53 protein-coding genes (1 of these 53 only partly in view) are annotated in these 56,505 nt (G+C 65.6%); 29 read left to right on the top strand and 24 right to left on the bottom strand.

Annotation, left to right across the window (positions count from 1 at the left end; all coding sequences use genetic code 11):
* On the top strand, positions 1–1,157 hold the 3' portion of the coding sequence (hslU, locus tag BRAO375_RS30970) for an ATP-dependent protease ATPase subunit HslU (RefSeq protein WP_009031372.1). 148 nt of this gene lie to the left of the window's left edge; 1,157 of the gene's 1,305 nt are visible here — the last part of the coding sequence; its start codon lies off the left edge, out of view; the stop codon is at positions 1,155–1,157.
* Between the two features lie 211 nt (positions 1,158–1,368).
* The gene (locus BRAO375_RS30965) at positions 1,369–2,490 is read left to right on the top strand and encodes a hypothetical protein (RefSeq protein ID WP_009031371.1); all 1,122 of its coding nucleotides are present in this window, start codon (positions 1,369–1,371) and stop codon (positions 2,488–2,490) included.
* A 3-nt stretch (positions 2,491–2,493) separates the two neighbouring features.
* Here BRAO375_RS30965 and BRAO375_RS30960 read toward each other — a convergent pair whose 3' ends face one another.
* The 3 genes from BRAO375_RS30960 to BRAO375_RS30950 all read right to left on the bottom strand — a co-directional run bounded on the left by BRAO375_RS30960 (position 2,494) and on the right by BRAO375_RS30950 (position 5,570).
* Positions 2,494–3,069: a Smr/MutS family protein gene (locus BRAO375_RS30960; RefSeq protein ID WP_009031370.1), complete on the bottom strand. Its 576-nt coding sequence runs from the start codon at positions 3,067–3,069 to the stop codon at positions 2,494–2,496.
* 12 nt (positions 3,070–3,081) lie between these two features.
* Positions 3,082–4,716 (bottom strand): murein transglycosylase A, encoded by a 1,635-nt coding sequence (gene mltA, locus BRAO375_RS30955; protein WP_009031369.1) that lies wholly within the window; start codon positions 4,714–4,716, stop codon positions 3,082–3,084.
* A 149-nt stretch (positions 4,717–4,865) separates the two neighbouring features.
* A complete protein-coding gene (locus BRAO375_RS30950; RefSeq protein ID WP_009031367.1) occupies positions 4,866–5,570 on the bottom strand; it encodes a Tim44/TimA family putative adaptor protein in 705 nt (234 codons plus the stop codon).
* A gap of 399 nt (positions 5,571–5,969) precedes the next feature.
* On the opposite strand from BRAO375_RS30950, the gene secB reads away from it, so the two are divergent.
* Complete coding sequence (gene secB / locus BRAO375_RS30945; protein WP_009031366.1) at positions 5,970–6,458, top strand: protein-export chaperone SecB; 489 nt, start codon at positions 5,970–5,972, stop codon at positions 6,456–6,458.
* Between the two features lie 55 nt (positions 6,459–6,513).
* Here secB and dnaQ read toward each other — a convergent pair whose 3' ends face one another.
* Genes dnaQ through BRAO375_RS30925 form a run of 4 tightly spaced genes read right to left on the bottom strand, consistent with a single transcriptional unit; the run spans position 6,514 to position 9,337 of the window.
* On the bottom strand, positions 6,514–7,212 hold the full coding sequence (gene dnaQ / locus BRAO375_RS30940) for a DNA polymerase III subunit epsilon (protein ID WP_009031365.1): 699 nt from the start codon (positions 7,210–7,212) through the stop codon (positions 6,514–6,516).
* Between the two features lie 33 nt (positions 7,213–7,245).
* The gene (coaE, locus tag BRAO375_RS30935; protein WP_009031364.1) at positions 7,246–7,845 is read right to left on the bottom strand and encodes a dephospho-CoA kinase; all 600 of its coding nucleotides are present in this window, start codon (positions 7,843–7,845) and stop codon (positions 7,246–7,248) included.
* Between the two features lie 34 nt (positions 7,846–7,879).
* Positions 7,880–8,488, bottom strand: a complete 609-nt coding sequence (locus BRAO375_RS30930; RefSeq protein ID WP_009031363.1) for a Maf family protein — start codon at positions 8,486–8,488, stop codon at positions 7,880–7,882.
* Positions 8,489–8,497: 9 nt separating this feature from the next.
* Entirely contained in the window at positions 8,498–9,337 is an 840-nt protein-coding gene (locus tag BRAO375_RS30925; RefSeq protein WP_009031362.1) for a pyruvate, water dikinase regulatory protein, read from the bottom strand.
* A 414-nt stretch (positions 9,338–9,751) separates the two neighbouring features.
* Between BRAO375_RS30925 and hemJ the strand changes: the two genes are divergently transcribed.
* The 7 genes from hemJ to BRAO375_RS30890 all read left to right on the top strand — a co-directional run bounded on the left by hemJ (position 9,752) and on the right by BRAO375_RS30890 (position 18,273).
* A complete protein-coding gene (gene hemJ, locus BRAO375_RS30920) occupies positions 9,752–10,174 on the top strand; it encodes a protoporphyrinogen oxidase HemJ (protein WP_009031360.1) in 423 nt (140 codons plus the stop codon).
* A gap of 241 nt (positions 10,175–10,415) precedes the next feature.
* Positions 10,416–11,681 (top strand): transcription termination factor Rho, encoded by a 1,266-nt coding sequence (gene rho, locus BRAO375_RS30915; protein WP_008965552.1) that lies wholly within the window; start codon positions 10,416–10,418, stop codon positions 11,679–11,681.
* A 529-nt stretch (positions 11,682–12,210) separates the two neighbouring features.
* The gene (mnmE, locus tag BRAO375_RS30910; RefSeq protein WP_009031358.1) at positions 12,211–13,545 is read left to right on the top strand and encodes a tRNA uridine-5-carboxymethylaminomethyl(34) synthesis GTPase MnmE; all 1,335 of its coding nucleotides are present in this window, start codon (positions 12,211–12,213) and stop codon (positions 13,543–13,545) included.
* Between the two features lie 230 nt (positions 13,546–13,775).
* Positions 13,776–15,653: a tRNA uridine-5-carboxymethylaminomethyl(34) synthesis enzyme MnmG gene (gene mnmG / locus BRAO375_RS30905; protein ID WP_009031356.1), complete on the top strand. Its 1,878-nt coding sequence runs from the start codon at positions 13,776–13,778 to the stop codon at positions 15,651–15,653.
* Between the two features lie 11 nt (positions 15,654–15,664).
* The gene (gene rsmG / locus BRAO375_RS30900; RefSeq protein ID WP_009031355.1) at positions 15,665–16,333 is read left to right on the top strand and encodes a 16S rRNA (guanine(527)-N(7))-methyltransferase RsmG; all 669 of its coding nucleotides are present in this window, start codon (positions 15,665–15,667) and stop codon (positions 16,331–16,333) included.
* A gap of 31 nt (positions 16,334–16,364) precedes the next feature.
* On the top strand, positions 16,365–17,216 hold the full coding sequence (locus tag BRAO375_RS30895) for a ParA family protein (RefSeq protein ID WP_008962283.1): 852 nt from the start codon (positions 16,365–16,367) through the stop codon (positions 17,214–17,216).
* A 160-nt stretch (positions 17,217–17,376) separates the two neighbouring features.
* On the top strand, positions 17,377–18,273 hold the full coding sequence (locus BRAO375_RS30890) for a ParB/RepB/Spo0J family partition protein (RefSeq protein WP_035643153.1): 897 nt from the start codon (positions 17,377–17,379) through the stop codon (positions 18,271–18,273).
* 416 nt (positions 18,274–18,689) lie between these two features.
* On the opposite strand, the gene holA is transcribed toward BRAO375_RS30890, so the two are convergent.
* Genes holA through leuS form a run of 3 tightly spaced genes read right to left on the bottom strand, consistent with a single transcriptional unit; the run spans position 18,690 to position 22,899 of the window.
* Positions 18,690–19,718 (bottom strand): DNA polymerase III subunit delta, encoded by a 1,029-nt coding sequence (holA, locus tag BRAO375_RS30885; RefSeq protein ID WP_009031353.1) that lies wholly within the window; start codon positions 19,716–19,718, stop codon positions 18,690–18,692.
* An 18-nt stretch (positions 19,719–19,736) separates the two neighbouring features.
* On the bottom strand, positions 19,737–20,288 hold the full coding sequence (gene lptE / locus BRAO375_RS30880) for an LPS assembly lipoprotein LptE (protein WP_009031352.1): 552 nt from the start codon (positions 20,286–20,288) through the stop codon (positions 19,737–19,739).
* Positions 20,275–22,899 carry a leucine--tRNA ligase gene (gene leuS, locus BRAO375_RS30875; RefSeq protein WP_009031351.1) on the bottom strand — a complete coding sequence of 875 codons (2,625 nt, stop codon included), beginning with the start codon at positions 22,897–22,899 and terminating at the stop codon, positions 20,275–20,277. Before leuS ends, lptE begins: the two co-directional genes overlap by 14 nt.
* A gap of 326 nt (positions 22,900–23,225) precedes the next feature.
* Here leuS and BRAO375_RS30870 point away from each other — a divergent pair, with 326 nt between their 5' ends.
* Complete coding sequence (locus BRAO375_RS30870; RefSeq protein WP_009031350.1) at positions 23,226–24,212, top strand: GGDEF domain-containing protein; 987 nt, start codon at positions 23,226–23,228, stop codon at positions 24,210–24,212.
* A gap of 18 nt (positions 24,213–24,230) precedes the next feature.
* Here the strand turns inward: BRAO375_RS30870 and BRAO375_RS30865 are convergent, their stop codons facing one another.
* A complete protein-coding gene (locus BRAO375_RS30865; RefSeq protein ID WP_009031349.1) occupies positions 24,231–25,928 on the bottom strand; it encodes a sensor domain-containing diguanylate cyclase in 1,698 nt (565 codons plus the stop codon).
* A 112-nt stretch (positions 25,929–26,040) separates the two neighbouring features.
* On the opposite strand from BRAO375_RS30865, the gene BRAO375_RS30860 reads away from it, so the two are divergent.
* Positions 26,041–26,727: a YggS family pyridoxal phosphate-dependent enzyme gene (locus BRAO375_RS30860; protein ID WP_009031348.1), complete on the top strand. Its 687-nt coding sequence runs from the start codon at positions 26,041–26,043 to the stop codon at positions 26,725–26,727.
* A gap of 131 nt (positions 26,728–26,858) precedes the next feature.
* Here the strand turns inward: BRAO375_RS30860 and BRAO375_RS30855 are convergent, their stop codons facing one another.
* Positions 26,859–27,641 (bottom strand): 2-keto-4-pentenoate hydratase, encoded by a 783-nt coding sequence (locus BRAO375_RS30855; protein WP_009031347.1) that lies wholly within the window; start codon positions 27,639–27,641, stop codon positions 26,859–26,861.
* A gap of 21 nt (positions 27,642–27,662) precedes the next feature.
* Complete coding sequence (locus BRAO375_RS30850) at positions 27,663–28,184, bottom strand: L,D-transpeptidase family protein (protein ID WP_009031346.1); 522 nt, start codon at positions 28,182–28,184, stop codon at positions 27,663–27,665.
* Positions 28,185–28,459: 275 nt separating this feature from the next.
* On the opposite strand from BRAO375_RS30850, the gene BRAO375_RS30845 reads away from it, so the two are divergent.
* Together BRAO375_RS30845 and BRAO375_RS30840 are read left to right on the top strand one after the other, a co-directional pair.
* Positions 28,460–29,146: a response regulator transcription factor gene (locus tag BRAO375_RS30845; RefSeq protein WP_006612692.1), complete on the top strand. Its 687-nt coding sequence runs from the start codon at positions 28,460–28,462 to the stop codon at positions 29,144–29,146.
* Positions 29,147–29,212: 66 nt separating this feature from the next.
* Positions 29,213–29,656: a cyclic nucleotide-binding domain-containing protein gene (locus BRAO375_RS30840; RefSeq protein WP_035643151.1), complete on the top strand. Its 444-nt coding sequence runs from the start codon at positions 29,213–29,215 to the stop codon at positions 29,654–29,656.
* A 196-nt stretch (positions 29,657–29,852) separates the two neighbouring features.
* On the opposite strand, the gene BRAO375_RS30835 is transcribed toward BRAO375_RS30840, so the two are convergent.
* The 4 genes from BRAO375_RS30835 to rsmI all read right to left on the bottom strand — a co-directional run bounded on the left by BRAO375_RS30835 (position 29,853) and on the right by rsmI (position 33,450).
* Positions 29,853–30,668, bottom strand: coding sequence for an exodeoxyribonuclease III (locus BRAO375_RS30835; RefSeq protein WP_009031345.1), 816 nt, complete (start codon positions 30,666–30,668; stop codon positions 29,853–29,855).
* A gap of 426 nt (positions 30,669–31,094) precedes the next feature.
* Complete coding sequence (gshB, locus tag BRAO375_RS30830; RefSeq protein ID WP_009031343.1) at positions 31,095–32,036, bottom strand: glutathione synthase; 942 nt, start codon at positions 32,034–32,036, stop codon at positions 31,095–31,097.
* 33 nt (positions 32,037–32,069) lie between these two features.
* On the bottom strand, positions 32,070–32,504 hold the full coding sequence (locus BRAO375_RS30825; RefSeq protein ID WP_009031342.1) for a YraN family protein: 435 nt from the start codon (positions 32,502–32,504) through the stop codon (positions 32,070–32,072).
* Complete coding sequence (gene rsmI / locus BRAO375_RS30820; protein WP_052536165.1) at positions 32,491–33,450, bottom strand: 16S rRNA (cytidine(1402)-2'-O)-methyltransferase; 960 nt, start codon at positions 33,448–33,450, stop codon at positions 32,491–32,493. The genes BRAO375_RS30825 and rsmI overlap by 14 nt, the downstream gene beginning before the upstream one ends.
* A gap of 301 nt (positions 33,451–33,751) precedes the next feature.
* On the opposite strand from rsmI, the gene BRAO375_RS30815 reads away from it, so the two are divergent.
* Positions 33,752–34,960, top strand: a complete 1,209-nt coding sequence (locus BRAO375_RS30815) for a penicillin-binding protein activator (protein WP_009031340.1) — start codon at positions 33,752–33,754, stop codon at positions 34,958–34,960.
* 306 nt (positions 34,961–35,266) lie between these two features.
* On the opposite strand, the gene hemW is transcribed toward BRAO375_RS30815, so the two are convergent.
* From hemW to rph, 3 genes are read right to left on the bottom strand one after another with little or no spacing between them, the layout of a single operon-like run.
* Positions 35,267–36,424: a radical SAM family heme chaperone HemW gene (hemW, locus tag BRAO375_RS30810; protein ID WP_009031339.1), complete on the bottom strand. Its 1,158-nt coding sequence runs from the start codon at positions 36,422–36,424 to the stop codon at positions 35,267–35,269.
* Positions 36,411–37,055: an RdgB/HAM1 family non-canonical purine NTP pyrophosphatase gene (gene rdgB, locus BRAO375_RS30805; RefSeq protein ID WP_009031338.1), complete on the bottom strand. Its 645-nt coding sequence runs from the start codon at positions 37,053–37,055 to the stop codon at positions 36,411–36,413. Before rdgB ends, hemW begins: the two co-directional genes overlap by 14 nt.
* A complete protein-coding gene (gene rph, locus BRAO375_RS30800) occupies positions 37,052–37,765 on the bottom strand; it encodes a ribonuclease PH (RefSeq protein WP_009031337.1) in 714 nt (237 codons plus the stop codon). Before rph ends, rdgB begins: the two co-directional genes overlap by 4 nt.
* 187 nt (positions 37,766–37,952) lie before the next feature.
* Between rph and hrcA the strand changes: the two genes are divergently transcribed.
* The 3 genes from hrcA to BRAO375_RS30785 all read left to right on the top strand — a co-directional run bounded on the left by hrcA (position 37,953) and on the right by BRAO375_RS30785 (position 41,645).
* A complete protein-coding gene (hrcA, locus tag BRAO375_RS30795; RefSeq protein WP_009031336.1) occupies positions 37,953–39,041 on the top strand; it encodes a heat-inducible transcriptional repressor HrcA in 1,089 nt (362 codons plus the stop codon).
* 130 nt (positions 39,042–39,171) lie between these two features.
* Positions 39,172–39,792, top strand: coding sequence for a nucleotide exchange factor GrpE (gene grpE / locus BRAO375_RS30790; protein WP_009031335.1), 621 nt, complete (start codon positions 39,172–39,174; stop codon positions 39,790–39,792).
* A 332-nt stretch (positions 39,793–40,124) separates the two neighbouring features.
* Complete coding sequence (locus BRAO375_RS30785) at positions 40,125–41,645, top strand: hypothetical protein (RefSeq protein ID WP_009031334.1); 1,521 nt, start codon at positions 40,125–40,127, stop codon at positions 41,643–41,645.
* Here the strand turns inward: BRAO375_RS30785 and BRAO375_RS30780 are convergent, their stop codons facing one another.
* The gene (locus tag BRAO375_RS30780) at positions 41,646–42,245 is read right to left on the bottom strand and encodes a class I SAM-dependent methyltransferase (RefSeq protein ID WP_009031333.1); all 600 of its coding nucleotides are present in this window, start codon (positions 42,243–42,245) and stop codon (positions 41,646–41,648) included.
* Positions 42,242–43,288, bottom strand: coding sequence for a glycosyltransferase family 2 protein (locus BRAO375_RS30775; RefSeq protein WP_009031332.1), 1,047 nt, complete (start codon positions 43,286–43,288; stop codon positions 42,242–42,244). The genes BRAO375_RS30780 and BRAO375_RS30775 overlap by 4 nt, the downstream gene beginning before the upstream one ends.
* A gap of 270 nt (positions 43,289–43,558) precedes the next feature.
* Between BRAO375_RS30775 and BRAO375_RS30770 the strand changes: the two genes are divergently transcribed.
* A complete protein-coding gene (locus BRAO375_RS30770; RefSeq protein ID WP_009031331.1) occupies positions 43,559–44,254 on the top strand; it encodes a class I SAM-dependent methyltransferase in 696 nt (231 codons plus the stop codon).
* An 8-nt stretch (positions 44,255–44,262) separates the two neighbouring features.
* On the opposite strand, the gene BRAO375_RS30765 is transcribed toward BRAO375_RS30770, so the two are convergent.
* Positions 44,263–45,198 carry a hypothetical protein gene (locus tag BRAO375_RS30765; RefSeq protein WP_009031330.1) on the bottom strand — a complete coding sequence of 312 codons (936 nt, stop codon included), beginning with the start codon at positions 45,196–45,198 and terminating at the stop codon, positions 44,263–44,265.
* Between the two features lie 525 nt (positions 45,199–45,723).
* Between BRAO375_RS30765 and dnaK the strand changes: the two genes are divergently transcribed.
* From dnaK to BRAO375_RS30715, 10 genes are all read left to right on the top strand, one after another.
* Entirely contained in the window at positions 45,724–47,619 is a 1,896-nt protein-coding gene (gene dnaK / locus BRAO375_RS30760) for a molecular chaperone DnaK (RefSeq protein WP_009031329.1), read from the top strand.
* Between the two features lie 141 nt (positions 47,620–47,760).
* Complete coding sequence (gene dnaJ, locus BRAO375_RS30755; protein ID WP_009031328.1) at positions 47,761–48,891, top strand: molecular chaperone DnaJ; 1,131 nt, start codon at positions 47,761–47,763, stop codon at positions 48,889–48,891.
* A gap of 226 nt (positions 48,892–49,117) precedes the next feature.
* Positions 49,118–49,720 (top strand): class I SAM-dependent methyltransferase, encoded by a 603-nt coding sequence (locus BRAO375_RS30750; RefSeq protein ID WP_009031327.1) that lies wholly within the window; start codon positions 49,118–49,120, stop codon positions 49,718–49,720.
* A 45-nt stretch (positions 49,721–49,765) separates the two neighbouring features.
* The gene (locus BRAO375_RS30745; RefSeq protein ID WP_009031326.1) at positions 49,766–50,344 is read left to right on the top strand and encodes an NADPH-dependent FMN reductase; all 579 of its coding nucleotides are present in this window, start codon (positions 49,766–49,768) and stop codon (positions 50,342–50,344) included.
* 6 nt (positions 50,345–50,350) lie between these two features.
* Positions 50,351–51,082 (top strand): orotidine-5'-phosphate decarboxylase, encoded by a 732-nt coding sequence (gene pyrF / locus BRAO375_RS30740; protein WP_009031325.1) that lies wholly within the window; start codon positions 50,351–50,353, stop codon positions 51,080–51,082.
* Positions 51,083–51,114: 32 nt separating this feature from the next.
* Complete coding sequence (locus tag BRAO375_RS30735; RefSeq protein ID WP_009031324.1) at positions 51,115–51,417, top strand: DUF1330 domain-containing protein; 303 nt, start codon at positions 51,115–51,117, stop codon at positions 51,415–51,417.
* Positions 51,418–51,499: 82 nt separating this feature from the next.
* A complete protein-coding gene (gene dapB / locus BRAO375_RS30730; RefSeq protein ID WP_009031323.1) occupies positions 51,500–52,318 on the top strand; it encodes a 4-hydroxy-tetrahydrodipicolinate reductase in 819 nt (272 codons plus the stop codon).
* A gap of 24 nt (positions 52,319–52,342) precedes the next feature.
* Positions 52,343–52,966, top strand: a complete 624-nt coding sequence (locus BRAO375_RS30725; RefSeq protein ID WP_009031322.1) for a 2,3-bisphosphoglycerate-dependent phosphoglycerate mutase — start codon at positions 52,343–52,345, stop codon at positions 52,964–52,966.
* A 1,050-nt stretch (positions 52,967–54,016) separates the two neighbouring features.
* The gene (locus tag BRAO375_RS30720) at positions 54,017–54,529 is read left to right on the top strand and encodes a DUF488 domain-containing protein (RefSeq protein WP_009031320.1); all 513 of its coding nucleotides are present in this window, start codon (positions 54,017–54,019) and stop codon (positions 54,527–54,529) included.
* The gene (locus tag BRAO375_RS30715; protein ID WP_502688986.1) at positions 54,450–55,229 is read left to right on the top strand and encodes a DUF8758 domain-containing protein; all 780 of its coding nucleotides are present in this window, start codon (positions 54,450–54,452) and stop codon (positions 55,227–55,229) included. Before BRAO375_RS30720 ends, BRAO375_RS30715 begins: the two co-directional genes overlap by 80 nt.
* Positions 55,230–55,293: 64 nt before the next feature.
* Here the strand turns inward: BRAO375_RS30715 and BRAO375_RS30710 are convergent, their stop codons facing one another.
* Positions 55,294–56,193: a methylated-DNA--[protein]-cysteine S-methyltransferase gene (locus tag BRAO375_RS30710; protein ID WP_009031318.1), complete on the bottom strand. Its 900-nt coding sequence runs from the start codon at positions 56,191–56,193 to the stop codon at positions 55,294–55,296.
* Positions 56,194–56,505: the final 312 nt, after the last annotated feature.

The following is a 56,505-nucleotide window of genomic DNA, read 5'->3' as shown; positions in this document are numbered from 1 at the left end:
CGAAGAACATCCTGATGATCGGCCCGACCGGCGTCGGCAAGACCGAGATCGCGCGGCGGCTGGCCAAGCTCGCGGGCGCGCCGTTCCTGAAAGTGGAGGCGACCAAGTTCACGGAGGTCGGCTATGTCGGCCGCGACGTCGAGCAGATCATCCGCGACCTCGTCGAGGTCGCGATTCATCAGGTGCGGGAGCGCAAGCGCAAGGATGTCGCCGCCCGCGCGCAGCTCGCCGCCGAAGAGCGCGTGCTCGATGCTCTGGTCGGCGCCAATTCGAGCGCCGCGACCCGCGATTCGTTCCGTCGCAAGCTGCGCGCCGGCGAGCTCAACGACAAGGAAATCGAGATCGAGACGCAGTCGTCCGGCGGCGGCATGCCGATGTTCGAGATTCCGGGCATGCCGGGCGCGCAGATGGGCGCGATCTCGATCGGCGACATCTTTGGCAAGCTCGGCGGCCGCACCAAGACGCGGCGGGTCACGGTCGAGGCTTCGCACGACATCCTGATCGCGGAGGAATCCGACAAGCTGCTCGACAGCGACCAGCTCGTGCAGGAAGCCATCACCGTCGTCGAGAACAACGGCATCGTGTTCCTCGACGAGATCGACAAGATCTGCGTCCGCGAGAACCGCCATGGCGGCGACGTGTCGCGCGAAGGCGTGCAGCGCGATCTGCTGCCGCTGATCGAGGGCACCACGGTCTCGACCAAGCATGGCGCTGTGAAGACCGACCACATCCTGTTCATCGCATCCGGCGCGTTCCACATTGCCAAGCCGTCGGACCTGTTGCCGGAGCTGCAGGGCCGCCTGCCGATCCGCGTCGAGCTGCAGGCGCTGACGCGCGACGACATGCGGCGCATCCTGACCGAGCCCGAGGCGTCGCTGATCAAGCAGTATGTCGCGCTGATGAAGACCGAAGGCGTGACGCTCGACATCACCGATGACGCGATCGATGCGCTGGCCGACGTCGCGGTGGCGGTGAACTCGACGGTCGAGAACATCGGCGCACGCCGGCTGCAGACGGTGATGGAGCGCGTGCTCGACGACATTTCCTTCACTGCCTCCGACCGCACCGGCGAGACCATGCGCGTCGACGCCGCCTATGTGCAGCAGCACATCGGCGACCTCGCCAAGAATGCCGATCTCAGCCGGTTTATTCTGTAGCTGTCGGACCTATTGCACTCACCACGAATTCCGCTGTCGTCCCGGCGAACGCCGGGACCCATAACCACCGAAGCTAATTGTCACGCACGATGGCGGCTCCAGTCTTGCCTCATCACGAACAGCGGTGGCTATGGGTCCCGGCTCAAGGCCGGGACGACACTGGTGGGTTTGGCAACGACCTTCACGACATCACCATTCGATCGGCCGCCGCATGACCGGCGTGTACAGCAGACATTGGCGCGCGATGCTGGTCGTCAACGCCGCTGTCATGCTCGGCGTGTTCGTGCACAAGCTTACGCTGCCGCCCTACATTCCCTACATCCATCTGCTGGTCGACTATCACCATGGCTTCATCAAGCGCGCGCTGATCGGAGCGATCGTCGGGCTGTTCACGGCCAAGGTGCCGGTGTGGCTGGTGTTCGCGCTGGCCGGCAGCGTCTGGCTGATCACCTTCGCTTTGTTCATCCAGCTGTTCCGACGCACGTTCGGTTTGGACCGCGCGCACCTGCCGCTGTTCGTGTTCACCGCGGGCTCGCCGTTCGTGTTCAAGAACTTCCTGTTCACGCTCGGCCATTTCGACATCTATGGCTGCCTCGGTGCGATCGTCCTGCTGCTGTTGCCGGCGAGCTCGCTTGCTTACGTGCTGCTCGCGGCGCTGATCTCGGCGGCGCTGGTGCTGATCCACCACATCCATCTGCTGATGTATGTCCCGACGATCGCCGCGATCGTCGTCCTGCGCTATTACCTGACCCGTCCGCTCACGCGCCTGGATCTCGCGGTCGGCGCCAGCGCGCTGCTCGGGCTGGGCGCGCTGTTCCTCGCCGCGCAATTCGTCGGCACCATGCCGCTGCCCGAGGCCGACTTCGTGTCCTACCTGCGTTCACGCATGGCCGATCCGTCGCGCACCGAGCTCTTGCAGTTCGCCTATGTCTGGTACCAGCCGCTGACGAAGGAAGTGCAGGACACTTGGGCGCGGCTGCCGTCGAACCTGCTCGGCGTGCCCGTCTATGCGCTGCTGCTCTGGCTGCATTGGCCACTGTGGCGGACCTTGCGGAACCTCGTCACTGCACTTGAGCGCCAGCGCGACCTGCAGATCGTCATCGCCGCGCTGCTCGTGATCAGCCTCGCCTATCTCGTGATGTTCGCGATGGTGTTCGACTATTCGCGCTGGATCTCGAGCTGGGTGGTCTGCATGGTGCTGATGCTGCATGCGGTGAAGACGCTGCCCGCCGCCAAGGCCGCGGCTCTCATCGATGGCGACGATCGCAAGACCACGGTTCTCGGCTGGATCGTCACGGCCATCCCGCGCGTCGGCATCATCCGGCCGTTCTGATCGTCAGCCGCGCGGCCGCCTGATCCGGACATAGAGCGCGCCGGCGCCGCCATGGCCGACATGGGCTTCCTCGAACCCCACGATCAACGAGCGGAATTCCGGCAGGCTGAGCCAATGCGGTACCTGGCGCCGGAGCACGCCGCGCTCGGGATCCGCGCCGATCGTACCTTTGCCGGTGATGATGAGCACGAAGGTGAGACCGTCGTGCTGCGCTCGATACAGGAAGTGATGTAGCGCCTGGTGGGCGCGGCTCTGGGTCATGCCGTGCAGATCGAGCCGCGCATCGATCTCGCTGCGGCCGCGCGACAGTTTCGAGCGCTCCTTCCGACCCAGCGACACGAGCGGCGGGATCGCCGGGCGGATCGGCTTGGGAATGACGACGGGAGCAACCGGACGCGGCGTCGTCAGCGGCTTATCGGGTTGCGGCTCGGCTGTCGCCATCGGCGGATGCGGCCGCACCGGACGCGGCGTCTTGCGCAGCGGCTTGACCTGGCGCGCCACCGTCTCCCACAGCGCGCGCTCGTCCTCGGAGAGGCCGCGCTTGCGTCGGCCACGCGGAGGATCAGGATCTTCAGACATGGAGACGACGGTTCATCGATGATTGCGGTGACGCCTGCCATAACGCAATCGGCGGGAATTGCGATCACTTTCAAGCCGCGGCCGCGCCTCCGGCAGCGGCACCGGCGCGACGACGTTCTGTGCCACCGTGGTCGTTGCGCTGGCGGCCGGGGCAGGGGCCTTTGCATCCTTGGCGGACGAGGAGCCGCCGCTGGCCTGATCCTGGTTCTTGGCTTGATCCTTCGGCTGATCCTTGACCGCCTCCTTGGCCGGCGCCTTCTGCGCGTCGTTCGCCGCTTCCTTCGGGAGGACCTGCGGAAACAGCTTGGCGATCTTCTCCGACGGACGCGCATCGGGCAGCGGCATCTTGCGGCCGCGCGCGATCGGATCGAGGCTCCGCGGCACCAGTATCACGAACTGGATGCTGTGCTTCAGCCGGCCCGAGACCTTGCCGGCTTCGTGTCCGGCGCCGAAATAGAGATCGGCGCGGGCAGGGCCGACAATTGCTGATCCCGTGTCCTGCGCAATCATCAGCCGGTGAAACGGATTCTTGGTCTTTTCCGACTCGATCGGCAGCTCGCCGGTGATGAAGAACGGCGTGCCGTAGACGTGCAGCGACTTGTCGACCGCGATCGAGCGGCCCGGCGTCAGCGGAATGCCCTGCGCCCCGACAGCCTCGTCCTTCTCCGACAGCTGCACCTCGCGGAAGAAGATGTAGGAGCGGTTCATCCGGCGCAGCTCGTTGGCGCCTTCCGGATTCTGCTCCATCCAGTCGCGGATGCGCTGCATCGACATCTGCTCGCGCGGAATGATGCCGCGCTCGATCAGGATGCGACCGACCGGCGTGTAGGGATGGCCGTTGTAGGCATCGTAGTTGATGCGCACCGTCGAGCCGTCATCGAGACTGATCCGCGCGGAGCCCTGGATCTGCGCGAACAACAGATCCGTCTGATTCCTCAACCACGCGATCTCGAGGCCACGGCCCTCGATGGCGCCGTCCTCGATCTCCGCGCGGTCGTAGTAGGGCACGAGCTTGCGCCGTCCGATCTTGCGATAGACAGGACCCTTGTTGGGCAGGCTCGTCGCGTCCTGCTTGAAACCGCGCACGAACAGGTTGGACGGACGGCGATAGACCGGAACGTTGTAGACCTCGTTCTGGGTGCGCGAGCCCTCGATCACAGGCTCGTAGTAGCCGGTGACGAAGCCGTCGGCATCGCCGAGCTTGGAGATCTTCAGCGGCTCGAAATTTCGCTCGAAGAACGCGCGCGCCGCGGCGCTGTCGGCAGGCTCGGCCGCCCGTGCCTCACGGCACGGGTCGCGCAACGAGTCGCCGAGCGCCTTGTCCTCAGGGGTGCCATCGGGCTTGGCCGCGATCGGCTTGCAGCTGGCGCGGAAGGTTCGGTACGCCGCGAGCTGGTCATCGTCGGCCCAGCCGGGCACCTCGCTCCAGGACAACGGCCGATATTGGCTGTTGCTGATTTCCAGCGGCCAGTCGAGCTGCGGGTAGGGCAGGTGGCGCATCGGCGGAGCGGCCGGGTGACGCCGGGCTCGCACCGCCTCAGCCGCGTACGGCGCAAGCACGACAGCCGCGACGCTCAGGGCGAGCGCTGGCGTCCCATATCGGAGGCTCCGGGCAGTAAGAACCCGCTTCCAAATCTCGCGAACCATGCCTGCACCATCAAAGTACCACTCAACGCGAATTCGGAAAAACAGGGTTAAAAAATCGATACCGCCGATGGAATCTCTTTCTCCTGGCGTCGGGGTTCATCGATCGCAAACACGACCGTCCGACCCCGACGACCGCCGTCGCTTCTGGATCAATGGCTGCCGGTGCCGACCAGCTTCCAGTTCGGATCACGCGAGCCGGTGTCGCGGGCGAAGGTCCAGATGTCGGTGATGTCGGCGACCTTGTCCGGATTGCCGTCGACGATGTTGCCCATCTTGTCGCGGGTCACCGAGATCATCTGCGACACGAACCGCACCGTCAGCTGCGCCGTGCGGTCACGCGCCTCGGCATTGACCAGCTCGGCGGTGTCGATGGAGACGAAGCGGGTCTCGGTCTTCTGCTCCTGCTTCTCGCGATCCTTGATGACGGCGTCGAAGCTGTCATAGACCTCGGATGACAGCAGGTCGCGCAACGCGCGCCGGTCGCCATTGGCGAAGGCCAGCACGATCATCTCATAGGCGCTGCGCGCGCCGGTCAGGAAATGCCGCGGGTCGAACGAAGCGTCATTGGCAGCGATCGCATCGAGGCCGCGGGCGAGCGGCGTCCCCGCCTCGGCAACCCCCCGCCAGCGATCACTCGGAGCGCCGAAATCGGCGCCACCCGTGGTCGGGCCGGTCGGATCGATCGGAGCGCCGGGAACCGGCATCACGTGGTTGTCGGGCGCACCCTGCACGGCATTCCGGGCCGTGCGATCGAACGGGGTTCGCTCGCTCCCGGTCCGTTGGCCAAGCACCGACCGCAAGCGCAGGAAGATGAAGACCGCCAGCCCCAGGAAGATGATGGTGTAAATATCCACGTCGTGTTCGCTTTCTGACTGACTCGTCGGGCCGGACGCGTGGTCTGGCCATCGGCTGCCCGTTTAACAAGAACCGGGTAAAGACCGATGAATCGGTCCCGTCTCCGGCAGATGTAGTCATCGAATTGGCCGGGCCAATGGCACACAATGGCACATCGATCCTAACCCGTTTCACGGCCAAGGGGAAATCGGATCACCCTGGTTCGGGACCGGATCAACGCACCGGCCGGCCCAAAGCGTCCCGGGACCATAACGTGCGACAAATGGCGGCAGACCGGGGCACAACAACCATATTTGCCCGTGACCGAGGCTGCCGCCCGCTCGTCCTTGTGGAACGAGCCGGCCCTATGGTAGCCACGCGCCGCAACGAACCGCCCTTTGTGCCAGGAGAACACTTCGATGACCAACGGTAACGGCGCCACTCCCGAGGCGGCCCCTCCTCCTCAACTGAACGTGCTGGCGCAATACATCAAGGACCTCTCGTTCGAGAACCCGAACGCGCCGCAGTCGCTGGCGCCCCAGGGCCAGCCGCCGCAGATCAACATCCAGATCAACGTCGGCGCCAACGCGCTGGCCGAAACCGAATACGAAGTGACGCTGACGATCGAGGGCAAGGCCGAGAGCGGCACCCAGGTGATGTTCAGCTTCGAGCTGGTCTATGGCGGCGTGTTCCGGCTGGTCAACGTTCCCCAGGAGCACCTGTCGCCGATGCTGCTGATCGAGTGCCCGCGGCTGCTGTTCCCGTTCGCCCGCGAAATCGTTGCCAACTCGGTCCGCGACGGCGGCTTCCCGCCCCTGATGCTCGACCCGGTCGACTTCGTCAGCCTGTACCGCCAGAACATGGAACGTCAGGCCGCCGCCCAGGGCGCGCAGGGTCGCCCGAGCTGATCCGTTAGACCATACTTCGACGTGATCGACGGAGGTGATCCGAGCCTGGCTCGGGTCACGCTCCCGGAAGAAATTCCATCCAGATGGGCTTGTCGCCCAGGGTGGCAATGAAGGCGCGATGCGCCTCCCGCTCGGCCTCGGTGACCCGGGGAACCAGCGGAACGTCCCGCTGACGCCGCGGCGTGTCGCCGGCGTTGCCGATGCGGATCTCCTGCGCATCCTGCGTCAGGATCAGCTGCGACTGCCGCGCCCCGACCAGATCGACATACACTTCGGCCAGCAGCTCCGCGTCGAGCAGAGCGCCATGCTTGGTGCGGCGGGAATTGTCGATCGCATAGCGGGAGCACAGATCGTCGAGCCGGTTAGAGACGCCCGGATGCTTGCGCCGCGCCAGCAGCAAGGTGTCGACCAGCCGCTCTCTCGGGATCGCCGCACGCTTCACGCGATCGAGCTCGGCATTGATGAAGCCGATGTCGAACGACGCGTTGTGGATCACCAGCGGCGCGTCGCCGATGAAGGTGAGGAAATCCTCGACCACTTCGTGGAACAGCGGCTTGTCCGCCAAAAACTCGCTCGACAGTCCGTGGACGGCAAACGCCTCCGCCGGCATGTCACGCTCGGGATTGATGTAGCGGTGAAACACCTGCCCCGTCGGCATGCGGTTGATGATCTCGACACAGCCGATCTCGACCAGGCGATCGCCGCGCAGGGCATCGAGGCCGGTGGTTTCGGTATCGAGAACGATCTCACGCATGGCTTGGTCCGTCGCTGCAACGGCGCCTTCGAATCAGCCGCGCCGCCGCGGCATCTTAACGACCTCGGCCAGGATGTCGCGGATGCGCTCGCGGACCGGGTCGAGTCCGTTGGACGTATCCACGACGAAATCGGCGCGGGCGCGCTTCTCCGCATCCGGCATCTGCCGCGCCAGGAGAGCATCGAGCGCCTCCTCGGTCATGGTGCCGCGCGCCAGGATCCGCTGACGCTGGATCTCCGGCGAGGTCGACACCACGACGACGGCATCGACGCGCTTGTCGCCGCCGGTCTCGAACAGCAGCGGCACGTCGACGACCGCGACCGGTACGCCCGACTGCTCCGCCTGGTCGAGGAACGCCTGGTGATAGGAGCGCAGCATCGGGTGCACGATCGCTTCCAGCCGGCGAATGGCGTCGGGATTGCCGACCACCTTCGCCGACAGCTTCGGTCGATCGACCTTCCCATTCACGGTCGTGCCAGGAAAGGCGGCCTCGATCACGGGCGCAGCCTCGCCTTCATAGACCTTATGTACGGTGGCGTCGGCGTCGTAGACCGGAACGCCGGCCTCCGCGAACAGCTTCGCCGTCGTCGACTTGCCCATGCCCATCGAGCCGGTCAGACCCAGCACTCTCATCCGCGTTCGCTCCCAGTGATCAGCCTCGGCTGCGTCAGAATTTGAGCAGCTTCGCCTCGCGGAGAAAACCCAGCAACGGCAGCAGCGGCAGGCCGAGGATAGTGAAGTGATCGCCGTCGATGCGGTCGAACAGATGCACGCCGAGCCCTTCGAGCTGATAGGCCCCGACGCTCGACAGCACGGCCTGGCCGGCCGTGTCGAGATAGCAGGCGACATCACTCTCGGTGAGCGTCCGCATGGTCATCCAGGCCACGGCGACATGGGAGAACAGCACCTCGCCATTGCGGACGACCGATATGGCCGAATGCAGCGCATGGGTCCGACCGGCCAACGCGAGCAGCTGGTGCATGGCCTGCTGCCGTCCCGCCGGCTTGTTGAACATGCGCTCGCCGAGCGCCAGCGTCTGGTCGGCGCCGACGACGTATGAGCCGGGCTTCAACGCCGAGACGGCCTTCGCCTTGGCAGTCGCCAAGTGCAGCGCGATCTCATAGGGCGCGATCAATCCCGTCTCCGCCTGAATCGCGCGCTCGTCGATCTCGGCCGGCACCGCCTCGCACGGGAGGCCCGCATTCTCGAGCAGCATGCGGCGCGCTCGACTCTGCGAAGCCAGCACCAGCGGCTCGTCACCACACCATAAGGTCATCGCAGTCACTCATTCCGGCAGACGCTGCCGCTGCCGGTCGGAATAGAGTTTCAGGATCGCCGCCGCCGTCTCTTCGATCGAGCGCCGCGTCACGTCGAGCATCACCCAGTTGAACCGGGCGCTGAGCTTGCGCGCATAGGCGACCTCATCGGTCACCGACTGCTTGTCGACATAATTCTCGTTGCCGCTTTCCGCACCCATGCTGAGCAGACGATTTTGCCGCACCTGGATCAGCCGCTCGGGCGTCGCATGCAGGCTGACCACCAGCGGCTTCTTCAACGTCTCCAGCTGATGCGGAATCGGGATGCCCGGGACCAGCGGCACATTGGCCGTCCGCACGCCGCGGTTGGCGAGATAGATCGAGGTCGGCGTTTTCGACGTCCGGGAGACGCCGACCAGCACGACATCGGCATCCTCCAGCCCGTCGACCATCTGGCCGTCATCGTGGAGCATCGTGTAGTTCAGCGCATCGATGCGCGCGAAATATTCGGCGTTGAGCACGTGCTGCGCGCCGACCCGCCCCGCGGTCGAGGCGCCGAGATAAGCCTCGAACAACTGCATCACCGGACCGATGATCGACAGGCTCGGGATGTTGATCTGCTGGCACTTGGCCTCGAGCCTGGAGACCAGATCCTTCTCGAGCAAGGTGAACAGCACGATGCCCGGCGCCTCCTCGATCTCGTCGAGCACGCGATCGAGCTGCTTCTGGCTGCGGACCAGCGGATAGACATGCTCGACGGGGGTCACATTGGCGTATTGCGCGGCGACCGCTCGCGCAACCGTGATCAGGGTTTCGCCGGTCGAATCGGAAACCAGATGCAGGTGAAAGTAATTGCCGGTGGTGGGCATCAAATCCTTAACGATCTGTGAATCCCTGTGAAGGATGGGGCCAAAAAGCGGTCGTGGTCCGCCCCCTTTGGATAACCCCGATTATTCTTCACATGGTCGCTGTCCGGGACAACTCGAGCCGCTTGCCTGATGATATCGGGACGAGGTTGGTTTGTCTTGGGATAAGCTGTCGATCGAATTCGGCAAGCATTTGAATCACATCGGACTCGCGCCAGAGCCCTCAGGCGATGCCGGCCTGTTGAAGGATGTGAACAAACGGCTGGCAATCTGCGGACGGCATTGCATGAGTCCAATCCACCGCTACCTAGACTCAAACCCTAAGATTCTAAAATTATTTGGTTTGGAAGCGATCGAGCCAGCGGATATGTCTCGCCTCCCAATGGTCACCAGCCGGTTAAGGGATCGCGACATCCGATGTACGAGTGGATCAAGGCGCTGCACGTCATTGCCGTCATCGCGTGGATGGCCGGCATGCTCTATCTGCCCCGCCTGTTCGTCTATCATTGCGAGGCGGAGATCGGCTCGAAGCAGTCCGAGACCTTCAAGATCATGGAGCGTCGCCTGCTGAAGGCGATCATCAATCCGGCGATCACGGTCACCTGGCTGGCGGGTCTCTATCTGGTATGGGCCGGGCACTGGTATACCAGCGGCTGGTTTCACGCGAAGTTCCTGCTGGTTCTGATCATGTCGGGCGTCCATGGCCTGTTTACCCGCTGGGTGCGGGAATTCGGCGCCGATCAAAATACCCGCAGCCAAAAATTCTATCGGATTATCAATGAAGTACCGACTGTGCTGATGATCGGCGTGGTGATTCTCGTAATCGTCAAGCCGTTCTGATCTGTTCCCCGAGAATACCGCTCCGCCCGAGATGCCTTGCGAACGGCGGCGCAATTTTCTATATTGAGAGCATCCCACCCCACGCAGGCGGATGTGGTTGCGTTCCGGTTTGACCGGCCGCCGCATCAGGTCTGGTGCCTCATTGGCGCCAACCTTGCTCAGACCTGCGGACCTCATTTTCGTCCGCCTTCCCACAGCCACCTCGCATCCCTCCCAAGTCGCTTCCACAGGACCACCCCCAATGCGGGAAATCAAACTACAGGACCTCAAGTCAAAGACGCCGGCCGAGCTCGTCTCCTTCGCGGAGGAAAACGGGGTCGAGAACGCCAGCACGATGCGCAAGCAGGAGCTGATGTTCGCCATCCTCAAGCAGCTCGCCATCCAGGAAACCGACATCATCGGCGAAGGCGTCGTCGAGGTTCTCTCCGACGGCTTCGGCTTCCTCCGCTCACCGGACGCCAACTACTTGCCGGGTCCGGATGACATTTACGTCTCACCCTCGCAGATCCGCCGCTTCGGCTTGCGCACCGGCGACACGATCGAGGGTCACATCCGCAGCCCGAAGGAAGGCGAGCGCTACTTCGCGCTGCTCAAGGTCAACACGCTGAACTTCGAGGATCCCGAGAAGTCCAAGCACAAGGTCAATTTCGACAATCTGACGCCGCTGTTTCCCGACGAGCGCTTCCGGCTCGAGCTCGAGGATCCGACCCGCAAGGATCTGTCGCCGCGCGTCATCGACATCGTCGCGCCGATCGGCAAGGGCCAGCGCGCGCTGATCGTCGCGCCGCCGCGCACCGGCAAGACGGTGCTGATGCAGAACATCGCGCATTCGATCACGGCCAATCACCCCGAGTGCTACCTGATCGTGCTGCTGATCGACGAGCGTCCGGAGGAAGTCACCGACATGCAGCGCTCGGTGAAGGGCGAGGTCGTGTCCTCGACCTTCGACGAGCCGGCGGCCCGTCACGTCCAGGTCGCGGAGATGGTGATCGAGAAGGCCAAGCGCCTGGTCGAGCACGGCCGCGACGTCGTCATTCTACTGGACTCGATCACCCGTCTCGGACGCGCCTACAACACCGTCGTGCCGTCCTCCGGCAAGGTGCTGACCGGCGGTGTCGACGCCAACGCGCTGCAGCGCCCGAAACGCTTCTTCGGTGCCGCCCGCAACATCGAGGAAGGCGGCTCGCTGACCATCATCGCGACCGCGCTGGTCGACACCGGCAGCCGCATGGACGAGGTCATCTTCGAAGAGTTCAAGGGCACCGGCAACTCCGAGCTCATTCTCGATCGCAAGGTCGCCGACAAGCGGACCTTCCCGGCGATCGACATCGCCCGCTCCGGCACCCGCAAGGAGGAGCTCATCACCGAGCCGCAGAACCTCAAGAAGATGTACGTCCTCCGCCGCATCCTCAATCCGATGGGCACCATGGACGCGATCGACTTCCTGCTCGACAAGCTCCGCAGCACCAAGAGCAATGCCGAGTTCTTCGAGTCGATGAACACCTGATCGGGACGATCTCGCAATTTGGAAAGGGCGCTCTTTGGAGCGCCCTTTTTGTTTGTGACTGCCTCGCGCAAATATTTGCGCCGCCGTGCCGAATTCGAGATCAACGCGAAAGTCACCGGCCTCCGAAAGGCGGGGCTGTTGCGTATGGGGATGCAGGGCTGTCGCGGCGAGCAATCCTGCAAATGAGTTACGCCGTCATGCCCGGGCTTGTCCCGGGCATCCACGTGGTTCTCGATATGCCGAACGACGTGGATGGCCGGGACAAGCCCGGCCATGACGGTGTGGAGAGAGATGAGCACAAGACTCTGATCGCCATACGCGATAGCCCGCGCTGAGGACGGTTCGGCTCATGGGTGCGAGCTGGATGCCAGGGTATTCTCTCCACTTCCGTCGGCGCGTGGATAAATCCGCCCCACCTAGCTCGCCGGTTTGGTGAGCGATCAACGCGCCCCTCCAGGAGCCTGTCCGGCGTAAAGCATGCCGGCGCAAACCGATTGTCTTTCTGGGCCGCCGAGCCCAATTGAACGTCATGCATCCTCACGACCAGACCATCTTCGCGCTGTCCTCGGGGCGGCTGCCGAGTGCGATTGCTCTCGTCCGTCTCTCTGGTCCACATGCCGGCCCAGCTCTTCAGATGTTGGCGGGAAAGATGCCGGCGTTGCGGGTGGCCACCCGGGCGCTGCTTCGTGACAGCCACGGCGAGCCGATCGACGATGCCGTGGTGCTGTGGTTTCCTTCACCGGCCAGCGCCACCGGTGAGGACGTCGCCGAGCTCCATGTCCATGGCAGCCGCGCGGTCCTCGCGACGCTGTTCACGGTGTTGTCGGGGATGCCCGGCTTGCGTCCGGCCGAGCCGGGCGAGTTCACACGGCGCGCCTTCGAGAGCGGCAAGATTGATCTCACCGAAGCCGAGGGGCTCGACGATCTGATCCATGCCGACACGGACCGGCAGCGGCGCCAGGCGCTGCGCCAGTTGAAAGGTCTTCTCGGCGACAAGGCGCGGAGCTGGCGCGAACAGATCATCGAAGCCGCGGCGCTGATCGAGGCGGGGATCGATTTTTCGGACGAAGGCGATGTCCCGGCCGAGCTGATGGCGCCCGCCTTGTCGCGGGTTGAACAGCTCCTGCAGGAGATCGAAGCGGTGCTGGCCGCGGAGGGGCGGGCTGAGCGTCTCCGCGACGGTCTCACTGTTGTCATCGCCGGGCCACCCAATGCCGGCAAGTCGACGCTGATGAACCAGCTGGCGCGGCGCGAGGTGGCGATCGTCTCGCCGCATGCCGGGACCACGCGGGATCTCATTGAGGTTCAGCTGGATCTCGACGGCTATCCGGTAACGGTCATCGACACAGCCGGGATCCGGGAGACCGATGATCCGGTCGAGCAGGAGGGTGTCCGGCGGGCGCGGGACCGCGCGGCTCATGCCGACCTGGTTTTCTGGTTGTCGGAGCACGACCGCACCGAGGTGGAGCGTCAAGGTGACACCCCAGTCTGGCTGGTCCGGACCAAGAGGGATCTGGAGGGGGCGGAGGAATCGATCGAGCCCGGGCCCATAGCGAGCCGGGCGTTTGGGATCTCCGCAAGAAGCGGGGCAGGGATGGCCGTGCTGCTGGACGCTCTGGTGGGGTTTGCCCGCGACTTCTTTGGTTCGACCGAGGGCGGGCTCATCACGCGGGAGCGTCAGAGACAATCGCTTCGACAAGCGGCCGATGCGCTGCGACAGAGTTTGGGCGCCGTCGATCGCGGCGAGGAGCTCGTCGCCGAGGAGCTGAGGATCGCGGCACTCGCGCTGGGCCGCTTGCTAGGGCGGGTCGATGTCGAGGATCTGCTCGATCTGATCTTCCGCGAATTCTGCATCGGGAAATAGGTCGCGGAGATCGGGATAGGCACGAATATGCTTAATGAGAGATTGCTTGGTTAACCTATCGTCAAACGTTTCACGTGAAACAGATGCGCTGGAACTTCTCAGCTGTTTCACGTGAAACAAGCATGTGGGGCTGGGCGCAGTGTTTCACGTGAAACACGCTGCCGCTGCCCATCCTTCTGTTTCACGTGAAACGTCTTCCGGGCGTTGCCGTCAACCGCTAGATAGCTGACATGACCGAGCACCTGACATCCTACGACGTCATCGTCATTGGCGGTGGCCACGCCGGCTGTGAAGCCGCCGCCGTATCCGCGCGCATGGGCGCTCGGACGGCTCTCGTCACGCACCAGTTCGCGACCGTCGGCGCGATGTCCTGCAATCCCGCGATCGGCGGTTTGGGCAAAGGGCACCTGGTCCGGGAGGTCGACGCTCTGGATGGTCTGATGGGGCGGGTGGCGGACGCCGGCGGCATCCAATTTCGGGTGCTGAACCGCCGGAAGGGACCAGCTGTCCGTGGTCCCCGCGCCCAGGCTGACCGGAAGCTCTACGCCGCCGCGATGCAGGCTGCGATCCGCGAGACCGTCCATCTCTCCGTGATCGAGGGCGAAGCCGATGAGCTGATGGTCGGCGATGGCGGCGTGACCGGGATCAAGCTCGCCGATGGCCGGTCCTTTGTTTGTGGCGCGGTGGTGATCACCACCGGCACCTTCCTGCGCGGCCTCATTCACCTCGGGGAGAAGACCTGGCCGGCCGGCCGGGTCGGTGAAGCGCCGGCGCTCGGCCTGTCGCGCTCCCTCGAAGCCATCGGCTTCAATCTAGGTCGTCTGAAGACCGGAACGCCTCCACGTCTCGACGGCACCACCATCGACTGGGCCGCAGTCGAGATGCAGCCGGGCGACGATCCCGCGGAGCCGTTCTCCGTGCTGACCAAGAGGATCACCACGCCGCAGATCCAGTGCGGCATCACCCGGACGACGACCGCGACCCACGACGTGATCCGCGCCAACGTCCACCGCTCGCCGATGTACTCCGGCCAGATCAAGTCGACCGGCCCGCGCTATTGCCCGTCGGTCGAGGACAAGATCGTCCGCTTTGGCGATCGCGACGGCCACCAGATCTTTCTGGAGCCGGAAGGTCTCGACGATACGACGGTATACCCGAACGGCATCTCGACCTCGCTCCCAGAGGAGGTTCAGCTGGCGCTGCTGCCGACCATTCCCGGCCTCGAGCGGGTGCGAATGATCCGGCCGGGCTATGCCATCGAATACGATCACGTCGATCCGCGCGAGCTGGAGCCGACCCTGCAGACCAAGCGGATGAAGAGACTCTTCCTGGCCGGCCAGATCAACGGGACGACGGGATACGAAGAGGCGGCCGCGCAGGGTCTAGTCGCCGGGCTGAATGCGGCGCTGGCCGCCAGCGGCGGCGAGCCGATCGTGTTCGATCGCGCCGATGGCTATCTGGGCGTCATGATCGACGACCTGGTCACGCGCGGCATCACCGAGCCGTATCGGATGTTCACGTCACGCGCGGAGTATCGTCTGACGCTGCGGGCCGACAATGCCGACCAGCGGCTGACCGACAAGGGCATCGGGCTCGGCTGTGTCGGAGGCAAGCGGGCGCGTCTTCACCGCGGCAAGATGGCGGCGCTCGAGGCGGCGCGTGGCGTGGCGACGTCGCTGACGATCACGCCGAACGAGGCGGCCAAGCATGGGCTCACGCTCAACCGCGACGGCCAGCGCCGCTCGGCGTTCGAGCTGATGGCGTATCCTGAGATCGACTTTGCGAGGGTGAGATCGATCTGGCCGGAGCTCGGAGCGATCGATCCGGCCATCGCCACCCATCTTGAGATAGATGCGAAATACGATGTCTACGTCCGCCGGCAGAGCGAGGATGTCGACGCGTTCCGGCGCGACGAGGGCCTGGTGCTCGGGGACATCGACTACGCGATGGTCCCCGGTCTCTCGAACGAGGCGCGCGCCAAGCTGGCCGCCGCGAAGCCTTGGACGATCGGGCAGGCGGGTCGCATCGATGGAATGACGCCGGCGGCACTGGGGATCCTGGCTGCCTATCTCCGCCGTGAAGCCCGGCGGAACAAGGCTGCGAGCTGAGGACGTTTCACGTGAAACGAGCAACGTCCGCGACCGCGCACAATGCGCTCGCATCCGACAAGGCCGCAGCCCTGGCGCTGACTCCCGTTTCACGTGAAACGGAGCAGCGCCTCGATCGCTACATCGCGCTGCTGCTGGAGTGGCAGGCCAAGACCAATCTGGTCGCGCCGTCGACCCTGCCGCATCTCTGGACGCGGCACATTTCGGATTCGTTGCAGCTGCTCGATCTCGCGCCCGAGGCCAAGATCTGGGTCGACCTCGGCAGCGGCGGCGGCTTCCCCGGCGTGGTGCTCGCCTGTGCGCTCGCCGAACGGCCCGGTGCGCAGGTCCATCTGGTCGAGCGCATCGCCAAGAAGGCGGCCTTCCTGCGCGAAGCAATTCGCGTCACCGGCTCACCTGGGACAGTGCATTTGTCAGAGATCGGGGATATCGTGGAGAAGTGGAGCGGGCGAGTCGATTGCGTGACCGCACGCGCGCTGGCTCCGCTACACCAACTCATCGGCTTTGCGGAGCCCTTGGTAAAAAAAGGCGCGAAAGCGCTGTTTCTCAAGGGTCAAGATGTAGAAGCGGAATTGACCGAATCTACTAAGTATTGGAAAATTGAGCCGAAACTTCATTCCAGCCGGACGGGCGGGCAGGGCTGGATCGTCGCAATCGATTGCATCGAGCGACAAGGCTGAACTCCCGCCGCAACAACCATGGCGACTGCGCATGTCCGTAATTGATCAGATTTATCAAGAAGATAGGGCTCCGCACCCGGAGGGGCATCCGCGCATCCTGGCGCTCGCCAATCAGAAGGGCGGGGTCGGCAAGACGACGACCGCGATCAACCTGGGCACCGCGCTGGCCGCCATCGGCGAGCGCGTGCTGATCGTCGATCTCGATCCGCAGGGCAACGCCTCGACCGGTCTCGGCATCGACCGCGGCAGCCGCAACTGCTCGACCTACGACGTGCTGATCGGCGAGGCCTCGCTGCGCGACGCCGTCGTTGCGACCGCCGTGCCGCGCCTTCACATCGCCTCCTCAACGATGGACTTGTCGGGTCTGGAGCTCGAGCTCGGCACCAGCGCCAACCGCGCCTTCCGCCTGCGCGACGCGATCGCCGGCCTCAACAACAACGTCTCGCCGGAGAACGACTACACCTATGTGCTGGTCGACTGCCCGCCGTCGCTGAACCTGCTGACCGTCAACGCGATGGCCGCCTCGGATGCGATCCTGGTGCCGCTGCAGTGCGAGTTCTTCGCGCTCGAAGGTCTGTCGCAACTCTTACAGACTGTGGAGCAGGTGCGCTCGACCTTGAACCCGAACCTGTCGATCCATGGCATCGTGCTGACGATGTTCGACTCGCGCAACAACCTGTCCAACCAGGTCGTGGCCGACGTCCGTCAATTCATGGGATCGAAGGTCTACAACACGATGATCCCGCGCAACGTGCGCATCTCCGAAGCGCCGTCCTATGGCAAGCCGGTGCTGGTCTATGACCTCAAGTGCGTCGGCAGCGAGGCCTATCTGAAGCTCGCGACCGAGGTCATCCAGCGCGAGCGCGACCTGCGCGCCAACTGATCAGTTGCCATATCTCTGGCTGACATCGAGTCAGCCGGTCCTCAGTCGGGGATGACGGCGAATTCCGGAGGCGGGGTTCGCAATCCCCTTTCATTGCGCCGAGGCCGCGGTTCGGCAGCAGACGCAAGTGGAGCGTGACGTGAATCCAAAGGAGAAGGCGATGGCGGAGGAGTCGCGATCGCGTCTGGGCCGGGGCCTGGCAAGTCTGATCGGTGACGTGAACCGCGAGGCCGGCGCGCCGCCGGAGCGGCCGCGCAATCAGCGCAAGGTGCCGATCGAGTTTCTCAAGCCGAACCCGCGCAATCCGCGCAAGACGTTTTCCGACGGCGAGCTCGCCGAGCTCTCGGCCTCGATCAAGCAGCACGGCGTGATCCAGCCGATCGTGGTGCGTCCGATCAAGGGCCAGCAGGACCGCTTCGAGATCATCGCGGGCGAGCGGCGCTGGCGGGCGTCGCAGGCCGCCGGCCTGCACGAAGTCCCGATCGTCCCGGTCGATGTCAGCGACAGCGATGCGCTGGAGCTCGCAATCATCGAGAACGTGCAGCGCGAGGACCTCAACCCGATGGAAGAGGCGCAGGGCTATCACGCGCTTGCCAACGAGTTCAAACGCAATCAGGAAGAGATCGCCAAGATCGTCGGCAAGAGCCGCAGCCACGTCGCCAACATGATGCGGCTCACCAAGCTGCCGGCGGAGGTGCAGGGCTTCATCGCCACCGGCGAGATTTCGGCCGGCCATGCGCGCGCGCTGATCAACCTGCCGGACCCGCTGACGGCGGCGAAGAAGATCATTGCGGAAGGGCTGAACGTCCGCCAGACCGAGGCGCTCGCGCATGAGGAAGGCGTTCCCGAGCGCAAGCCGCAGAAGCCGCGCAGCGCGGGCGGCAGCGCGCCGGCGGAAAAGAAGGACGCCGACACGATCGCGCTGGAGAAGCGTGTCGGCGATGCGCTCGGCCTGAACGTCTCGATCAGCCACCGCGATCCCGGCGGCACGGTGCAGATCACCTACCGCAGCCTCGAGCAGCTCGACGAGGTGATGCGGCGGCTTGAGCAGGGTTAGGTGTGAGGGCGCGGCGCTTACTTCATCGTGGCACCGATGAGCTCGGCCTAATTTCTTTCAGCTATTGAGACGCTCTCTCCCTCGTCATGGCCGGGCTTGACGAGCTACTGACTGGAAGAGCTACTCAACTGACGACAGCGTGTACGACGGTTTGTCCTGACAGTGGCTGCCCAACGCGAACCCCGGCGCTCTCCTCCGTCATTCCGGGGCGCGCGCAGCACGAGCCCGGAATCCATGTCACGGAAGGTGCTGCGGCCCGATGGATTCCGGGCTCGCCCTTCGGGCGCCCCGGAATGACGGCGGAGGTTGGAGAGCGGTCTCGGATCCCCACGGGCTGACGGTCCACTCGGGCTGAAAAATTCATTCGAGTCGAAGCTCTCGACGTCGTCTTCAGCGCGCCAGCCTGCCGCCCACGATCACCCCTTGCGCCGCGCCGCCACCGCGATCGACAGCAGCGTCCGTTGCGCGATCGCGGCCGCGAGTCCAGGCTGCTTGCGCATCTCCAGCGCGGCGGTCGCGAGCTGGTCGATGATCGGCAGCAAGCGGGTAGGGGAGAAGTTGCGCAGCGCTGTTTCCGCGCTCGGCTTGCGCGAGAAGTGCAGCCGCGGGAAGCCACCTTCGAGGATGCTCGATACCGGCGTGCCAGCGGCCACCGCGAGCGCCGACTTGTGCAGCCATGCGGCATGTCGTTGCGCAGCCGAGATGATGACGCCGGGATACGTGCCGGCGATCATCGCCTTGCCGAACTCGGTCTCGACCACATCGGGCTTGCCGCCGAAGGCGCCGTCGACGATCGGGTCGAGCTTCATCTCGGAGGCGTCGGCGACCACGGCCATCACATGATCGAGCGTCACCTCGCCTTCGCCATGGGCGAACAGCGTCAGCTTGCGGACCTCGTTGCGCGAGGCCTGCCGGTCGCCGCCGAGCAGCGCCATCAGATAGGCGCGGGCGTCGGGCGCGATGCGCAGGCTGGCCATGCGCAGCTCGTCGTCGATCAGCTTGGCGAGGTCACGCTCGGTGTCCGGATAACAGCCGATCGCCACCGCGCTCGCCGCCTTCTCGCAGATCTTGCGTAAGGGTGAGTCCGGCCGGATGTCGCCGGCCTCGATGACGATGCGGCAGTCGCGCACATTCATCTGGCTCAGCGTCTCGACGCCGCTGGCAAAGGTCCGGGATCCCGCGCGGACGCGAATGGCGCGGCGGCCGCCGAACAGCGGTACGGTCATGGCCTCGTCGACCAGCCGCGACGGCTCGGCCGCCAGCTCGTCGCCATCGAGCCGGACCACGGAAAACGGATCGTCGGGATTATCGACGGCGGACGCGATCAGTGCCTCGGCCCGCTCGCGGACCAGGCCGGCATCCGGGCCGTACAACAAGATCAGCGGACGAGCCGCATCCGGCTTGGCAAGGAAGGCGTCGATGTCTCGTCCGCGCAGCGCGACCACGGCGGTGTCAGCCGTGCGTCAGGTGCCCGCGGTGAAGAAGGCCGCGAGCCGGGTCTTGATCTTCTCGGCGACCTCCTCGGAGGCGCGATCCTCGGCGTCGCGGAATGCGCGCTGCCGGGCGAAGCGCTGGTACGAGCCCGGGATGTCATAGGACGTGCGCGCGAAGGTCGTGCCGGTCATGACCGACTTGTTGGTCGCCAGATCCACCAGATTGTACTGCACGTCGATGCCGACATTCTCCGTGGTCGGCAGGCCGGTGGTCTGCGACACGATCAGCGATGACCGGCTGGTCTGGAACTTCAGCACCAGCTTGTGGGTCGGGGCCGTGCCGGTCGCGGTGCCGTAGAGCTTGAAGGCGAGCGCGTTGCGGATGTCGACGCCGATGCGCGCCTCGGGCGAGGCGTTCGGTTTGTCGACCGGCGGCAGCTCGACGCCCATCAGCTTGTCGCGCAGGCCCGGGGTGCCGTCGGCATGCTCGGCATACATCGGCTGGAAGCAGCCGGCCGTCAGCCCGGCCAGGGCGGCCACAGCAATCAGCCGCGCAGCGATCCGAAACCTAGCCGACGACATTCACGATCCTCTTGGGAACAATGATCACCTTGCGGACGGGCTTGCCGTCCAGCGCCAGTTTTACTGCATCGAGGGCCAAAACGGCAGACTCAATTTCCGGATTCTGCGCGTTGCTGGCGACTGTGACTTCTCCGCGCTTCTTGCCGTTGACCTGCACCACCAGGGTCATGCTGTCCTCAACCAGCAAATCTCGTTCGATTTGCGGCCAGGCGGCTTCCGAAATCAGCCCGGAGTGACCCAGCACCTGCCAGCATTCTTCGGCGAGATGCGGCATCATCGGCGAGAACAGCTGCACCAGGATGCCGGCCGCCTCGCGGATCGCCCAGGCGAGGTCCGGCGCCGGCTTGGCCGGCCGGCCCAGCACGTCGGCCAGCGCATTGGCGAATTCGCGGATATGCGCCAGGCAGACGTTGAAGTGCAGCCGCTCGATGCCGCCGGTCACCTTGTCGAGCGCGCCATGCGCGGCCTTGCGCAGCGCCAGCGCGTCCGGGCCGAACGTGGCCGGGCGGGAGGAGGGGGCCTCGGCGGAGGCCGCGACCGATTCGTTGACCAGCCGCCACAGGCGTTGGACAAACCGGGCCGCGCCCTGAACCCGCTCGTCGCTCCAGATCACGTCGCGATCCGGCGGCGAGTCCGACAGCATGAACCAGCGCGCGACGTCGGCGCCGTAGCTCTCGATGATGTCGTCGGGATCGACGGTGTTCTTCTTCGACTTCGACATCTTCTCGATCGGACCGATCGTGATGTCCTCGCCGGTGGCGGTCAGCACCGCGCGGCGGCCATTGCCGCCGACCTCGATCTTCACGTCGGCTGGATTGACGTAGGTGCCGTCGGCCTTCTGGTAGGTCTCGTGCACCACCATGCCCTGCGTGAACATGCCGGCGAATGGCTCGTCCATCGCGACGTGACCGGTGGCCTTCATCGCGCGGGTGAAGAAACGGCTATAGAGCAGATGCAGGATCGCGTGCTCGACGCCACCGATATACTGGTCGACCGGCATCATCCGGTTGGCCACCGCAGGCGTGGTCGGCGCAGCCTCGTTCCACGGATCGGTGAAGCGCGCGAAGTACCAGGACGAATCCACGAAGGTGTCCATGGTATCGGTTTCACGCGTCGCCTTGCCTCCGCATTTCGGGCAGGTGACGTGCTTCCAGGTCGGATGGTGGTCCAGCGCATTGCCCGGCTTGTCGAAGGTGACGTCGTCAGGCAGCACTACCGGCAGGTCCTTCGCCGGAACCGGCACGACATCGCATTTGGCGCAGTGGATCACCGGGATCGGGCAGCCCCAATAGCGCTGCCGCGAGATGCCCCAGTCGCGCAGGCGGAAATTGACCTGGCGCTCGCCGACTGGTGAGCCGCCACGCTGCTCGCTCTCCAGCCGCTTCGCGACTTCGTCCTTGGCCTGCGCGATCGTCATGCCATCGAGGAAGCGCGAGTTGATCATTCGGCCGTCACCGTCGAAAGCAGTGTCGGTGATGACGAAGCTCGCGGGGGCCTGTCCTTCCGGGCAGACCACCGGCGTGTTGCCGAGACCGTATTTGTTGACGAAGTCGAGGTCGCGCTGGTCATGTGCCGGACAGCCGAAGATGGCGCCGGTGCCGTACTCCATCAGCACGAAATTCGCGACATAGACCGGCAATGTCCAGCTCGGGTCGAACGGATGCACGGCACGGATGCCGGTGTCGAAACCCTGCTTCTCGGCGGTGTCGATCGCCTCTTGCGCGGTACCGATGCGCTTGATCTCGGCGATGAACGCGGCGAGCTCGGGATTCTTGGCGGCGGCCGCCTGCGCCAGCGGATGGTCGGCCGAGATCGCCATGAATTTGGCGCCGAACAGCGTGTCCGGTCGCGTCGTGAAAATCTTCAGCTCGGTCTCGCCAGCCGGCACAGTCTTCGGATCCAGCGCGAAGCGGATCAGCAGGCCTTCGGAGCGGCCGATCCAGTTCCGCTGCATCAGCCGCACCTTGTCGGGCCAGCGATCCAGCCCGTCGAGCGCGTCCAGCAATTCCTGCGAGTACTTCGTGATCTTGAACACCCACTGGTTCATCTCACGCTGTTCGACCACCGCACCGGAGCGCCAGCCGCGGCCGTCGATGACCTGCTCGTTGGCGAGCACGGTCATGTCGACCGGATCCCAGTTCACCTTGCGCTGCTCGCGCTCCACCAGCCCGGCTTGCATGAAGTCCAGGAACATCTTCTGCTGGTGCTTGTAGTAGGACGGATCGCAGGTCGCGAACTCGCGGGCCCAGTCGAGCGACAGGCCGATCGAGCGCAACTGCTTCTTCATCGCGGCGATGTTGTCGTAGGTCCACGCCTTCGGCGCGACCTTGCGCTCGATCGCGGCGTTCTCCGCCGGAAGGCCGAACGCGTCCCACCCCATCGGATGCAGCACGTTGAAGCCCTTGGCGCGCATGAACCGCGCCAGCACGTCACCCAGGGTATAATTACGGACATGGCCGATATGGATGCGTCCCGACGGATAGGGAAACATCTCGAGTACGTAGTATTTCGGACGCGGATCGTCGTTCTTGGTGGCGAAAATCGCCTTGTCGTCCCACTGGCGCTGCCAGCGCGGCTCGGCTTCACGGGCGTTGTAGCGTTCGGATGTCATGGAATCGCTTGTAATTTTCGAGGATTCGCGTCGTTTCAAGACGGCGGACTAGGCCACAAAAGCAGCACCTCGGTCAATGGGGCGGCAGATGATGATACCATTTCGTGCAGCTGCTAAGCGACGGTAATCGCGCGATTTTTTTGCGCGCTCCGCCGGGAGTGTCGGAGGTCGGGTTGAGGCGCGGTTAAGACTTGAATGGGACACTGAGTGCACAAATCCAGGCTTAAAGCCCGCATCTGGGATCAACCCTCATCGTGTCCGGCGCTACGTTCGACGAGCTTGACTTCGAGTACGCGACGACTGTCGCGGAAAAGGCCATGAAATCCATGGCTCAACAGCGCGTGCCACCGACGCCTAACAACTTTCATCTGTGGTTCAAATACTCGCTCGGCTCGGCTTCGGACCTGAAGCGCGCCGTCGACATTCTCGTCAGCAACAAGCGCAAGTTTGATAAGACCACCAACCAGGCACTGTTCGATACCTACATCGGTCAGCAGGGCACCGAAGCGGCCGTCGTTCACAAAGTCTCGCAGCAGCTGCATGGCGTGATGGACTCCGCCAAGAGCTATCTGACCGCCGCGATCGCCGACAACCGCACCCACATGGCGGCGATCGACGGCGTTGCCGAGCGCAGCGAGCAGGGCGTCGATCCGAAAATCCTGATCGAGAATCTCGTCAGCGAGCTCGCGCAGGCGACCGCGCGGGCGGCGAAGCTCGAGGCGAGCTTCGCCGAGAAGTCGCGCGAGCTCGACACCATCAGGGACTCGCTCAACAAGTCGGAGCAGCGCGCGCGCACCGATACGCTCACCGGACTGCCGAACCGCCGTGCGCTCGAAGAATTCTTCCGTCATGCGCAGGTCGACGCGATGGAGCGCGACGAGCCGCTCAGCATTCTCCTGATCGATGTCGATCACTTCAAGAAGTTCAACGACAATTACGGCCACGGCGTCGGCGACCAGGTGCTGCGCCTGGTCGCCAAGGCGCTGCGCGAGCGCGTGCGTGAGAAGGATCTTCCCGCCCGCTATGGCGGCGAGGAGCTGATCGCGGTGCTGCCGGAGACCGATCTCGAAGGCTGCACCGCCATCGCCGAGCGCATCCGGCGCACCATCGCCGATTGTCAGTTCACCCGCCGCTCGACCGGCGAGGTGCTGCCGCAGATCACGGTGTCGATCGGCGTCGGCCAGTTCCAGTTCGGCGAGTCGATGGCCGATCTGATCGACCGCTGCGATCGCGCGCTATATCTGGCCAAGAAGCTCGGCCGCAACCGCGTCGTCACCGAGCTCGAGCTCGACCGCAAGCTGGCGGTGGGCTGATCTGCTTGCCGCGTCGGCTCAGCTGGCGCGCGCCACGCCTTCGCCGGCCTCGGCAATCTCACCAAATCCATGCGCGACCACCGTGTTGCGGCCGCGATGCTTGGCGGCATAGAGCGCCGCATCGGCGGCCTCGATCAGGTCACCCGGCGTGAGTGACTCGTTGGGTCGTGTCGACGCGACGCCGACGCTGACGGTGACGCATTGATGCACCGACGTTGCGTGCGGCAGCTCCAGGTCGAGCACCGCGGCGCGGACCTGTTCACCGATCTCGAGCGCCTGCCTGGCGCTCATGCCGGGCAGCAGTAGGCAGAACTCCTCGCCGCCATAACGGCCGGCAAAAGCCGTTGTGGCGCCGGCGATCTCGGACAGCGCCTCGCCGAGTCGCGACAGACAGGCGTCGCCCTCGGGATGGCCATAGGTGTCGTTGTAGAGCTTGAAATGATCGACATCGATCATCAGCAGCGAGAGGTCGCTGCCGGTCTGCTGCGCGCGGGCCCATTCGACGTCGATGCGGTTCTGGAAGCCGCGGCGGTTGGCAAGGCCGGAAAGCATGTCGATCGACGCCATCACCGTCAGCCGGTCGTTGGCGGCAACCAGCTCGCGCTCGCGCTGGCCGAGCTTGGCGGCCATGGCGTTGAACGATTTCGCCAGCGGCAGAAACTCCGACGGCAGATGCTTGGTGGCGACGCGCGCCGTCCAATGGCCGTGACCGAAGCGCTTGGCTGTCGCGGCAAGCATGTTGACCGGCTTCACGATCAGCTTCTCGGCCGCGATCAGCGCGCCAAGCAGCACGATCAGGCAGACCAGGCCGGCCTGCAGATAGGCATTGCGGATCTCGCGATCGATCGCGGCGGTGACGCGGGTCTCGTCGATGCTGACGATCAGCCTCGATCCGCTGTCCGCGATCCGCGTGAAGGTGATCGCGCGCTTGGAGCCGTCGGCCGCCGTGAAGCTCAACGTCTCCGTCGGCTTGCTCGAGCTCATCGCAGCTTCGGCGACGGCGGACAGCAACGGCACGCTGTCGAGCGGCCGCCCGATCAGCTCGGTGCGGTCGGCGGGCGCGGCCAGCACGGTTCCCTCGCTGTCGATCAGCACCGCGGTGATGCCCGGGCGGCCGCCAAGATTGCTCATGATCTTGGACATCCATTCCAGGTTCACGCTCGCCAGCATCACCGCATCGGGGTCGCCGGTGATCGCACCGACCGGATAGGCCGCCATCATGATCGGCGTCTGCGCCGGCCTGGACAGCAGATAATCGCTGAACACGAAGTCGCGTGCTTCCTGGGCGCCGCGGAAATATGGCCGGTCACTGAAATCGAGCCCGACATACTGGTTGTTGGTCGAGCACTGGATCCGGCCGTCGCGGCCGGCGATCATCAGCGTGCGGATCCACGGCAGCGTTGCCGGCAGGCTGGCCCGCATCATGTCGCAGCTGCGGCTCACGCCGGAGGTGGAGGCCCGGACATAGGCCGTCGACTTCAGCACCGTCTCCACCGACATGATGACTTCGCGCTGCATGTCGGCGCTCTGCCGTGCGAGACCGAAAAATTCCTCGGAGGCGAGCGCGATCTGCCGGGTTCTGGCGCTTTCCAGGGACCTGGCGCGTTCCAACATCAGCGGCGCAACCAGAATCAGGGCAAGCAGCGCCAGGCGCGCGCGAATCCCCATCAGCCGGTTCAGCTTCACTCTATTGCGATTGAAGCGGATGCTTGGCATTTCTGACCCCTACCCCCGGCGAGCAGGGTAAGGGGAAGGGTTCAAGAACCCTTTTTCGAACTCCGTAAAATTGCAGCCAAACCCGTAAATCTACCGAACCACGGATGTCATCGTGCCCGACGCCCCGAACGCTTCCGCCTCCTCTGCCCCCTCAGCGCTGGCCGCGGTCGAGCAGGAGATCCTGCGCGCCTGCAGCGACGCCAGGCGCGATCGCGCCTCGGTCACGCTGATCGCTGTGTCGAAAACCTTTTCCGCCGACGCGATCGAGCCGGTGATCCGGGCGGGACAGCTTGTGTTCGGCGAGAACAGGGTTCAGGAGGCCAAGGGAAAATGGCCTGCCATGATGGCGGCGCATCCGGGGCTGTCGCTGCACCTGATCGGGCCGCTGCAATCCAACAAGGCCAAGGAGGCGGTGGCGCTGTTCGACGCCGTCCATTCGGTGGACCGGCCGAGCCTCTGTTCGGCGCTGGCCAAGGAGATCGCGGCGCAGGGCCGGCATCCGCAGCTGTTCGTCCAGATCAACACCGGCGAGGAGCCGCAGAAGGCGGGCATCGCGCCTGGCGACGCCGACGCCTTCATTGCCGCCTGCCGCAAGGATTATGGACTCGAGATCTCGGGGCTGATGTGCATCCCGCCAGTCGAGGAGGCGCCGGGTCCGCATTTTGCGCTCACCGCCAAGATCGCCGCGCGCAATGGCCTTCCCAACCTGTCGATGGGCATGAGCGCCGATTTCGCCACCGCGATCCAGTTCGGTGCCACCCACATCCGCGTCGGCTCCGCGATCTTCGGCCACCGCTGAACCGCCCGTCCTCGTTATTGCGAGCGCAGCGAAGCAATCCAGCGCCAAGAAGGAAGTCTGGATCGCTTCGCTGAGCCTGTCATCCGGCCGCGCGTTGCGCGGACCGGTTGGCTCGCGATGACGAGCGTCTGTCAGTCGAATCTGACCGACACTCGCCCGAGGTCGCCGAAATCGGCGTCCATCACGTCGCCGCTGGCGATCGGCAGCGGCGGGTGGCAGGTCCCGGTCGTGACCACCTGCCCTGCCCGCGTCGTGATGCCGAGCGCGCTGAGCTCGTTGACCAGCCAAGCCAGAGCGACGCGCGGATCGCCGAGCACATTGCGGCCGTGCCCGACGAAGGTCTTGCCGCGCAACGTGATGCGTGGCCGCTCTTCGACGAGGTCGCGGCTGCGCCAGTCGGCGGTGGTCGGCTCGCCGAGCACGAACAGGTGCGCGCAGGCATTGTCGGCGATCAGCTGCGCCTCGCCGGCGCCGACGAAGTCGGCGAAGCGGGAATCCGGGATCTCGATCGCCGGGTGCAGCGTGGCGACGGCGGCGAGCACCTCGGCGACGTCATACGGTGTCGGCCGCGGCTGCAGGTCGGCGCCGAAGCGGAAGGCAAATTCCGGCTCGGCCACGCGCATGGCGTTGCCGGCCATCGAGGCGATGCCGCCGACCGGCAGCACGGTCTCGGCAAGGATGCGTCCGGCCATCGGGCCGGCGACGTTGATGTGGCGCTGGCCGGCCTCGCTGGTGGCGGCGATCTTCCAGCCGAACAAGAGCTCCGAGTGCTTCTCGAGCTCGGCCTGGATGGCGTAGCCTTGCACCCGGTCACGCGGGCGTAGCTCCGGCGGCAGCGCGTCGAGCTTGCTGCCCTGCTGCCAGTGCGAGCGCAGGATGGCTGAAGCGCCGGCCGATTGATCCGGTGCGCGCATGATGTCCTCCCCCGTCTCTTCTTACGCGATGACGATCCTGGTGCGCGGCCCGATCCTTTGCAACAGCCGCAGCATGGCAGGGCGGGTCATCGCGACGCAGCCGGCGGTCGGACCGAAATGCGGCCGCGCCAGATGCAGGAACACGGCGCTGCCGCGGCCGGCGATCCGCGGCCTTGTGTTGTGGTCGATCTCGATGATGAAGTCGTAGAGATGATCCTGGCGCGCCAGCCGGTCGCCGGGCTGGTCGCCGCGCAGCCGGATCGCCCGGTTGTAATGCGGGTCAGCCGGATTCTCGCACCAGGCGTCCTCAGGCCCGATCGGCCGCACCGGCAGGAAGGTCCGCGGACGGGGATGGCGGTCGGCCCGCCACCACAGCCGGCGCGGGGTGAATGTGCCGCGCGGGGTGCCGCCGTCACCCTCGCGCTTGTTGGCGAGAATGCCGCCGCGGCCGAGTGCCACCGGGACGACATGACCCCAGACCGTCAGCCAGCCGCGCTGCCGCGACCCGGCCGATGAGCGAATCGAGATCAGGGTCGCTTCCATACCAATTTACCTCGTGTATAAAGAGATGAAACAACGTGCCTTTTCATTGCCATGGATTGCCCGGCAATTGCCTTAATGTCGGCGAATGGTCCGCGCCGAGGGTCGAACAGGACATTCATCGCATTCCCTGCCCAATTCTGGGGTAGAGTGGCTGCCGCTTGTGAATCGGTAACAGCCCCCTACTTCAAGACGAAACAGGGCTCATGAGCCTGTTTGCCCACCGCTGCGGCGCCCACTTTCCGATTCCCGCCGGCGCCACCAAGAGGATTGTACCAATGGCCAATGCCCGCAAGATCCTGATCGTGGACGACGACACCGATCTGCGCGACACCCTGATGGAGCAGCTCTCGCTGCATGACGAGTTCGAAGCCCAGGCCGTCGACACCGGCGCCAAGGGTGCCAGCGCGGCAAAGGCCAACTCCCCCGATCTGGTGCTGATGGATGTCGGGCTGCCCGATACCGACGGCCGCGAGGTGGTGCGTAGCTTGCGCAAGGGTGGCTTCAAGGCCCCGATCATCATGTTGACCGGTCACGATACTGATTCGGATACGATCCTCGGGCTTGAGTCCGGCGCCAACGACTATGTCGCCAAGCCCTTCCGATTCGCCGTGCTGCTCGCGCGCATCCGCGCTCAGTTGCGCCAGCACGAGGCCAGCGAGGACGCGGTGTTCTCGGTCGGCCCCTACAGTTTCCGTCCCGGCTCCAAGATGCTGACCGGTGCCAATGCCCGCAAGGTCCGCCTGACGGAAAAGGAGACGGCGATCCTGCGCTTCCTCTACCGCGCCGGCCAGCAGCCGGTATCCCGCGAGACCCTGCTCCAGGAGGTCTGGGGCTACAATTCCGGCGTCACGACCCACACGCTGGAGACCCATATTTACCGTCTGCGGCAGAAAATCGAAAAAGATGCCGCGAATCCAGAGATTCTGGTGACGGAGGCCGGTGGCTACAAGTTGGTGCCGTGATACGGTTCGGGGATGGCGGGTTGCCGTCTATGATATTGGTTCCATTTCGCCTTCCCCGGGCCCTCGATGTCGATCGAAGACGATATTGCGCTGTTGGAGCGCGTCCCGACCCTGCGTCTGTTGGGAAGCGATTCGCTGCGCATGATCGCCATCGGCTCCGAGCAGCGTAACATCCAGAGTGGCGAGACCCTGTTCCGCGAGGGCGACACGGCCGATTGCGGCTATGTCGTCCAGCGCGGCGCGCTGCGCATCAGCGACGAGGTCGGCGCCGAGATCGTCGCCAAGCCCAGCATGCTAATCGGCGAGCTCGCGCTCCTGGTCGAGATGCGCCGCCCGGCGACCGCCACCGCGCTGGAATATTCCACCGTGGTTCGGATCTCGCGCAGCCTGTTTCAGCGCGTGCTCGAGAGCGACGCCGTGGCGGCACGCCGCCTGCGCGACGAGTTCGCCCACCGCGCCAACCGCATCGCCAACGACATCCTGATGGCCGGCGCCAAGCTGACGTCGTGATCGGGCCAGTCATCGGGCCGCGCGTCCTCCGTCATTCCGGGGCAAGGCCGCAGGCCTTGAACCCGGAATCCAGAGCTTGTCTTGCGCACGTGCTCAACCATCTCGAGATTCCGGGTTCAATCGCCAAAGCGCAGTCGCGCTTTGACGATTGCCCCGGAATGACGACCAGGATGCAGCTCACAGCGAAGCCGGTCCGTCACACGTCCAGCGTCACCGTGACCGGCACGTGGTCTGACGGCCGCTCCCAGCTGCGCGCATCGCGCAGGATCTTGAAATCGCTGACCCGGTCCTTCAGCGCGCGTGACACCCAGATGTGGTCGAGCCTTCGGCCGCGATCGCCCACGGTCCAGTCGGCGGCGCGGTAGCTCCACCAGGTGTAGACCTTCTCCGACATCGGGATGCGCTCGCGCGCGACATCGACCCATTCGCCATGGGTCTGTGCGGCGAGCAGCTTCTCGGTTTCGACCGGCGTGTGCGACACCACCTTCAGCAGCTGCTTGTGCGACCAGACATCGTGCTCATGCGGCGCGACGTTGAGGTCGCCGACCAGGATGTGGCGGTCGTCGCCGCGTGGATGCAGCGGCTCGCACGCCTTCATCTCGTCGAGGAATTGCAGCTTGTGCTCGAACTTCGGATTGAGCGCGGGGTCGGGAATGTCGCCGCCGGCCGGCACGTAGAAATTATGCAGCACCAAGGGCTGCGCCAGCTGCGCCTTCTCGCCGAACGACACGGAGATGTGACGGGAATCCACTTTGTCGCAGAAGGTGCGGACGTTCGTCTCCTCGAACGGCCATTTCGAGATGACGGCCACGCCGTGATAGCCCTTCTGCCCGTTGAGCGCGACGTGCTCATAGCCGAGCCGCTTGAAGCGCTTCAGCGGGAAGGCGTCGTCGATGCACTTGGTTTCCTGCAGGCACAGCACATCGGGCCGGACCTGCTTGACGAGCTTGGCGACGAGGTCGATGCGCAGCCGCACCGAGTTGATGTTCCAGGTGGTCAGGACGAGACGCATGAGGATGGCGTCATAGCATGGAATGCGATGGCGTCAGCATCGCCGCTACGCGTCTGGCCCATCAGGCTTGTTGTGTCAGCCTGCTTATCCCCAGCTCTGCCGCCGCGCCGCGCTCCGCAGTAGACCCTCATGGTGAGGAGCGCCGAAGGCGCGTCTCGAACCATGAGGCCCGAGTGGGGCCTCGCCCTTCGAGACGCCCGCCTTCGGCGTGCTCCTCAGGGTGAGGGGAGACAGATGTGCTCGTGATGTGAGAGGCAGACCTGTCCTCCTCACCGCCCGCAAATGCACCAACACTGTTTCCTCCGTCATTGCGAGCGAAGCGAAGCAATCCAGGGTGGTGGGCGGGACTCTGGATTGCGTCGCGTCGCTCGCAATGACGGTTGAGAAACCATCTTGGAAGCAAAGCTCTCTCGACCGGGACGCAGCTCAGCGCCGCTTGGCCTCGATCACGTCCCACACACGCGCGGCGATATCCGGGCCGCCGAGCCGGGCGATCGCGCGGATGCCGGTCGGCGAGGTGACGTTGATCTCGGTGAGGTTGCCGTCGATCACGTCGATGCCGACCAGCAGCAGGCCGCGCGCGCGCAGCTCCGGGCCGAGCGTGTCGCAGATCTCGCGCTCGCGCGCGCTGAGGTCAGTGGCCTGTGCAGCGCCGCCGCGCACCATGTTGGAGCGCAGATCGTCGGCCGCGGGCACGCGGTTGACGGCGCCGGCGAACTCGCCATCGACCAGGATGATACGCTTGTCGCCATGCTTCACCTCGGGGAGGAAGCGTTGGATCACCCAGGGCTCCTTGAAGGTCACCGAGAACATGTCGAACAGCGAGCCGAAATTCATGTCCTGCGGCATCACCCGGAATACCGCCGCGCCGCCATGGCCATGCAGCGGCTTCATCACCACGGCGCCGTGCTGATCGCGGAAGGCGTTGATCTCGTCGAGATCGCGCGAGATCAGCGTCGGCGGCATCAGCTGCGGAAAATTCATCACGAACAGCTTTTCCGGCGCATTGCGCACGCTGGCGGGATCGTTGACCACCAGCGTCTTCGGATGGATGCGCTCGAGGAAATGCGTCGAGGTGATGTAGGCGAGATCGAACGGCGGGTCCTGGCGCAGCAGCACGACATCGAACGAGGTGAGCGCCGTCGGCTTCGGCTCGCCGAGCGTGAAGTGGTCGCCGACCTGGTCGCGCACCGTCAGCGCCTGCACGGGCGCGACCACCTCCTCGCCGCGCAGCGACAGCTTGTCAGGCGTGTAGTAGCACAGCCCGTGCCCACGCCGCTGCGCCTCGAGCAGCATCGCAAACGTCGAGTCGCCGCGGATGTTGATGCGCGAGATGGGGTCCATCTGGACGGCGACATTCAGTTTCATGGGCAGGTCCCGGTGTGTCTGCGGTGGGTCGTGTCAGGGGCTGGCGTCGAAGGCTGCCATGAGATGGCGCGGCAGGCTGCGCGGCGCAACCAGAATCGCGTCGAACCGCAGCTCCAATTCGGCATGGTCGGGATGCGCCATCAGCCAGGCCTGCGCGGCATCGATGATGCGCTGCTGCTGGCGTGGCGTCACGGCGTAGGCGGCGTCATCGAGCGAGGCGCGCGCCTTGACCTCGACGAAGGCGACGAGCCCGCGCTTGCGCGCGATGAGATCGATCTCGCCCTGCGGCGTGCGGAAGCGCTTGGCCAGGATGCAGTAGCCCTTGGCGATCAAGAGCGCTGCCGCGCGCGCCTCGGCCGACAACCCGGTGCGGAAGGCCGCGACGCGCTCGGGCGCGGCGGCCTTCACAGCCTTTTCCGGCTTCGCAGCTTTGGCAGGCTTGTCGGTGGCGCGCTCAGTGTTCGCCATCGCCCTCTCCCGCACGGACGTCCTTGGCGAGCGCGAGCGCACGCGCATAAACCTCACGCCGCGGCCGGCGCGACAGCTCGACGGCATGCATCACGGCGTCCTTGACGCTCGACCGCTGCAGCAGATCGGCGAGCAGCGCGTCGACAGCGTCGTCGGTCATGGCCTCGGCATCGCGCGGCGGCGGTCCGATCACCAGCACGAACTCGCCGCGCGTCTCGAGACCGTCGGCTTGCGCTGCAAGCTCGGCGATGGCTCCGCGCAACACTTCCTCATGCAGCTTGGTCAGCTCGCGACAGATCGCGGCCTGGCGTCCCGCCATGGCATCGGCGAGGTCGGCCAGCGTCTCCTGCACGCGGCTGCCTGCCTCGAACAGCACCAGCGTCGCGTCAACTCGCGCGAGCTCAGCGAGCCGGGTGCGTCGCGCCTGCTGCTTGGCCGGCAAGAAGCCTTCGAAGAAGAAGCGATCCGTCGGCAAGGCCGCAACGCTCAGCGCCGCCAGCACGGCCGACGGTCCCGGCAGCGCAGTCACGGCATGGCCGGCCTCGCACGCCGCGCGCACCAGCTTGTAGCCGGGATCGGAGATCAGCGGTGTGCCGGCGTCGGACACCAGTGCGATCGCGGCGCCCTCCGACAGGCGCTGCAGGATCTTTGGTCTGACAGCTTCGGCGTTGTGCTCATGATAGGCGGCGAGCTCCGCACCGAGGCCATAGCGCTCGGTCAGCCGCCGCGTGATTCGCGTGTCCTCACAGAAGATGACGTCGGCGCCGGCCAGCGTTTCGAGCGCGCGCAAGGTGATGTCGCCGAGATTGCCGATCGGCGTCGCCACGAGGTGCAGGCCGGGCCGCGTTCTGTGCGCCGCAATGCGCTGTCCCGCCACCAGATAAGTCCATGTGGTGGAAGATTTGCCGTCATCCGGCGATACGTTCGGGATTGCCTTGGCGCCCATCGGGGTAATTTAAAGTGGCGGACAGGGGAATGCCACCGGTGAACGATCGTGCGGCGAAATTGAAGTTCCGGCTCGGCGCGGGGTTTCACCGTTCATCGGGGATTCAAGTGCGAGGCCGCATCCAATGCGGTGGTCGTGAGCGGGGGATAGAGCGTGCAAAACGTCGATTTGATCGCCGGTGTGGCCCTGACAGCCTTTTGTTTTGCTTAACTATTCGTCGACAATATGAATCAGATCGCAAACGCTTTCGGGCGTGCGATTGGGGAACTTCTGGCCGCTATCGGCCGAGCGAAGAGATGCCATGACTGGCCCGAATGATCCCAAGTCTCATCGTCCGGGAGCCCCTGCGGTTGCCCGACGAACGGCGCTTGGCCTGATCGTCGGCGCGCCGCTGCTATCGGCGTGCTCCAATGTGCAGCAGGGCTTCAACCCGTTCGAGCAGCCCACCGCGCCGTCCGGTCCGCCGCAGCAGCCTGCGGTCGCGGGCAACGGTCAGGTGAAGGTCGGACTGATTCTGCCGCTGTCGGCCTCCGGCAATGCCGGAGTGGCGGCGCAATCGATGAAGAACGCCGCCGAGATGGCGCTCGCCGAGTTTCAAAATCCCAACATTCAGCTGCTGATCAAGGACGATGCCGGCAGCCCGCAAGGTGCACAACAAGGTGCACAGCAGGCCTGCGACGAGGGTGCCGAGATCCTGCTCGGGCCGCTGTTCGCGGGCTCGGTGCCGGCGACCTCGCAAGTGGCGCGCACGCGCAACATCTCGGTGATCGCGTTCTCGACCGATTCGAGCGTGGCCGGGCGCGGCGTGTATCTGCTGAGCTTCCTGCCGGAGTCCGATGCCACCCGCATCGTCGACTACTCCGCCAGCGTCGGTAAACGCTCCTTCGCGGCGCTGCTGCCAGACAATCCCTACGGCACCGTCGTGGAAGGCGCGTTCAAGACCGCGGTCAGCCGGCGCGGCGGGCGTATCGTGGCGTTCGAGAAATACGCCGGCGATCGCACCATGGCGGCGCGCGCCGTCGCGCAGTCGCTCGGCGGCGCCGACGCGCTGCTGCTGGCGGATGACGGCGAATCGGTCGTGGCGACGGCAGATGCGCTGACTGCAGCGGGCGCGAACCTGCGCAACATCCAACTGCTCGGCACCGGGCTGTGGGACAATCCGCGCGTCTACAACAGCGCCAGCCTGCAGGGCGGCCTGTACGCCGCGCCGGATCCGTCGGGCTTCCGCGCCTTCGCCGGCCGCTACCGCACGCGCTTCGGCGGCGATCCCGTGCGCACGGCGACCCTGGCCTATGACGCAGTCGCGCTGGTCGCCGCGCTGGCGCGCACCCAAGGCGCGCAGCGCTTCGCGCCCGACGTGCTGACCAATGCCTCCGGCTTCGCCGGCATCGACGGCCTGTTCCGCTTCCGAAGCGACGGTACCAATGAGCGCGGCCTCGCGGTGATGCGTGTCGGTTCGGGCGGCGGCCAGGCAGTGGCCGGCGCGCCGAAGAGTTTCAGCGCGACGTAGGCCGTTCAGCGTGGCTTGTTCGGCTCCATAGAGGCGACCACGCTGGTCGTGCTGCAACCAAACGCGCTGTCGGCCGATTGGCGGCCCCTGCTCTGTCCTCCGTCATTGCGAGCGTAGCGAAGCAATCCAGGGTGGCGTGCGGGACTCTGGATTGCTTCGCTGCGCTCGCAATGACGCAGGAAGCAGTCTCGGCGCCTTGTTGACAGGGGAGAGGACGGATTCGAGGCCTCATGGTTTGTCACCGTGAGGGATTAGGCCCGACACGATCGCTGCTCATGCACCCACGAGCCGCCCCCTCGCCAAAGCTCACGCCGCGAGGTCGGCGACGACGGCGTCGAGCACGGGAAAGCCGTCCTGGGTGACGCGCAGGCGGCCGTCCGGCTCGACGGCGATGGCGCCCTCCTCACGCAGCAGCGCGATGCGGCGCGGGTCGAGCGTCCGTCCGGAGATTGCGGCATAGCGCTTGGGATCGATGCCTTCGCGCAGGCGCAGTCCCATCAGCAGGAATTCGTCGGCGCGCTCTTCGCTGTTGAGCAGATCGTCGGTCATCACGCCGTGCCCGTTTGTTTCCACCCGCATCAGCCAGGCTTCCGGCCGCTTGTCGGTGGCAGTGGCGCGGCGGACGCCATCGATGTCGAGCCGGCCGTGGGCGCCCGGGCCGATGCCGGCATATTCCTGACCGCGCCAATAGATGAGATTGTGCCGGCACTCCGCGCCCGGACGCGCATGGTTGGAGATCTCGTACGCCGGCAATCCGTGACGCGCGCAGATCTCCTGCGTCACGTCGTACAGCGTACGCGCCAGCCCCTCATCCGGCGTCTTCAGCTTGCCGGCGGCGTGCAGGCCGAAGAACGGCGTGCCCTCCTCGATCGTCAGCTGATACAGCGACAGATGCTCCGCCGCCTCGCCGATCGCGCGCGATAACTCCTCGGTCCACATGGCAGGCGTCTGGTCGGGCCGCGCGTAGATCAGGTCGAAGGAATAGCGATCGAATGCGCCGCGCGCGATCGCGACCGCCTTCATCGCCTCCTCGGCAGTATGCAGCCGTCCCAGCATCTTCAGCGACGCGTCGTCCATCGCCTGGACGCCGAGCGAGGCGCGGTTGACGCCGGCCGCGCGATAGCCGGCAAAGCGGGTGGCTTCGACGCTGGTCGGATTGGCTTCCAGCGACACCTCGACATCAGGAGCGACGTGCCAGTGCTTGCCGATCGCGTCGAGAATGGCGCCGACGGTCTGCGGCTGCATCAGCGAGGGCGTGCCGCCGCCGAGAAAGATCGAGCTGACGGTGCGCGGCCCCGTGCGCGCGGCGGTGCTGGCGATCTCCTGCGCGAAAGCGCGAGCGAAGCGGTCCTGGTCGATGGCGGCGTGGCGGACGTGGCTGTTGAAGTCGCAATACGGACATTTCGACAGGCAGAACGGCCAGTGCACATAGACGCCGAACGCTTCGCTGTCAGCGCTGCTCAAGACAGATCTCCGCGAGCTTCACGAAGGCACGGGCCCGGTGCGACAGGCCGAGGCCGAGCGGGGGCAGACCGTGCTTCTCGATGCTGGTCATCTCGCCGAAGGTGCGGTCATGGCCATCGGGCAGGAACATCGGGTCGTAGCCGAACCCGGCGGTGCCGCGCGGCGGCCATACCAGAGTGCCGTCGACGCGCGCCTCGACCTCCTCGATGTGGCCATCCGGCCAGGCGACGCACAGCGCCGACACGAAATGCGCGGTGCGCTTGTCGGCACCGGTGGCGCCGCGCTCCTGCAGCAGACGCTCGATCTGGGCCATGGCGGCGCCGAAATCCTTGCCCGGACCGGCCCAACGGGCCGAGTAGATGCCCGGCGCGCCGTCGAGCGCATGGACGACAATGCCGGAATCATCGGCGAACGCCGGCAGCCGCGCGGCTTCCGCGGCGGCGACGGCCTTGATGCGCGCATTGGCCTGGAAGGTGTCGCCGGTCTCCTCCGGCTCGCCCAGCCCCAGCTCGCCGGCCGAGACCGCCTCGACGCCATACGGCGCCAGCAGCTCGCGCATCTCGACGAGCTTGCCGGAATTATGGGTCGCGATGACGATGCGCCCGCTGATCTGGCGGTGGTTGCTGCTCACGCGACCGCCATCTTCTGCAGGTCGACCAGCCGTCCGACGCCCTTGCGCGCCAGCGCCATCAGCGCCAGGAACTCGGCCTCGCTGAACGGGGTCTTCTCCGCGGTGCCCTGCACCTCGATGATGCGGCCGTCGCCGGTCATGACGAAATTGGCGTCGGTCTCGGCCTCGGAATCCTCGGCGTAATCGAGGTCGAGCACCGGGGTGCCGTTGTAGATGCCGCAGGAGACAGCGGCGACGTTGGCGCGCAGCACCTCGGTCTTGATCATGTTGCGCGCCTTCATCCAGCGGATGCAGTCGGCCAGCGCCACCCAGGCGCCGGTGATCGAGGCGGTGCGGGTGCCGCCATCGGCCTGCAGCACGTCGCAGTCAACCGTGATCTGGCGCTCGCCGAGCGCCTCCAGGTCGATCGCGGTGCGCAGCGAGCGGCCGATCAGGCGCTGAATCTCGACGGTGCGGCCGGTCTGCTTGCCCGACGACGCCTCGCGGCGGGTGCGTTCCAGGGTGGCGCGCGGCAGCATGCCGTATTCGGCGGTGATCCAGCCGCGGCCCTGCCCCTTGAGCCAGGGCGGCAGCCGGTCCTCCAGCGTGGCCGTGACCAGCACATGGGTGTCGCCGAACTTCACCAAGCACGAGCCCTCGGCGTATTTCACGACGCCGCGTTCCAGGCTCACGGCCCGCATTTCGTCCGGTGCACGGCGGCTCGGCCGCATGGGTTCTCTCCGTGAATAAAGGCGAATGACGTCTTGACCGGCCTTGTAGGAGCCGGGGCCGGCAGCGGCAAGGGCTTAATCAGGGCTCAATCGGCCGCGAATCACGCCACCAGCCGCCCGCAAGATCGGCTTGCCACCGAGCCGCCGCATGGCCAAATTATATGCAGATGGGTGAGGAGGATATCTGGTGGCCCACCACGATCCGATCAACCTGATGACACCGCCGGCGGGGCTCGCGCAGCTCAACGAGCGCTCGCGCGAGATCTTCCGCCAGATCGTCGAGAGCTATCTGGCGACCGGCGAGCCGGTCGGCTCGCGCAACATCTCGCGGCTGATCGCGGTTCCCTTGTCGCCGGCCTCCGTGCGCAACGTGATGGCCGACCTGGAGCAGCTCGGCCTGATCTATGCGCCGCACACCTCGGCCGGCCGGCTGCCGACCGAGGCGGGCCTGCGCTTCTTCGTCGATGCCCTGATGCAGGTCGGCGACATGACAGAAGCGGAGCGGCAGGCGATCCAGAGCCAGCTCGCCACCGTCGGCCGCGCGCAGTCGGTCGAAGCCGCGCTGGACGAGGCGTTGACGCGACTGTCGGGCCTGACCCGTGCCGCCGCCGTGGTGCTCACCGCCAAGTCCAACACGCGGCTGAAGCACATCGAGTTCGTGCGGCTGGAGCCGGAGCAGGCCCTCGTCGTGCTGGTCGGCGAGGACGGGCAAGTCGAGAATCGCGTGCTCACGCTGCCGCCCGGCGTGCCCTCGTCGGCGCTGACGGAGGCCTCCAATTTCCTCAATGCGCGGATTCGTGGGCGCACCTTGGCGGAAGCGCGCCTGGAGCTCGAGACCGCGCTGGCGCAGGATCGCGCCGAGCTGGATCAACTGACGCAGAAGGTGATCGCGGCTGGCGTCGCGAGCTGGTCCGGCGGCGACAGCGACGATCGCCAGCTGATCGTGCGCGGCCACGCCAACCTGCTCGAGGATCTGCACGCGCTCGAGGATCTCGAACGCGTCCGGCGGCTGTTCGACGATCTCGAGACCAAGCGCGGCGTCGTCGATCTGCTCGGCCGCGCCGAAAGCGCCGAGGGCGTGCGCATCTTCATCGGCTCGGAGAACAAACTGTTCTCGCTGTCCGGCTCGTCGACGATCGTTTCGCCTTATTCCGACGCCACGGGACGTATCGTCGGCGTGCTCGGCGTCATCGGCCCGACCCGACTGAACTATGCCCGGGTCATTCCGACGGTCGATTATGCCGCGCGCCTGCTCAGCCGCCTGATGGGCGGCTGACATCCGACATGGTTAACCCGACGACAGCGCCCCTGGCGCAAACGCCAGGTCGCGCTTGATTTTCGTGGTTCAAAGCACGATATCCCGCCCGACATCCCCAGAACCCGCCGAACTTGCGAGAAGTCTGTCCATGACCGATCCCGACCTGCATCAGAACGATCCGGAAAACCCGGCGCAGGCCAGCGAACCCGTCGTCTCGAAGCCCTATATCATGCCCGACGACCCCGAGACCGGCTCGGCCGAGGCCTATGCGAAGGAAGCGGCCGAGGCGCGTGACAAGATGCTGCGCACGCTGGCGGAGATGGAGAACCTGCGCAAGCGCACCGCTCGCGAGGTCGCGGACGCGCGGATGTACGGCATCACCGGCTTTGCCCGTGACGTGCTCGACATCGCCGACAATCTGCAGCGTGCGCTCGATGCGGTGCCAGCGGAAACGCGCGACAACGCCGATCCCGGCCTGAAGTCGCTGATCGAGGGCGTCGAGCTCACCGAGCGCTCGCTGCTCAACACGCTGGAGAAGAACGGCGTCAAGAAGTTCGATCCGACGGGCCAGAAGTTCGACCCGAACTTCCAGCAGGCCATGTACGAGGTCCCTGATGCGTCAGTGCCGTCAGGCACCGTGGTGCAGGTCGTGCAGGCCGGCTTCATGATCGGCGAGCGCGTGCTGCGCCCGGCCCTGGTCGGCGTCTCCAAGGGCGGCGCCAAGGCTGCGCCGTCGGCGAGTAACGACCAGTCGAACAGCGCAGCGTGACGCGGCTCGCGCTGGATCAGTAAAGTCCACGCTTTTGGTGATGAGGCGCCGATCCGGTCCGGATGCGGCGCCTCACTGGTGTTTGAGCCGCAGCCGCATTCCAAACCCGAGATCGTCATCGCCGGGCTTGACCCGGCGATCCATCCCCCTGTGCGAGAGTCATCCGAAGCGGATGGACCCCCGGGCCTTCGCCGCGCCGAAGGGGCTTCGGCCCCGCAGGCGGGTCAAGCCCGGGGGTGACCAGGGGGGCTGGCCGAAAAGCCGGCAGCCGCAGCACATCGCGCCTTAACCAACCTCCGCTAGTTTGCGACCATTCTCGCAGAGGAGGTCCCATGAGCACTCCGATCGACGCCGTGACGCGCCAGACGTTGGCTCCGCCCGCGCGGGCGAGCGTGGCGGTCGCGCCGTGGCTGCTGATCGGCGCCGTGTTCGCGGTGGCCATCCTGCTGCGCCAAATCGTGCCGCTGAACACTGACGTCAGCTGGCTGCTGGTCGTCGGCGAGCGCATGCTCGACGGTCAGAAGCTCTACCGCGACATCATCGAGATCAATCCGCCGATGGCGGCGTTCGCGTATCTTCCCGGCGTCGCGCTGGGCCGTGTGCTGCATGTCGACGCTCGCCACGTCATCGATGCGCAGCTGTTGCTGCTCGCGGCAGCCTCGCTCTACGCCACGTCGCGCATCATCCGGCTGTCGCCAAGGTCGGCCGCGCTGAACTGGGGCCCGTTCGCGATCTGGGCCGCCGCGGTCGTGACGATCCTGCCGATGCATGTGTTCGGCCAGCGCGAGCATATTGCGACGCTCACCTTCCTGCCGGGGCTCGCCGTGTATGCGCTGCGCAGCAATCGCGATGATGTCCCGGCGTGGGCCATCCTGGCGGCCGGCATCGGCGTCGGCATCACCCTCGCCTTCAAGCCGTTCTTCACGTTCCCGGCCGCGTTCTGCATCCTGGCGGGCGCCCTTCGCGCGCGCAGCTGGCGTCAGCTGTTCGCGCCGGAGAACATCATCGCCGGCGTGGTCGTGTGCAGTGTGAGCCTCGGGACCTATCTGCTCTATCCCGAATACTTCACCGTGACCTATCCGCTGGTGCGCGACACCTACCTGTCGTGGTCGATGTCACCGTCGGTCATCTTCGTCAACGCAGCGACGCTGCTGCTCGCCGTCGCGCTCGCATCGGTGGCGCTGACGCGGCGCGGCCGGCTCGATGGGCCGCTGCTGGTGCTCGTGCTGGCGTCGATCGGCTTCGCGATCTCGTTCTATCTGCAGCGGCGCGGCTGGTCGTATCATTCCTATCCGATGGTCGCCGTGGCCATGCTGACCATGGGTTATGCGATGCTTTGTCAGGCCGATCCGGGCGCGTCGGTCCGCCGCTCCGGAGTCGCGTCAATGCTGATTCTGACGGCCGCCTTTGCGCTCGGCCTGCAATGGTTCAACACCCGCGTTGATGTCGGGCCGCTGCCGGAGGCGATGGCCAAGCTCAAGCCGCGTCCGCGTCCGCGCCTGCTGATGCTGAGCGGCGAGGCGGCGATCGGCCATCCGCTGGTGCGGGACCTCGGCGGCACCTGGGTGTCGCGGCAAGAGAATCTGTGGATCCGCGAATTCGTCCGGCTGACGCGCGGGCGGACCGCGGTCGATGCGGCCACCGATGCGAAGCTGAACGGCTATCTGGCGCTGGAGCGCAACTGGCTGATCGAGGACTTCAAGGCGGTCACGCCCGACATCGTGCTGGTCGACAATCTGCGCAATGGCTGGGGCGACTGGGCGCGCGCCGATGCCGAGCTGGTCGAGCTGCTCAAGCCGTATCGGCTGGTCGGCACCGTCGAGGGGATCGACATCCTCGAACGGACGAATTGATTATTTCTGCGCGACGCCGATCGCGAACGTGTAGGGCACGCGCGAGTAGTCGTCGTGAATCTCCAGCCTCACGCGGCTGAAGGCGCTGCGCAGCAGGTCGTAATAGCCGGCGCGGTCGCGCACGAAATCGCCGCGGTCGTTATCGAGCAGCCATTTCGCGATCCGCGACTGCCCCTCGCGATAGCAGCCGTCGAGCGTGAACAGCGCGCCATCGGCGGCGAGCACGTCGCGGATGTTGGCGAGCGTCGTCTTCAGCTCGTCATCGCCAATGTGATGCAGCACGCCGTTCATCATCACGACGTCGGCGCCGGCGAACTCCCTCGCTGCGGCCGCATCGAAGTGGCGGCAATGGAATGCACCGAGATGACCGAACGAACGCTGCGCATGGGCGATGTAGGCCGCGTCGACATCGAAGCCGATATAGCCGACACCCTCGGGCAGATGGCGCAGGATGTAGCCGGGGCCGCAGCCGATATCGATGATGCGCATGCCCGGGCGCAGCGTCAGATAATCGCGGATGGCCTTGATCCGCGCCCCGAAGAAGCCGCCGGCGTTCTGATACGCCTGGTACAGCGTCGGGTGTTTCAACAGCTCCTTCACGAGGAGGCCTCCTCGTGGAGCGAGCGGCGCAACTCCGGCCCGGACTGCGCCAGCAGGGTATTGAGCGGCGGGCTCTCGGTCTCCATCAGCGCATCGGTCGACAGCTGTGGCACGCGGCCGCGGCGGTGAATCTGCGAGATCATGAACAGCGGCCGGTTCTTGGACTGGATGTAGATCCGGCCGACATATTCGCCGATCAGTCCAAGCACGAGCAGCTGCACCGAGGAGATCATCACCACCAAGAGCGTCAGGCTGGTCCAGCCCGGCACGGTGCCGGAGAAGATCCAGCTGATCACGGCGGCGATGCCGACGAAGCTCAGCACCGTCGTCAAGAGCGCACCGACATAGGTCGCGATCCGCAACGGCACCATGGAGAAAGAGATCAGCGCGTCGGCCGCGAAGCTGATCATCTTGAGCAGCGGATATTTGGTGCTGCCGGCGAAGCGCGGCTCGCGGTCGTATTCGAACGCGACCTGCTTGTAGCCGAGCCAGGCGACCATGCCGCGGATGAAGCGGTCGTGCTCCGGCATCTGCACCAGCTGGTCCGAGATGCGCCGGCTCATCAGCCGGAAATCACCGGTGTCGACGGGGATCTGTACGCGGGTGATCCGGGCGAGCAGGCGATAGAAGGCCTCGGCCGACCATGTCTTGAAGCGGGTCTCGCCGGCGCGGCTGCGACGCTGGCCATAGACGACGTCGGCGCCTTCGCGCGCCATCATCTCGTACATCGGTGTCAGCAGCTCCGGCGGATCCTGCAGGTCGGCGTCGATTACCAGCACGAGGTCACCGCGCACATTGGACAGGCCGGCGGTGAGCGCCAGTTGATGGCCGTGATTGCGCGCCAGCTTGACGGCGACCACGTTGCGGTCCTCGGCGAGCAGCTGATTGATGATGCTCCAGGTGCCGTCGGTCGAGCCGTCGTCGACCAGGATCAGCTCGAACTTGTTGCCGCACAGCGCGCGCGCCGCCGCCGTGGTCCGGCGATGAAACTCGCGCAGGCCGTCGGCCTCGTTGTAGCAGGGCACAACGATCGAGACGAACATCCTGCCGGGGCGCGGCGTCTCGTCCTGCTGCTCTGTCAAAATCGGAGGCCTCATGCGACCGCGACGGGGGTTCGGCTGAGCCGCGAGTGTCGGGCACGGGCAGTTAATTGTTCATCAATCCCGGTCGCGAGCCAGTCGGATTCGTGCAGTGGCACAGCGTCGCGACGACGCAGACCTCCGGTTAAGCATTTGCCGGCTATTGAGGGCGTGACGGGGACAGGCCGCGGGCCTGCCATTGCCGAATCTCGTGTCAGAACTGGACCGCGGACGATGGACAAGGCCGAGTTTGACCGTTTTGCCGACGCCTATGAGGACCAGCACCGCGCCAACGTCGCGGTCACGGGCGAAGGTCCCGAATATTTCGCGGAGTACAAGATCAGGCTGCTGCGGCAGATCACCGATCTCGGCCGGCTCGAGGTGGCGCAGATCTGCGATTTCGGCGCCGGCATCGGCAACTCGATTCCGTTCTTCCGGCGTTATTTCCCCGAGGCGGCGCTGACCAACGCCGACGTCTCGGAACGCAGCCTCGCGTTGGCGCAGCAGCGTCATCCCGGCGGCGGCGAGAGCCTGCTGATCGAGCAGGACCGCATTCCGACCGAAGCCGGCCGGTTCGACGTGGTGTTCTCGGCCTGCGTGTTCCACCACATTCCGCATGAGCAGCACGTCGGCTGGCTGCGCGAGCTGCATCGGATCACCCGCCCCGGCGGCCTGATCGCGGTGTTCGAGCACAATCCGCTCAATCCGCTCACGGTCCACGCCGTCAACACCTGCCCGTTCGACGCGAATGCGGAGCTGATTGTCGCGCGCAGCCTGGCGCAGCGCCTGCGCGACGCTGGCTGGAGCGCGCCGCGCACTCGGTACAGCCTGTTCTTCCCGCGCGCGCTGGCGTGGCTGCGGCCGATCGAAGGGCTGCTCGGCTGGCTGCCGCTCGGGGCCCAATACGTCGCGCTCGCGCGCAAGGCGTGAGCGGCCCGCTAACCCTTGGGCTGGATCCCGTCGCGCACCGCGCGGAAGCGCGGGAACGCCGCCGACCACTGATCCCGCGGCGCGCTGCCGATGATTCGCAGCGTGTTCGGGCCGCCGAAGCGCAGCCATTGCACCACCGTGACCGGCGTATTGTCCTTGCCGCTGATGGCCTCGATGCGGGTCTCGTAGGCCGGCAGGCCGTCGATGCGGATCGGCTCGGACATGGTGATGCGGGCTTCGCGGACGCCGGGAATGGTGGTAGCGGCCTGCTGCGCGACGCGGCCGCGATCGCCTGCCTCGGGCGCGACGCCGGCCACCAGCCCGATCACCACGAACGGCGCCGCTTCGAACCCCTTGTCCTCTTCGCCATCGGCGAGAATCAGCGCGCCCGGCCCCAGCGTGCGGATGGTCTTGAAGCCCGAGAGCTCGGTGACGTTGAACGGCATGGTCGACAATTGCTCGTCGACCGGGACCTCCTTGCGGACCACGGCCGAGGCGAACATCTGGCGCACGGCATCGTCGGTGTAGATCTTGCTCGCGGTCTCCGGGATCTGCACGGCGACATAGCCGGAGAAGCCGGTGCCGGGCAGGATCATCGAATAGCGCCGCACGGGGGTGTTGCCGTCGCGCCCGTTCTCCACCGTGTAGTAGGCGGTGCCGGCTGCTGTCTCGATGCTCTCCGGCTTGATGTTGCCGGTGCCGCCGGGATTGGCGGTGAACGCGTTCTTCACCTCGCCATAGGCCTTCGCCGGCAGCTCGGTCAGCAGCACCTTGACGCTGCCATCCTCGGTCTCGAAACCCGGGAAGCTCTTGGCCTTGCCGAGTCCGACCAGCGGCGCGAGCCCGATGCGGACGCCGGGCGGGTAGATCGCGTCCGCCGCGAGCGCCGGTCCGAGCAGGGAGATCGACACCAGCGCCGCGGCGAGAAGTCGGGAGAACATCATGAAGAAACTGCCTCGTTCATTGATCGAGTTCGACGGCCGTGATCGTCCCCGCAATCGCCGTCCTCGGACGAGACGCCTTTTAGCGGGTTTGCCGCGCCGGTAACAGGCCGACGGGTGCGACCTGAAGTTCCGCCCGCAGAGACGGATCGGCCACCGCAGCGGACCCGATCATGACCGCCGATTATGGGTTTGCTAAGCATGATGTCCCTCGGTCGGCGCGCGCCGCAATGAGGGCGGCTTTGCGGCCTGCCCGTGCGGCGTTCGCGCCTGTTTGCGGCCGTCGAAGCCCCTGCGCGCCGGGCGTCGGGCAGCCCGTCCGCGCCGGTCCTCGGGGCTTTCCCGGAGCCGCGAAAAATCCGCGGCTTTTCCGCGCTCGCCGGTCTCCTCCGGTCCTTGCGGGTGCCTCCCCCCCTCCTATATGACGCTCATCGTCGCAATATCGCGAGCATTTGATCTGAGGGGGTTTTGGATGGGGGCGCCGTCAGGGCCCCACCCAACCTGCCGCAAAAAGAAGGATATGAGACCATGGGAAAGGTCATCGGGATCGATCTCGGCACCACGAATTCGTGCGTGGCCGTCATGGACGGCAAATCGTCGAAAGTCATCGAGAACGCCGAGGGCATGCGCACGACGCCGTCGATCGTCGCCTTCAGTGACGATGGCGAGCGGCTGGTCGGCCAGCCGGCCAAGCGCCAGGCCGTCACCAACCCCGAGCGCACCTTCTTCGCAGTGAAGCGCCTGATCGGCCGCCGCTACGACGACCCGATGGTCGAGAAGGACAAGAAGCTCGTCCCCTACAAGATCGTCAAGGCCGGCAACGGCGACGCCTGGGTCGAGGCCGACGGCAAGACCTATTCGCCCTCGCAGGTCTCCGCCTTCATCCTGCAGAAGATGAAGGAGACCGCTGAGGCCCATCTCGGCCAGAAGGTCGACCAGGCCGTCATCACCGTCCCCGCCTATTTCAACGACGCCCAGCGCCAGGCCACCAAGGACGCCGGCAAGATCGCCGGTCTCGAGGTGCTGCGCATCATCAACGAGCCGACCGCGGCGGCGCTCGCCTATGGCCTCGACAAGACCAAGGCCGGCACGATCGCTGTGTACGACCTCGGCGGCGGCACCTTCGACGTCTCGATCCTGGAGATCGGCGACGGCGTGTTCGAGGTGAAGTCGACCAACGGCGACACCTTCCTCGGCGGTGAAGACTTCGACATGCGTCTGGTCAGCTACCTCGCCGACGAATTCCAGAAGGAGCAGGGCATCAACCTGCGCAACGACAAGCTCGCTCTGCAGCGCCTTAAGGAAGCTGCCGAGAAGGCCAAGATCGAGCTGTCGTCGACCACGCAGACCGAGATCAATCTGCCCTTCATCACCGCGGACCAGTCCGGTCCGAAGCATCTGACGATGAAGCTGACCCGCGCCAAGTTCGAGGCGCTGGTGGCCGACCTCGTTGAGAAGACCATCGAGCCGTGCCGCAAGGCGCTGAAGGATGCCGGCCTGACCGCCGGCGAGATCGGCGAAGTGGTCCTGGTCGGCGGCATGACCCGCATGCCGAAGATCCAGGAGATGGTGAAGCAGTTCTTCGGCAAGGAGCCGCACAAGGGCGTCAACCCCGACGAGGTGGTGGCGATCGGTGCCGCGATTCAGGCCGGCGTGCTGCAGGGCGACGTCAAGGACGTGCTGCTGCTCGACGTGACCCCGCTGTCGCTGGGCATCGAGACCCTGGGCGGCGTGTTCACCCGCATCATCGACCGCAACACCACGATCCCGACCAAGAAGAGCCAGGTGTTCTCGACCGCCGAGGACAATCAGAACGCGGTCACCATCCGGGTCTTCCAGGGTGAGCGCGAGATGGCGGCCGACAACAAGATGCTCGGCCAGTTCGACCTGATGGGCATCCCGCCGGCGCCGCGCGGCATGCCGCAGATCGAGGTGACGTTCGACATCGACGCCAACGGCATCGTCAACGTCTCGGCCAAGGACAAGGCCACCGGCAAGGAGCAGCAGATCCGCATCCAGGCCTCGGGTGGTCTGTCGGAAGCCGACATCGACAAGATGGTCAAGGACGCCGAGGCCAATGCCGCGGCCGACAAGAAGCGCCGCGAGGCGGTCGACGCCAAGAACCATGCCGACGCGCTGGTGCATTCCACCGAGAAGGCGCTGGCCGAGCATGGCTCGAAGGTTGCCGACACCGAGCGTCGCGCCATCGAGGATGCCGTCAGCGACCTGAAGGAAGCGCTGAAGGGCGACGATGCCGAGGCCATCAAGACCAAGACCAACACCTTGGCCCAGGCGTCGATGAAGCTCGGCGAGGCCATGTACAAGCAGCAGGCCGAGAGCGACGCGGCCCGCGACGCTGCCAAGGATGACGTGGTCGACGCGGAGTTCACCGAGGTCGACGACGACAAGAAGAAATCTGCTTAAACGACGGTAGAGGCTGATAGCCATGACCCCCATGCCAAAGAGCGCTGCTGGCGTCTCGTTGGATGGGGGTCATTTTCATTGAACTGGCGCGCGGCGCGCGCGAGCCGTTGAGGTCTGACGATGTTCGGGCGGGTTTGATTGATGTCCACCAAGCGCTGCTACTACGAGACCCTGGAAGTCGAGCGCGACGCCGACGAGGGCAAGCTGAAGACGGCGTTCCGCAAGCTGGCCATGAAGTGGCACCCGGACAAGAATCCGGGCGACGCCTCCAGCGAGGTCAAGTTCAAGGAAATCAACGAGGCCTATGAGGTGCTGCGCGACGCCGACAAGCGCGCCGCCTATGACCGCTATGGCCATGCCGCGTTCGAGCAGGGCGCGGGCGGCGGGCCGCACGGCTTCGGCGCCGGCTTCGCCTCGTCCTTCTCCGACATCTTCGAGGATCTGTTCGGCATGGCCGGGCAGCGGCGCGGCGGCACCGGCCGCGAGCGCGGCGCCGATTTGCGCTACAACATGGAAATCACGCTCGAGGAAGCCTTCCTCGGCAAGACCGCGCAGATCGAGATCCCGGTCTCGGTGACCTGCGAGCCCTGCTCCGGCACCGGGGCCAAGGCCGGCACCAAGCCGAAGACCTGCGCGATGTGCGGCGGCGCCGGCCGCGTCCGCCAGGCGCAGGGCTTCTTCACGCTGGAGCGCACCTGCCCCGGCTGCCACGGCCGCGGCCAGATGATCGAGGATCCCTGCCCGTCGTGCTCCGGCTCCGGCCGGGTCACGCGTGACCGCACCTTGTCGGTCAACATCCCGCAGGGTGTCGAGGACGGCACCCGCATTCGCCTCGCGGGTGAGGGCGAGGCCGGCCTGCGCGGCGGTCCGCCGGGCGACCTCTACATCTTCCTGTCGCTGACCGCCCACGAGTTCTTCCAGCGCGACGGCGCAGACCTGCATTGCCGCGTGCCGATCTCGATGGTGACGGCGGCGCTCGGCGGCGAGTTCGAGGTGCCGACGATCGACAACGGCAAGACCAAGGTGAAGATCCCCGCCGGCACCCAGTCCGGCCGCCGCTTCCGCATCGCCGCCAAGGGCATGCCGGTGCTGCGCTCGCGCCAGACCGGCGATATGTACGTCCAGGTCGTGGTCGAGACGCCGCAGAACCTGACGAAGAAGCAGCAGGAGCTGCTCGCCGAGTTCGAGAAGCTGTCGTCCGGCGCGACCCAGCCGGAGGCCGCCGGCTTCTTCACCAAGGTCAAGGACTTCTTCGGCAAGGCCGCGAGCTGAGCGACGCGCGCGCTCGGCCATCCTGGCCGGGCGATCTTCGGTTGTGCGGATGCCGCGATTTTGCTGCTCCGCACATGCAAAAAATTATCACATTCATCTGTAGGACGACGGACCCGGCAGCCTTAATCGTGAGTTACGGTTCGGCTTGACCGCCCCGCCTGCGACCTATACGTCTTTGTGACTCTTTTCTGACATCGCCGTGAAAACGGTCCCGTCTGGTACTGAGATGCCCCTGCAAACGTCCGTGCGTGCGTCGAAAAAGCCTCTTCGTCTGGACGACGAGGTGCGCTTCCTCCGCTCATGGATCGAGAAGCCGCTGCATATGGGCGCCGTGATGCCGTCGGGACGGCTGCTGGCCCGCACCATGGCGCAGTATGTCGATCCTCATGGCACCGGTCCGGTGATCGAGCTCGGGCCCGGCACCGGCGCGATCACCGCGGCGCTGGTCGAGCATGGCGTCGATCAGAAGCGGCTCGTCCTCGTCGAATACAATCCAAGCTTCTGTGCGCTGCTGCGCGACCGCTACCCGCAGGCCAAGGTGGTGCAGGGCGACGCCTACCGGCTGCGCGACACGCTGTGGAACGTGCTTGGCGCGCCAGCCTCGGCCGTGGTCTCCGGCCTGCCGCTGGTCACCAAGCCGATGCTGACCCGCATGAAGCTGGTGCGCGACGCCTTCGCCGCGATGGCGCCGAACGCACCGTTCGTGCAGTTCACCTATTCCGTCGTGCCTCCGATTCCGAAATCGCTGCCCGGCGTCAAGACCGAGGCATCCGAGCGGATCTGGATGAACCTTCCGCCGGCCCGCGTCTGGGTGTATCGCAAGCCCTGACCGGCAGCCGCGGTTTGCGCGGCGGGTCAGACACCCGTCCGCCCGATGTCCGCGCTCAAGATCCTGATCATCCCCGGCTCGACCCGGGCCGGCTCGCACAATGTCCGGCTCGCCGCCGCCGCCGCCTATCAGTTCGTGCAGGCCGGCGTGGATGTGACCCGCATCTCGCTCGCCGACTTTCCGTTGCCGCTCTATGAGGCCGATGTCGAGACCTCCTCGGGCGTGCCGCCGCAAGCTCTCAATCTCAAGCGCATGATCGCGGCCCATCATGGCGTGCTGCTGGTCACGCCGGAATACAACGCCTCGGTGCCGCCGCTCGTCAGCAACGCCATCGCCTGGCTGTCGCGCGTCGACGAGCCGCCGGAGGGCCGCGGTGCGGTTTTCCGCAACAGGCCGTTCGCGATCGCCGCCGCGTCCGAGAACCGCTTCGGCGGCGTCCGCGTGCTGGCGGCGCTGCGGCTGATGCTGACCGCGTGCAACGCCATGGTGATCCCGAGCCAGGTCGCGCTTGCCTTTGCCGACAAGGCGTACAACGACATGGACCGGCTGAAACTGCCGGCCGACATGGCCGCGCTCGATGCGCTGGTGCAGCAGCTGATTGAAACTGTCCAACAGACGACGTGAGGTGACATGCCGACCGAGATTGCTCCCCGCGACCGCCTGATCGTCGCCCTCGACCTGCCGAGTGTCGCTGACGCCGAGGCGATGATCGCTAAGCTCGGCGACAGCGTGACGTTCTACAAGATCGGCATGGAGCTGACCTATGCCGGCGGCCTCGGCCTCGCCGAGCGCCTCGCGGCGTCCGGCAAGCACGTCTTCATGGACCTCAAGCTGCACGACATCCCGAACACCGTCGAACGCGCCACGCGCCAGATCGCCAGGCTCGGCGCCCGCTTCCTCACCGTGCACGGCTTCTCGCAGAGCATGAAAGCCGCGCTCGTCGGCGCCGCCGGCTCCCCCCTCGAGCTGCTCGCCGTCACGGTGATGACCTCCTACGACGATGCCGACCTCGCCGCCGCCGGCTACGCCATGACCGTCAAGGAGCTCGTCGCTCACCGCGCCGTGCAGGCCCGCGACATCGGCATCCACGGCCTGATCCTGTCGCCCGAGGAGACGGCGCTGGTGCGCCCGCTGGTCGGCCCTGACATGCAGCTCGTCACCCCCGGGATCCGCCCGGCGGGCTCGGACGTTGGCGACCAGAAGCGCATCATGACGCCGGCGCTGGCGATCGCCGGCGGCGCCGACCGTCTCGTCGTCGGCCGTCCCGTCACCAGCGCCGCGGATCCGGCTGCGGCGGCCGAGAGCATCGTCGCCGACATTGCCAGCGCCGTCGCGCTGGTCGGCAAGACCAACCGGACTTAAACCAGACGCCCGACAAGGAGGAGATGACAGGGATGGCCAAGGCCTATTGGATCGCGCGGATCGACGTGCACAACATGGACGGCTACAAGGAGTACGTCGCGCAGAACGGCGCGGTGTTCCATCAGTTCGGCGCCAAATTCCTGGTCCGCGGCGGCAAGTACGAGACCCGCGAAGGCACCTCGCGCTCGCGCAACGTCGTGATTGAGTTCAAGGACTACGAGACCGCGCTCGCCTGCTACAATTCCCCGGAATACCAGCGCCTGGTCGCGATGCGCTCGCCGCACTCGGAAGGCGACCTGGTCATCATCGAGGGCTATGACGGCCCGCAGCCCTGAGCGCAGCCCGGCTGCGCGGCCGCCTCGGTTGCCGCCGCCATCGGCCCCGGCTATAGCCCCTGACGGGGCGGAGGAACGCGAGATGTCGAAGATGCGCTTGATCGTTGCAGGAGCCGGCGGCCGCATGGGCCGGGCGCTGGTGCGGGCCATCGCCGACAGCGACGGCGCGACGCTTGCCGGCGCGCTGGAGGCGCCGGGCTCCGAGCTGATCGGCAAGGATTCCGGCCTGCTCGCCGGCCTGCCCGCCAACAATATCAAGCTGTCGGCCGATCTCTGGGCGATGTCGGCCGAGGCCGACGGCATCCTCGATTTCACGGTGCCGGCGGCGACCATCGCCAATGTCGCCATCGCCGCCGAGCGCGGCATCGCGCACATCATCGGCACCACCGGCCTGTCGGCGTCCGACGACGCGGTCATCAAGAGCGTCACCAAGCGCGCCATCGTCGTGCAGTCCGGCAATATGAGCCTCGGCGTCAACCTGCTGTCGGCGCTGGTCAAGCAGGTGGCGAAGTCGCTCGACGCGAATTTCGACATCGAGATCCTCGAGATGCATCACAAGCACAAGGTCGACGCGCCCTCGGGCACCGCCTTGATGCTGGGCCGCGCCGCCGCCGAAGGCCGCGGCATCTCGCTGGAGGATCACTCCGCGCGCGGCCGCGACGGCATCACCGGGGCGCGCCGCTCCGGCGACATCGGATTCGCCTCGCTGCGCGGCGGCACCGCGGCCGGCGATCACAGCGTCATCTTCGCCGGTCCGTCCGAGCGCCTCGTGCTGTCGCATCAGGCCGAGGACCGCATGATCTTCGCCCATGGCGCGCTGAAGGCGGCGCTGTGGGCGCATGGCAAGCCGCCGGGCTACTACACGATGGACGACGTGCTCGGCCTCAAGGACCTGTTCTAATCAAACCAAGTGGATCTCATAGAAATGAGCGAACGTCTCCTGGTGCTGGTGCGCCACGGCCAGAGCGAGTGGAACCTGAAGAACCTGTTCACCGGCTGGAAGGATCCTGACCTCACCGAGCAGGGCGTCAGCGAAGCCAAGGACGCCGGCCGCAAGCTGAAGGCGCATGGCCTGTCGTTCGATGTCGCCTTCACCTCCGAGCTGACGCGCGCCCAGCACACCCTGAAGCTGATCCTCGACGAGCTCGGCCAGCCCGGCCTGCCGACCTCGAAAAACCTCGCGCTCAACGAGCGCGACTATGGCGACCTCTCCGGCCTCAACAAGGACGACGCCCGCGCCAAATGGGGCGAGGAGCAGGTCCACGTCTGGCGCCGCTCCTACGACGTCCCCCCGCCCGGCGGCGAAAGCCTCAAGGATACGCTGGCCCGCGCGCTGCCCTACTACGTCCAGGAGATCCTCCCCGGCGTCCTCAACGGCCAGCGCACTTTGGTCGCCGCCCACGGCAACTCGCTCCGCGCGCTGATCATGGTGCTGGAGAAGCTGACGCCAGAAGGCATTTTGAAGCGCGAGCTCGCCACCGGCGTGCCGATCATCTACCGCCTGAAGGCGGATTCGACCGTGGAGTCGAAGCTGGATCTGGCGGGCTAGTCGTCGCACGCGCGACCAGCCCGCAGTTGACAGCGCCTTTGTGAGTTATGGCGCCTTTGTGAGTTGAAGCCCCACTCTCAGCCGCAGCGCCGGTGCGCCCCCTCGCCCCGTTCTTACGGGGAGAGGGCTGGGGTGAGGGGCAGCCCCACGGGCAGTGCCTCATCAGCAACGTCACCCAAGCGACCCAACTCATTAGTTGACTCGTCATGCCCGGGCTTGACCCGGGCATCCATTCCCTTCGCGAGACTCTTTCCAAGAAGCTGGATGGCCGGGTCAAGCCCGGCCATGACGGCCTGAGTGACCCAACGACCACCGCCATTGAGGCGACGTTGTCCGCAGGCACGGACACGACACGTCCCGCGTACCCGGCCACGCGGATCATCTCCCCAATTCACATCTCAAACAGCCCCGCCCACGGCTCAACGACCTCGCGGCGCATTCGCCCGAGTCGTGCTCGCACCATGTCCCTCCGACAAATCGAGAGGGCGCAGGGAATGCCGGATGCTGGCCGCACCCATGGCCCGCCTGCAGAATAAAAAGCAGGCGGCAGTCACCACAGGTTCAGCCGAGAACAACCGGCATTCCCTGCGCGATGGTCTTCATACGCAGTCTCCCTGGTGCGCCGGGCTTGTTGGCCACCATGCGCGACAATGCTTGCGCATTGCGCGGGACACCAGCATCGGGGTGTCAGGACGCTGCGACTTCACGTCCACGGTCCCACCGTTCGTCGGCGCGCCCATCAGGACACGCTGCGGCAGACCGCGGCCATCGCCTCCCCACCTCGCGTGTCGTGACGATCGCGCGCGACGCCCCTCTCGTTGAGGCGGGATAGCGCATCAAATCATATATTCGTATAAAACGCAATAAACTTACAAATATAAGAAGCAGCCTCTGGTCTGGTGTTTCTAGCGGCTTGGCTGCGCCGCGAAGGTGGCGAACGGCACTGAGACTGTGCTCAGAAGCGAATTTTGCATCTGGTCATCGAGCAGAGTAAGGGGGCGTTTACTTTTACTAAACCAAGATCGACGCCGGAACGCGGGTGATAGGAAGATGACGACGCTGTACACCATTGGGTACGAGGGCACCGATATCGACCGGTTCGTAGCCACATTGAAAAGCGTTAAGGTTCAGGTTCTGGCCGATGTCCGCGCAGTTCCGATCTCCCGGAAGAAGGGATTCTCGAAGACGAAGCTCCGCGACCGGCTCGAGCAAGAAGGCATTCGTTACATTCACCTCGCACCGCTCGGCGACCCAAAGCCTGGGCGTGATGCTGCGAGAGCGGGCCACTTGGCGCAATTCCGCGAGATCTACAGCAGGCACCTAGCTCAGAGTGCGCCGCAGCAGAGTCTTCAAGAGTTGGCCAATTTGGTCAGCGAGCAGGCCACCTGCCTTATGTGCTTTGAACGGGATCCTGGTGGATGCCATAGGTTGATTGTTGCAAACGCACTACCGACTCAGGTCACTATGTTTCACCTCTTTGGTGATGAACCTGATCGCTATGTCCGTAACGCCTCGAAGCTCCCGAGCAGTCGTTCTGGTCAAGGCGCTGCCGCAGCCCAGTAGAACCTACGGGGAAACGGTCTGCTGCGCTGGCGTGACCGTCGAGGGGCAATGGAAGCGGCTATTTCCCGTACGCTTTCGACACCTGCAGGGAGACAGCAGCTTCTCTCGCTGGGACTGGGTGAAGTTCTCCTATCGACCTCCTACACGGGACAAGCGATGCGAGAGCTGTCACGTCTACGAAGATAGTATCACCATCGACGGCCATTTGCCGCCAGATGAGCGGACGCGATTGCTGTCGCCACTCATCACCGGCTCTGCCAAGGAGGCGATGGCGCTTGGCAGAACGCTAACTCTCATTCGTCCTCGAAACACGAAGTTCGTTGCGAAAAGAAAATCTGCGGCTGATCTCGCCGAGGAGCGTGCAGCTTTTAAACTTGCCGCCCGTCAAACATCGATATTCGACAAGGAACTGGCTGAACTACAGCCATCGCCGTTCGATTTTCGATTTGAGTTTGATGACGATGACGGCCGACACAATTACCAAAACGGCGACTGGGAAACCCATGCAATGTTTTGGCGCTGGTGTGCCGAGTACGGTGAAGCTGGTACACTAAGCCGCATGCGAGCCGTATACGACGACGACTATCCGCGAAAGGGTATGGTGTTCGCGCTCGGAAACCAAGCCAAGAGACCTCAGACTTGGCAGCTGCTAGGCGTGATCCGGCTGGACGAGGTGACGCAACCCGACCTTTTCAGTTAGCTTGCGCTACTGACGTCAAAATTTTCACTGGGGCCGTGCCCTGCTTTTGGGCATGAAGGCCCAACTACCCCATCCCCACCTGCCCAGCCTCCCACCCGATCATCGCCTGCTTGCGCGTCAGCCCCCAGTGATAGCCCGTGAGCGCGCCGGTCTTCCCCAGCGCGCGATGGCACGGCACCACGAACGAGATCGGGTTCTTGCCCACCGCCGCGCCCACTGCGCGCGAGGCCTTTGGCGACTCCAGCCGGGTTGCGATGTCCGAGTAGCAGACGGCGCGGCCCATCGGGATCTTGAGCAGGGCTTCCCAGACGCGGACCTCGAAATCGGTGCCGATCAGGACGACGCGCAGCGGCTGGTCGGGGCGCCACAGCGCCTTGTCGAAGATGCGCTGCGCGAGGCCGGCGGTGCCGGGGACGTCTTCGACATAGTCGGCGCGGGGCCAGCGGCTCTTCATGTCGGCGAGTGCGGAGGCCTCCTCGCCGGGGTCGGCGAAGGCGAGGCCGGCAAGGCCGCGCGGGGTGGCCATCACCAGCGCCATGCCGAACGGGCAGGGGTGGAAGCCGTAGCGCAAGGTGGTGCCGGCGCCGCCGGTCTTCCATTCGCCGGGCGACATCGCCTCGTGGGTGACGAACAGGTCGTGCAGGCGGCCGGGGCCCGACAGGCCGGAGTCGAGCGCGGCGTCGAGCACGCTGGCCGAGCCCTTCAGCAGGCCCTTGGCGTGGTCGAGCGTCAGCGCCTGCATGAACGCCTTTGGCGTCAGCCCGGCCCAGCGCCGGAACAGATGGTGCAGCTCGTCCGGCGTCAGGCTGGCCGCCTCGGCCATGTCCTCGATGGTCGGCTGCCGGCGCCAATGCTCGGAGATGAACGCGATCGCGCGGCGCACCGCGTCGTAGTCGCGCAGCGCGGCGGATTGTTGCGGGCCCGGCTTGGCCAGGGCGGAATCGTGAATGGCGAGGGTCATCATGAGTCCGGATGTAGGACGGCCGGGCAGGGCACTCCACCCGATTTCTGATTGGGGGGCTAGGGTCGATGTGAGTGGCCTCGACCCGTGCCCGTGGTTGGTTTGCTCCGTCATTCCGGGCTCATTCGCGCGCAAGCGCGAATGAGCCCGGAATCCATAACCACAGGACAATGTGTTAGGCGAGATGCCCATGACCGGCGTGCCCCACACCACGTCCTGTGGGTATGGGTTCCGGGCTCGCGCTGCGCGCGCCCCGGAACGACGGCGGAGATGATGGCGCTGTTTTCGCCTGGGCGGCGGCGCTGTACCTCTCCC

The sequence above is a fragment of the Bradyrhizobium sp. ORS 375 genome (assembly GCF_000239775.1).
Taxonomy (GTDB): domain Bacteria; phylum Pseudomonadota; class Alphaproteobacteria; order Rhizobiales; family Xanthobacteraceae; genus Bradyrhizobium.
This window is presented reverse-complemented; position numbering and strand designations above follow the sequence as displayed.

Bases quoted from the DNA above. Each gene is read 5' to 3' on its own strand.
- BRAO375_RS30965 (WP_009031371.1), top strand. From the start codon at position 1,369: ATGACCGGCGTGTACAGCAGACATTGGCGCGCGATGCTGGTCGTCAAC.
- BRAO375_RS30960 (WP_009031370.1), bottom strand. From the start codon at position 3,069: ATGTCTGAAGATCCTGATCCTCCGCGTGGCCGACGCAAGCGCGGCCTC.
- mltA (WP_009031369.1), bottom strand. From the start codon at position 4,716: ATGGTTCGCGAGATTTGGAAGCGGGTTCTTACTGCCCGGAGCCTCCGA.
- secB (WP_009031366.1), top strand. From the start codon at position 5,970: ATGACCAACGGTAACGGCGCCACTCCCGAGGCGGCCCCTCCTCCTCAA.
- dnaQ (WP_009031365.1), bottom strand. From the start codon at position 7,212: ATGCGTGAGATCGTTCTCGATACCGAAACCACCGGCCTCGATGCCCTG.
- coaE (WP_009031364.1), bottom strand. From the start codon at position 7,845: ATGAGAGTGCTGGGTCTGACCGGCTCGATGGGCATGGGCAAGTCGACG.
- BRAO375_RS30930 (WP_009031363.1), bottom strand. From the start codon at position 8,488: ATGACCTTATGGTGTGGTGACGAGCCGCTGGTGCTGGCTTCGCAGAGT.
- BRAO375_RS30925 (WP_009031362.1), bottom strand. From the start codon at position 9,337: ATGCCCACCACCGGCAATTACTTTCACCTGCATCTGGTTTCCGATTCG.
- hemJ (WP_009031360.1), top strand. From the start codon at position 9,752: ATGTACGAGTGGATCAAGGCGCTGCACGTCATTGCCGTCATCGCGTGG.
- rho (WP_008965552.1), top strand. From the start codon at position 10,416: ATGCGGGAAATCAAACTACAGGACCTCAAGTCAAAGACGCCGGCCGAG.
- mnmE (WP_009031358.1), top strand. From the start codon at position 12,211: ATGCATCCTCACGACCAGACCATCTTCGCGCTGTCCTCGGGGCGGCTG.
- mnmG (WP_009031356.1), top strand. From the start codon at position 13,776: ATGACCGAGCACCTGACATCCTACGACGTCATCGTCATTGGCGGTGGC.
- BRAO375_RS30895 (WP_008962283.1), top strand. From the start codon at position 16,365: ATGTCCGTAATTGATCAGATTTATCAAGAAGATAGGGCTCCGCACCCG.
- BRAO375_RS30890 (WP_035643153.1), top strand. From the start codon at position 17,377: ATGGCGGAGGAGTCGCGATCGCGTCTGGGCCGGGGCCTGGCAAGTCTG.
- lptE (WP_009031352.1), bottom strand. From the start codon at position 20,288: ATGTCGTCGGCTAGGTTTCGGATCGCTGCGCGGCTGATTGCTGTGGCC.
- leuS (WP_009031351.1), bottom strand. From the start codon at position 22,899: ATGACATCCGAACGCTACAACGCCCGTGAAGCCGAGCCGCGCTGGCAG.
- BRAO375_RS30870 (WP_009031350.1), top strand. From the start codon at position 23,226: ATGGCTCAACAGCGCGTGCCACCGACGCCTAACAACTTTCATCTGTGG.
- BRAO375_RS30865 (WP_009031349.1), bottom strand. From the start codon at position 25,928: ATGCCAAGCATCCGCTTCAATCGCAATAGAGTGAAGCTGAACCGGCTG.
- BRAO375_RS30855 (WP_009031347.1), bottom strand. From the start codon at position 27,641: ATGCGCGCACCGGATCAATCGGCCGGCGCTTCAGCCATCCTGCGCTCG.
- BRAO375_RS30850 (WP_009031346.1), bottom strand. From the start codon at position 28,184: ATGGAAGCGACCCTGATCTCGATTCGCTCATCGGCCGGGTCGCGGCAG.
- BRAO375_RS30845 (WP_006612692.1), top strand. From the start codon at position 28,460: ATGGCCAATGCCCGCAAGATCCTGATCGTGGACGACGACACCGATCTG.
- BRAO375_RS30840 (WP_035643151.1), top strand. From the start codon at position 29,213: ATGTCGATCGAAGACGATATTGCGCTGTTGGAGCGCGTCCCGACCCTG.
- BRAO375_RS30835 (WP_009031345.1), bottom strand. From the start codon at position 30,668: ATGCGTCTCGTCCTGACCACCTGGAACATCAACTCGGTGCGGCTGCGC.
- gshB (WP_009031343.1), bottom strand. From the start codon at position 32,036: ATGAAACTGAATGTCGCCGTCCAGATGGACCCCATCTCGCGCATCAAC.
- BRAO375_RS30825 (WP_009031342.1), bottom strand. From the start codon at position 32,504: ATGGCGAACACTGAGCGCGCCACCGACAAGCCTGCCAAAGCTGCGAAG.
- rsmI (WP_052536165.1), bottom strand. From the start codon at position 33,450: ATGGGCGCCAAGGCAATCCCGAACGTATCGCCGGATGACGGCAAATCT.
- BRAO375_RS30815 (WP_009031340.1), top strand. From the start codon at position 33,752: ATGACTGGCCCGAATGATCCCAAGTCTCATCGTCCGGGAGCCCCTGCG.
- rph (WP_009031337.1), bottom strand. From the start codon at position 37,765: ATGCGGCCGAGCCGCCGTGCACCGGACGAAATGCGGGCCGTGAGCCTG.
- grpE (WP_009031335.1), top strand. From the start codon at position 39,172: ATGACCGATCCCGACCTGCATCAGAACGATCCGGAAAACCCGGCGCAG.
- BRAO375_RS30785 (WP_009031334.1), top strand. From the start codon at position 40,125: ATGAGCACTCCGATCGACGCCGTGACGCGCCAGACGTTGGCTCCGCCC.
- BRAO375_RS30775 (WP_009031332.1), bottom strand. From the start codon at position 43,288: ATGTTCGTCTCGATCGTTGTGCCCTGCTACAACGAGGCCGACGGCCTG.
- BRAO375_RS30770 (WP_009031331.1), top strand. From the start codon at position 43,559: ATGGACAAGGCCGAGTTTGACCGTTTTGCCGACGCCTATGAGGACCAG.
- BRAO375_RS30765 (WP_009031330.1), bottom strand. From the start codon at position 45,198: ATGATGTTCTCCCGACTTCTCGCCGCGGCGCTGGTGTCGATCTCCCTG.
- dnaK (WP_009031329.1), top strand. From the start codon at position 45,724: ATGGGAAAGGTCATCGGGATCGATCTCGGCACCACGAATTCGTGCGTG.
- dnaJ (WP_009031328.1), top strand. From the start codon at position 47,761: ATGTCCACCAAGCGCTGCTACTACGAGACCCTGGAAGTCGAGCGCGAC.
- BRAO375_RS30750 (WP_009031327.1), top strand. From the start codon at position 49,118: ATGCCCCTGCAAACGTCCGTGCGTGCGTCGAAAAAGCCTCTTCGTCTG.
- BRAO375_RS30745 (WP_009031326.1), top strand. From the start codon at position 49,766: ATGTCCGCGCTCAAGATCCTGATCATCCCCGGCTCGACCCGGGCCGGC.
- pyrF (WP_009031325.1), top strand. From the start codon at position 50,351: ATGCCGACCGAGATTGCTCCCCGCGACCGCCTGATCGTCGCCCTCGAC.
- BRAO375_RS30735 (WP_009031324.1), top strand. From the start codon at position 51,115: ATGGCCAAGGCCTATTGGATCGCGCGGATCGACGTGCACAACATGGAC.
- dapB (WP_009031323.1), top strand. From the start codon at position 51,500: ATGTCGAAGATGCGCTTGATCGTTGCAGGAGCCGGCGGCCGCATGGGC.
- BRAO375_RS30725 (WP_009031322.1), top strand. From the start codon at position 52,343: ATGAGCGAACGTCTCCTGGTGCTGGTGCGCCACGGCCAGAGCGAGTGG.
- BRAO375_RS30720 (WP_009031320.1), top strand. From the start codon at position 54,017: ATGACGACGCTGTACACCATTGGGTACGAGGGCACCGATATCGACCGG.
- BRAO375_RS30715 (WP_502688986.1), top strand. From the start codon at position 54,450: ATGAACCTGATCGCTATGTCCGTAACGCCTCGAAGCTCCCGAGCAGTC.
- BRAO375_RS30710 (WP_009031318.1), bottom strand. From the start codon at position 56,193: ATGATGACCCTCGCCATTCACGATTCCGCCCTGGCCAAGCCGGGCCCG.